Source organism: Methylobacterium sp. P1-11, from assembly GCF_008329595.1.
In the GTDB taxonomy this organism is placed as follows: Bacteria; Pseudomonadota; Alphaproteobacteria; order Rhizobiales; family Beijerinckiaceae; genus Methylobacterium.
Genome location: NZ_NPKS01000003.1, coordinates 112,175 through 167,961, shown reverse-complemented (window position 1 = coordinate 167,961; position 55,787 = coordinate 112,175). Strand labels below are relative to the sequence as shown.

52 protein-coding genes (2 of these 52 running past the window's edge) are annotated in these 55,787 nt (G+C 71.9%); 19 read left to right on the top strand and 33 right to left on the bottom strand.

The annotated features are described in order from the left end of the window. The 4 genes from CIW48_RS04835 to CIW48_RS04820 all read right to left on the bottom strand — a co-directional run. Positions 1-623 carry the 5' portion of a YidB family protein gene (locus tag CIW48_RS04835; RefSeq protein WP_149309557.1) on the bottom strand. 88 nt of this gene lie to the left of the window's left edge, so the window shows 623 of its 711 coding nt (coding positions 1-623); its start codon is at positions 621-623; its stop codon lies beyond the left edge, outside the window. Between the two features lie 75 nt (positions 624-698). Further along, entirely contained in the window at positions 699-899 is a 201-nt protein-coding gene (locus tag CIW48_RS04830; RefSeq protein WP_149309554.1) for a hypothetical protein, read from the bottom strand. Positions 900-982: 83 nt separating this feature from the next. After that, complete coding sequence (locus CIW48_RS04825; protein WP_149309552.1) at positions 983-1,252, bottom strand: hypothetical protein; 270 nt, start codon at positions 1,250-1,252, stop codon at positions 983-985. A gap of 85 nt (positions 1,253-1,337) precedes the next feature. Continuing rightward, entirely contained in the window at positions 1,338-3,395 is a 2,058-nt protein-coding gene (locus tag CIW48_RS04820) for a hypothetical protein (RefSeq protein WP_246695126.1), read from the bottom strand. 202 nt (positions 3,396-3,597) lie between these two features. Between CIW48_RS04820 and CIW48_RS04815 the strand changes: the two genes are divergently transcribed. From CIW48_RS04815 to CIW48_RS04805, 3 genes are all read left to right on the top strand, one after another. Continuing rightward, entirely contained in the window at positions 3,598-4,629 is a 1,032-nt protein-coding gene (locus CIW48_RS04815) for a hypothetical protein (RefSeq protein ID WP_149309548.1), read from the top strand. Positions 4,630-4,708: 79 nt separating this feature from the next. Then, entirely contained in the window at positions 4,709-4,957 is a 249-nt protein-coding gene (locus tag CIW48_RS04810; RefSeq protein ID WP_091775843.1) for a hypothetical protein, read from the top strand. A gap of 164 nt (positions 4,958-5,121) precedes the next feature. Further along, complete coding sequence (locus tag CIW48_RS04805) at positions 5,122-5,463, top strand: hypothetical protein (RefSeq protein ID WP_149309547.1); 342 nt, start codon at positions 5,122-5,124, stop codon at positions 5,461-5,463. Between the two features lie 29 nt (positions 5,464-5,492). Here CIW48_RS04805 and CIW48_RS04800 read toward each other — a convergent pair whose 3' ends face one another. Continuing rightward, positions 5,493-5,720 (bottom strand): hypothetical protein, encoded by a 228-nt coding sequence (locus CIW48_RS04800; RefSeq protein WP_149309545.1) that lies wholly within the window; start codon positions 5,718-5,720, stop codon positions 5,493-5,495. Between the two features lie 411 nt (positions 5,721-6,131). Here CIW48_RS04800 and CIW48_RS04795 point away from each other — a divergent pair, with 411 nt between their 5' ends. Beyond that, positions 6,132-6,383: a hypothetical protein gene (locus tag CIW48_RS04795; RefSeq protein ID WP_149309543.1), complete on the top strand. Its 252-nt coding sequence runs from the start codon at positions 6,132-6,134 to the stop codon at positions 6,381-6,383. Between the two features lie 51 nt (positions 6,384-6,434). On the opposite strand, the gene CIW48_RS04790 is transcribed toward CIW48_RS04795, so the two are convergent. The 3 genes from CIW48_RS04790 to CIW48_RS04780 all read right to left on the bottom strand — a co-directional run bounded on the left by CIW48_RS04790 (position 6,435) and on the right by CIW48_RS04780 (position 7,236). After that, on the bottom strand, positions 6,435-6,677 hold the full coding sequence (locus tag CIW48_RS04790) for a hypothetical protein (RefSeq protein ID WP_149309541.1): 243 nt from the start codon (positions 6,675-6,677) through the stop codon (positions 6,435-6,437). 81 nt (positions 6,678-6,758) lie between these two features. Further along, the gene (locus tag CIW48_RS04785; protein WP_246695124.1) at positions 6,759-6,947 is read right to left on the bottom strand and encodes a hypothetical protein; all 189 of its coding nucleotides are present in this window, start codon (positions 6,945-6,947) and stop codon (positions 6,759-6,761) included. Positions 6,948-7,047: 100 nt separating this feature from the next. Beyond that, positions 7,048-7,236 (bottom strand): hypothetical protein, encoded by a 189-nt coding sequence (locus tag CIW48_RS04780; protein ID WP_149309539.1) that lies wholly within the window; start codon positions 7,234-7,236, stop codon positions 7,048-7,050. A 117-nt stretch (positions 7,237-7,353) separates the two neighbouring features. Between CIW48_RS04780 and CIW48_RS04775 the strand changes: the two genes are divergently transcribed. After that, complete coding sequence (locus CIW48_RS04775; protein ID WP_091776528.1) at positions 7,354-7,545, top strand: hypothetical protein; 192 nt, start codon at positions 7,354-7,356, stop codon at positions 7,543-7,545. A gap of 111 nt (positions 7,546-7,656) precedes the next feature. Here the strand turns inward: CIW48_RS04775 and CIW48_RS04770 are convergent, their stop codons facing one another. The 5 genes from CIW48_RS04770 to CIW48_RS04750 form a co-directional block, all read right to left on the bottom strand. Continuing rightward, positions 7,657-7,956, bottom strand: a complete 300-nt coding sequence (locus CIW48_RS04770; RefSeq protein ID WP_149309537.1) for a PilZ domain-containing protein — start codon at positions 7,954-7,956, stop codon at positions 7,657-7,659. 240 nt (positions 7,957-8,196) lie between these two features. Beyond that, entirely contained in the window at positions 8,197-8,379 is a 183-nt protein-coding gene (locus CIW48_RS04765; protein WP_091775828.1) for a hypothetical protein, read from the bottom strand. A 262-nt stretch (positions 8,380-8,641) separates the two neighbouring features. Continuing rightward, positions 8,642-9,016 carry a hypothetical protein gene (locus CIW48_RS04760; protein WP_149309535.1) on the bottom strand — a complete coding sequence of 125 codons (375 nt, stop codon included), beginning with the start codon at positions 9,014-9,016 and terminating at the stop codon, positions 8,642-8,644. 154 nt (positions 9,017-9,170) lie between these two features. After that, positions 9,171-9,446, bottom strand: coding sequence for a hypothetical protein (locus tag CIW48_RS04755; RefSeq protein WP_091776526.1), 276 nt, complete (start codon positions 9,444-9,446; stop codon positions 9,171-9,173). A gap of 272 nt (positions 9,447-9,718) precedes the next feature. Next, positions 9,719-10,186: a MucR family transcriptional regulator gene (locus CIW48_RS04750; protein ID WP_091775823.1), complete on the bottom strand. Its 468-nt coding sequence runs from the start codon at positions 10,184-10,186 to the stop codon at positions 9,719-9,721. A 317-nt stretch (positions 10,187-10,503) separates the two neighbouring features. On the opposite strand from CIW48_RS04750, the gene CIW48_RS04745 reads away from it, so the two are divergent. The 5 genes from CIW48_RS04745 to CIW48_RS04725 all read left to right on the top strand — a co-directional run bounded on the left by CIW48_RS04745 (position 10,504) and on the right by CIW48_RS04725 (position 12,119). Beyond that, positions 10,504-10,710, top strand: coding sequence for a hypothetical protein (locus tag CIW48_RS04745; protein ID WP_091775820.1), 207 nt, complete (start codon positions 10,504-10,506; stop codon positions 10,708-10,710). A 34-nt stretch (positions 10,711-10,744) separates the two neighbouring features. After that, on the top strand, positions 10,745-10,930 hold the full coding sequence (locus tag CIW48_RS04740; protein WP_043353550.1) for a hypothetical protein: 186 nt from the start codon (positions 10,745-10,747) through the stop codon (positions 10,928-10,930). A 52-nt stretch (positions 10,931-10,982) separates the two neighbouring features. Beyond that, complete coding sequence (locus CIW48_RS04735; RefSeq protein ID WP_091775817.1) at positions 10,983-11,237, top strand: hypothetical protein; 255 nt, start codon at positions 10,983-10,985, stop codon at positions 11,235-11,237. A 140-nt stretch (positions 11,238-11,377) separates the two neighbouring features. Then, entirely contained in the window at positions 11,378-11,611 is a 234-nt protein-coding gene (locus tag CIW48_RS04730) for a hypothetical protein (protein ID WP_149309533.1), read from the top strand. A gap of 82 nt (positions 11,612-11,693) precedes the next feature. After that, positions 11,694-12,119: a hypothetical protein gene (locus CIW48_RS04725; RefSeq protein ID WP_149309530.1), complete on the top strand. Its 426-nt coding sequence runs from the start codon at positions 11,694-11,696 to the stop codon at positions 12,117-12,119. 246 nt (positions 12,120-12,365) lie between these two features. On the opposite strand, the gene CIW48_RS04720 is transcribed toward CIW48_RS04725, so the two are convergent. Next, complete coding sequence (locus CIW48_RS04720) at positions 12,366-13,400, bottom strand: sensor domain-containing diguanylate cyclase (protein WP_246695123.1); 1,035 nt, start codon at positions 13,398-13,400, stop codon at positions 12,366-12,368. Between the two features lie 422 nt (positions 13,401-13,822). Beyond that, positions 13,823-15,850: a threonine--tRNA ligase gene (gene thrS / locus CIW48_RS04715; RefSeq protein WP_149309528.1), complete on the bottom strand. Its 2,028-nt coding sequence runs from the start codon at positions 15,848-15,850 to the stop codon at positions 13,823-13,825. A 1,029-nt stretch (positions 15,851-16,879) separates the two neighbouring features. Between thrS and CIW48_RS04710 the strand changes: the two genes are divergently transcribed. After that, a complete protein-coding gene (locus tag CIW48_RS04710; protein ID WP_149309525.1) occupies positions 16,880-17,785 on the top strand; it encodes an NAD(P)-dependent oxidoreductase in 906 nt (301 codons plus the stop codon). A 46-nt stretch (positions 17,786-17,831) separates the two neighbouring features. On the opposite strand, the gene CIW48_RS04705 is transcribed toward CIW48_RS04710, so the two are convergent. The 3 genes from CIW48_RS04705 to CIW48_RS04695 form a co-directional block, all read right to left on the bottom strand. After that, positions 17,832-18,068 carry a hypothetical protein gene (locus CIW48_RS04705; protein WP_149309523.1) on the bottom strand — a complete coding sequence of 79 codons (237 nt, stop codon included), beginning with the start codon at positions 18,066-18,068 and terminating at the stop codon, positions 17,832-17,834. Positions 18,069-18,140: 72 nt separating this feature from the next. Then, the gene (locus CIW48_RS04700; RefSeq protein ID WP_149309521.1) at positions 18,141-20,063 is read right to left on the bottom strand and encodes an ABC transporter ATP-binding protein/permease; all 1,923 of its coding nucleotides are present in this window, start codon (positions 20,061-20,063) and stop codon (positions 18,141-18,143) included. 84 nt (positions 20,064-20,147) lie between these two features. Then, positions 20,148-20,348 carry a translation initiation factor IF-2 gene (locus CIW48_RS04695; RefSeq protein WP_149309519.1) on the bottom strand — a complete coding sequence of 67 codons (201 nt, stop codon included), beginning with the start codon at positions 20,346-20,348 and terminating at the stop codon, positions 20,148-20,150. A gap of 104 nt (positions 20,349-20,452) precedes the next feature. Between CIW48_RS04695 and CIW48_RS04690 the strand changes: the two genes are divergently transcribed. Then, positions 20,453-21,787 carry a PLP-dependent aminotransferase family protein gene (locus CIW48_RS04690; RefSeq protein ID WP_149309517.1) on the top strand — a complete coding sequence of 445 codons (1,335 nt, stop codon included), beginning with the start codon at positions 20,453-20,455 and terminating at the stop codon, positions 21,785-21,787. A 271-nt stretch (positions 21,788-22,058) separates the two neighbouring features. On the opposite strand, the gene CIW48_RS04685 is transcribed toward CIW48_RS04690, so the two are convergent. Beyond that, complete coding sequence (locus tag CIW48_RS04685) at positions 22,059-23,546, bottom strand: LysM peptidoglycan-binding domain-containing protein (RefSeq protein ID WP_149309720.1); 1,488 nt, start codon at positions 23,544-23,546, stop codon at positions 22,059-22,061. A gap of 227 nt (positions 23,547-23,773) precedes the next feature. Between CIW48_RS04685 and CIW48_RS04680 the strand changes: the two genes are divergently transcribed. Continuing rightward, the gene (locus CIW48_RS04680) at positions 23,774-24,370 is read left to right on the top strand and encodes a TIGR00730 family Rossman fold protein (protein WP_149309515.1); all 597 of its coding nucleotides are present in this window, start codon (positions 23,774-23,776) and stop codon (positions 24,368-24,370) included. A 72-nt stretch (positions 24,371-24,442) separates the two neighbouring features. Here CIW48_RS04680 and CIW48_RS04675 read toward each other — a convergent pair whose 3' ends face one another. Next, positions 24,443-26,104, bottom strand: coding sequence for a HAMP domain-containing methyl-accepting chemotaxis protein (locus CIW48_RS04675; protein WP_246695122.1), 1,662 nt, complete (start codon positions 26,102-26,104; stop codon positions 24,443-24,445). Between the two features lie 402 nt (positions 26,105-26,506). Between CIW48_RS04675 and CIW48_RS04670 the strand changes: the two genes are divergently transcribed. Together CIW48_RS04670 and CIW48_RS04665 are read left to right on the top strand one after the other, a co-directional pair. Beyond that, entirely contained in the window at positions 26,507-28,273 is a 1,767-nt protein-coding gene (locus CIW48_RS04670; RefSeq protein ID WP_149309513.1) for a methanol/ethanol family PQQ-dependent dehydrogenase, read from the top strand. A 409-nt stretch (positions 28,274-28,682) separates the two neighbouring features. Continuing rightward, entirely contained in the window at positions 28,683-31,898 is a 3,216-nt protein-coding gene (locus CIW48_RS04665) for an autotransporter domain-containing protein (RefSeq protein ID WP_149309511.1), read from the top strand. On the opposite strand, the gene CIW48_RS04660 is transcribed toward CIW48_RS04665, so the two are convergent. After that, positions 31,882-32,802 (bottom strand): LysR family transcriptional regulator, encoded by a 921-nt coding sequence (locus tag CIW48_RS04660; RefSeq protein ID WP_149309509.1) that lies wholly within the window; start codon positions 32,800-32,802, stop codon positions 31,882-31,884. The genes CIW48_RS04665 and CIW48_RS04660 overlap by 17 nt on opposite strands. A 92-nt stretch (positions 32,803-32,894) precedes the next feature. On the opposite strand from CIW48_RS04660, the gene CIW48_RS04655 reads away from it, so the two are divergent. Continuing rightward, positions 32,895-33,764 carry an aldo/keto reductase family oxidoreductase gene (locus CIW48_RS04655; protein ID WP_149309507.1) on the top strand — a complete coding sequence of 290 codons (870 nt, stop codon included), beginning with the start codon at positions 32,895-32,897 and terminating at the stop codon, positions 33,762-33,764. A 118-nt stretch (positions 33,765-33,882) separates the two neighbouring features. Here CIW48_RS04655 and CIW48_RS04650 read toward each other — a convergent pair whose 3' ends face one another. The 7 genes from CIW48_RS04650 to CIW48_RS04615 form a co-directional block, all read right to left on the bottom strand. After that, positions 33,883-35,112, bottom strand: coding sequence for an ABC transporter substrate-binding protein (locus tag CIW48_RS04650; protein ID WP_149309505.1), 1,230 nt, complete (start codon positions 35,110-35,112; stop codon positions 33,883-33,885). 398 nt (positions 35,113-35,510) lie between these two features. Further along, the gene (locus tag CIW48_RS04640) at positions 35,511-36,395 is read right to left on the bottom strand and encodes a 3-keto-5-aminohexanoate cleavage protein (RefSeq protein ID WP_149309501.1); all 885 of its coding nucleotides are present in this window, start codon (positions 36,393-36,395) and stop codon (positions 35,511-35,513) included. Positions 36,396-36,413: 18 nt separating this feature from the next. Continuing rightward, positions 36,414-37,172 (bottom strand): SDR family oxidoreductase, encoded by a 759-nt coding sequence (locus tag CIW48_RS04635; protein WP_149309499.1) that lies wholly within the window; start codon positions 37,170-37,172, stop codon positions 36,414-36,416. Next, positions 37,169-38,119: a 3-hydroxyacyl-CoA dehydrogenase family protein gene (locus CIW48_RS04630; RefSeq protein WP_149309497.1), complete on the bottom strand. Its 951-nt coding sequence runs from the start codon at positions 38,117-38,119 to the stop codon at positions 37,169-37,171. Before CIW48_RS04630 ends, CIW48_RS04635 begins: the two co-directional genes overlap by 4 nt. A 65-nt stretch (positions 38,120-38,184) precedes the next feature. Beyond that, entirely contained in the window at positions 38,185-39,036 is an 852-nt protein-coding gene (locus tag CIW48_RS04625) for a MoxR family ATPase (protein ID WP_149309716.1), read from the bottom strand. Between the two features lie 245 nt (positions 39,037-39,281). Further along, a complete protein-coding gene (locus CIW48_RS04620) occupies positions 39,282-39,923 on the bottom strand; it encodes a hypothetical protein (RefSeq protein WP_149309496.1) in 642 nt (213 codons plus the stop codon). Continuing rightward, positions 39,920-41,179, bottom strand: a complete 1,260-nt coding sequence (locus CIW48_RS04615) for an ATPase (protein WP_149309494.1) — start codon at positions 41,177-41,179, stop codon at positions 39,920-39,922. Before CIW48_RS04615 ends, CIW48_RS04620 begins: the two co-directional genes overlap by 4 nt. A gap of 313 nt (positions 41,180-41,492) precedes the next feature. Between CIW48_RS04615 and CIW48_RS04610 the strand changes: the two genes are divergently transcribed. Continuing rightward, on the top strand, positions 41,493-43,337 hold the full coding sequence (locus CIW48_RS04610) for a cation:proton antiporter (RefSeq protein WP_149309492.1): 1,845 nt from the start codon (positions 41,493-41,495) through the stop codon (positions 43,335-43,337). 70 nt (positions 43,338-43,407) lie between these two features. On the opposite strand, the gene CIW48_RS04605 is transcribed toward CIW48_RS04610, so the two are convergent. Continuing rightward, the gene (locus CIW48_RS04605; protein WP_149309490.1) at positions 43,408-43,815 is read right to left on the bottom strand and encodes a hypothetical protein; all 408 of its coding nucleotides are present in this window, start codon (positions 43,813-43,815) and stop codon (positions 43,408-43,410) included. 335 nt (positions 43,816-44,150) lie between these two features. Here CIW48_RS04605 and CIW48_RS04600 point away from each other — a divergent pair, with 335 nt between their 5' ends. Then, the gene (locus CIW48_RS04600; protein WP_149309488.1) at positions 44,151-45,326 is read left to right on the top strand and encodes a VWA domain-containing protein; all 1,176 of its coding nucleotides are present in this window, start codon (positions 44,151-44,153) and stop codon (positions 45,324-45,326) included. A 141-nt stretch (positions 45,327-45,467) separates the two neighbouring features. Here the strand turns inward: CIW48_RS04600 and CIW48_RS04595 are convergent, their stop codons facing one another. Together CIW48_RS04595 and CIW48_RS04590 are read right to left on the bottom strand one after the other, a co-directional pair. Further along, positions 45,468-45,788, bottom strand: coding sequence for a 2Fe-2S iron-sulfur cluster-binding protein (locus tag CIW48_RS04595; RefSeq protein WP_091777129.1), 321 nt, complete (start codon positions 45,786-45,788; stop codon positions 45,468-45,470). Positions 45,789-45,922: 134 nt separating this feature from the next. Beyond that, positions 45,923-46,243, bottom strand: coding sequence for an Hpt domain-containing protein (locus CIW48_RS04590; protein WP_149309486.1), 321 nt, complete (start codon positions 46,241-46,243; stop codon positions 45,923-45,925). Positions 46,244-46,531: 288 nt separating this feature from the next. On the opposite strand from CIW48_RS04590, the gene CIW48_RS04585 reads away from it, so the two are divergent. After that, the gene (locus CIW48_RS04585) at positions 46,532-53,926 is read left to right on the top strand and encodes a hypothetical protein (protein ID WP_149309484.1); all 7,395 of its coding nucleotides are present in this window, start codon (positions 46,532-46,534) and stop codon (positions 53,924-53,926) included. Between the two features lie 136 nt (positions 53,927-54,062). Here CIW48_RS04585 and CIW48_RS04580 read toward each other — a convergent pair whose 3' ends face one another. Then, the gene (locus CIW48_RS04580; RefSeq protein WP_149309482.1) at positions 54,063-54,503 is read right to left on the bottom strand and encodes a DUF1489 domain-containing protein; all 441 of its coding nucleotides are present in this window, start codon (positions 54,501-54,503) and stop codon (positions 54,063-54,065) included. A gap of 152 nt (positions 54,504-54,655) precedes the next feature. Continuing rightward, positions 54,656-55,787, bottom strand: partial view of a hypothetical protein gene (locus CIW48_RS04575; RefSeq protein ID WP_149309480.1) — the 3' portion only. The gene runs 83 nt beyond the window's last position; 1,132 of the gene's 1,215 nt are visible here — the last part of the coding sequence; its start codon lies off the right edge, out of view; the stop codon is at positions 54,656-54,658.

Sequence of the window (55,787 nt, the reverse complement as noted above, 5' to 3'; positions counted from 1 at the left end):
GACAGCAGCGTCTCGCGGTCCATCCCGGTCTGGCATTGAAGGGTGTCCACCGTGTCGGGGCCGAGCGCCCGGGCGAGCTGGTCCGGGGCTACCGGGCGGTTGGCGCCATGGCCGATCCAGGACTCGATCACGTCGCCGAGGCCGCCCTGGCGGAACCGGTCGACCAGCCCGTCGAGGCCGCCGAGATCGCCCTGCCCGTCGGGGCCGGCGCGGCTCGGGGCCGGGGCCTCGCCCGGGCCGTCGAGCATGTCGGACAGATCCGAGAAATCGCCCGGCGGCAGCGACCGGTCCACCGGACCGTCCGGGCCGCTGTCGCGGCGGCCGCCATACTGGTCCCAGCCGCCGATATCGCCTGTGTCGTCGGAGCGGCGTCCACCGGCATCCGCCGGATGCTGGCCGGGATCGCGTCCGTAAGGTCCGGCGCCGCCGGAGCGGTCGGCCTCTGGGCCCGGCTCACCCTGGCGCCCGCGCCCGAAAATGTCGCCGAATCCGCCGCTGGCGCCCTTGGCAAGCAGCAGCATCAGCAGCGCCTTCACCAGGGGCGACATGCCCCCGGAGCCCTGCTTCTGCCCGCCGAACACCTGACCCAGCACGCCCCCGATCGCCGATTCGAGCAGTCCCATGCGCGTCTCCCCCCAAGGTTCGGGCCTGACGAGCCCGGGCGAACAACAATCCGGCGCGGGCGCGGGTTGCCTCGCTCAGCGGCCCGGATGGGTGAGCGCGGCCTGCGTGGTGCTGGCGGCCGTGGTGGCGTCGGCGGGCTCGACCAGCGGCACCGTCGCGGCCGAGAGGATCAGTCCGGCCAGGAACAGGCCGGTGGCGGCGGCGCCGGCGCGGGGGCGCGGCAGGCGGACGGCGCGGCGTTTCGCGGGATGGGGACGTTCGACGGTCCTGGGCATCGCGGCCTCTCCGGGTTCGGGGCGGGCCCTCGGGGCCCTGTTGCCGGAGGAACGCTGTCGGGGGGCGGACCGGTTCCCGGAGCTTAGGTCCGGATGACGAGGTGGCGCCCCAGCGCCCCGAGGGCGCAGGCCCCGCAATAGACCGGCAGGATCAGGGCCGCGCCATCGAGCCACAGGCCGGCCACGCCCGGTACGAACCCGGCAATTGCCGCCGCGGCCACGAGCCCCGCGATCACGCAGAGGCCCAGCGAGGCGGCGAGCCGGGCCGGCCAGCCGACCAGCCCCCCGACCGCGAGGCCGAGCGCGGCCGCCCCGGCGAGCCCGGGCCAGAATCCGGCGAGCAGCAGCGTCACGGCCGTGCGGCCTCCCTGGGGGCGCGATGGTGGCGCGCGGATGGGCGCGGCCCGGCTTGCGGGCGCGCGGCGGAGTGGGCGTTCCTCACGGAAGCAACGCGAAGACGACGGGTCCGGCCGGCCCGTCCGGCCCGGCGCTCACCTGTTCCGGTCGGGCGCCGGCCTGGAGTAGATACTCCACCACCGCCTGGGCCCGCAGGCGCGGCAGATCGGGCGGCGGCTCGTCGGAGGTCTCGGCGGGCTTCTTCGCCGCCTTGCCGGGGGCGGCCGGCTCCTTCTTGGGCGGGTCTTTCCTGGACGGGGCCGTCTTGGGCGAGTCTGTCTTGGGCGAGTTCGCCTTGCCGGCCTCGGCCTTGCCGCGATCCTGGCCGTCTCCTTTGGCCGTCTCCTTCTCGGCCGGGGCGGGTTTCCCGGGCGTCGCGGGCTTGGCATGAGCCTCCGGCTTGGCCGCGTCTGCGACCCGGGTCGGCTCGGCGGCGGGGGCGCCCTCCCCCGCGGCCGGTCCGGCGGCCGGAGTCGCCGGCGGCTTGGTCGGATCGGCGGGGCCGGAGACCGCGATGCGCAGCGACGGGCAGGTCTTTGCCAGAGCGGCGAGCGCGTCGAGGGCCGGGTAGAAGGCGGGCGTCAGCACGGCGCCACCCGCGGGGAAGTGCAGATCCGCGCCCGCGAGAGCGGCGGCGAAGTCGGTGCGGCAGGTCGCGGAATCGCGCCGCTCCGCCGCGTCCCGGGCCGTGACGCTGGCCTGTCCGGTCCAGCCGGGGGGTAGCACCTCGGCCAGCCGGTCTGGGGTGCGGGCGGCGCCCTCCCGGTAGAGGCTCTCGCCGGTGAGCGTCAGGGCGCGGTCCGAGACCGAGACGGTCCCGTCCGCGAGGTTCGTCACCAGCGGGGCAGCGGCCGCCAGCGCGTCGCCGAGATCCGCGGGCGCGCCGTCGGCGAGGCGGGTGCGGTCGATGACCGGCTCCCGGAACAGGCGCGGGCGCAGGGCGGCGAGCACCCGCTCCCGGGTCGCGGTGTCCGGCAGGTGGCCGGTGAGGGTCACGGACTCGGCGGTCCGGCGGATCGCGACCCGGTAGGGCGAGAGCGGCCGCGCCGTGAGCGCAACCCGCCCGGCCGCCACCCCGGCGGGCCGGCCATCGCGCATCAGCGCCTCCGCGTCGGGAAGCGCCTGCCCGTCGATGGCGTCGCCGGTCACCGAGATCGCCCCGTCCACGAAGGCGACCTGGCCGGACTGGATCAGCTCGGCGAGCTTGAACGCGAAGGCGATGAGGCTCTTCGGCTCGATCGCCGGGTCGAGCCCCCGGGCGGCCAGGAGCCGGTCCTCCACGGTTCCGCCCGCGGCGGCCTCGGTGGCGGTGCGCAGGGCGGACTCGCGGTCGGCCGCCGAGGGGGCGAAGCCGTCGAGGACGATGCCCCGGGCCGATTTCTCCACGGCGAACCGGTATGCGGCCACCTTGGGCGGCAGGATCTCGATCCGCCCGATGCTGAACCCCTCCGGCGGGTCCGACAGGGCCGCCCGCAGGGCCTCGTAGGCCGGCACGTCGAGCGCCTCGCCGGACAAGCTGAGCACGGTGTCGCTGAGCGCTGCGCGCCCGCCCTTGGCGAGGCCGGAGAGCCGGGCTGCCAGGAACGCGGCTGCGCTGGCGAAATCCGGCGGCGCACCCCGGGCGGCGCGGGCGGCGTCGTCGAGGCTGGTGCCGGGATTCACCGCGCCGGTGATCCGCGCCTCCAGGGCCCGCCGGCCGATCTCCACCGGGCGGCTACCTTCCAGGGCGATCTGGTTCGTGCCCGTGCGGATCGCCGCCCACTGGAAGGGCGTCGCGGTCTCCACGATCCCGACCTCGGAGACGATGCGGCGGGGGCCCTCCAGGGCGGCGAGGCGGGACAGGATTGTGGCGCGTTCGGCGACGTCCGGCGCCTCGCCGGCCGCCACGAGGTCGCGGCCGCTGGCCGCGAGCCGGAGCCAGGGCTCGCCGGTGGCGGTGGCCGTGCCGGACACGATCGCCGCACCCTCGGCCGCGAGCCCTTCGGCGATGCGCGGGGCGGCGTAGAGGGTCGCGCTCGCCCAGATCAGCGCGAGCGCCGGCAGGCCGGCGAGCCAGCCGGCGCTGCGCAAGCCTTGGGCGAGAGTTTCGGGCAACGGCACGATCGCAGGTTTAGGCGGATCCGGCCGGGAGAGCACACCGCCTTTCCGGCAGCATGAAGGCCGGCGGCGCGCTTTCCCCATCTGTGCCGCCGCTCCGCGTCTCTGGGCCGCCGGAACCGACCGGATGGCCCTCTGTTTCCGGCAGGAAACCTTCCCGCCCCTTTTTCTGCCTCCGGGCGGCCCTTTGCCTAGGGAGCGTGCCATGCGGACCATCCTCGCTGCCGCCCTGCTGCTGCCGATCGCCGTCCCGGCCTCGGCACAGAGCCTGTCGGCCACCGCGACGGTGCCGAATTCGGCCGCGCTGGAACCGCTGACTCCTATCGCCAATCCGGGCCAGCTCAGCCTCGGTGGCGGCTCCACCACCGGGCCTTTCCCGACCGTCTCGGCGCAGACCGGCGGCCTGGTGAATGCCGGCCAGCTCAGCTTCGGCGGCGGAGGCGGCGGAGGCGCTGGCCGCATCGGGTCATCGGCCGGGGTGTCGGCCGGGACGACGCTTGGGGCCTCGACCGCCGGATCGGCCACCCCGGGCCAGCTCGGCGTCCTGGGTTCATCCGCGACCGGCGGTGCCGGTGTCACCCGTTCGACACTCGGGACTGGCGGGACGATCGGAGCCACCGGCGCACGCAGCGGCCTCGGCACGGCCGCGCGTTCGGGATCGGGCTCGACCACCGCCGGGAGCATCCAGTCGCCGACCATCGGCACGGGCGGCCTCGGGGGCGGATCGGGCCTCTCGCTCGGCCTGGGTTCCGGTGGCACGAACACCGCCGTGCCAGTGACGTTCCTGGGGGGGGCCGGCTCGGTCGCCGGCCCTGCCACGGGCCTGAGCGGTGTCGGAACCCTCGGACCCTCGCTCGCGGCGGGCTCGTCCAGCGTCGCCGGCTCAGCTGGCCTGGGGAGCGGAGTGGCCGACGCAGCCGAGATCGGAGCGTCCGGCACCGCCCTGTCTACCGACAGGCTGTTCGGCTTGTTCGGGTTCGGCACCGCCGTGAGTTCAAGCGTGGGCGGGACGATTGCGGGCACGGCCGGCGCGAGCGGGATCGGCACGGGCGGGGTCGGGATCGCGGGCAGTTCCGGGCTGCGCGCCGACGATCCGGTCCCGTCGACCCGGATTCTCCCGTCCGGCGGTGGAGCGGTCGGCGGCGCCGGAATCGGCGGCGCGGCGGCCGCGCCGGTCCGGACCGGCGACCTCTGCAGCGGGCCCTTCGCCGAAGCCTGCCTCGGCCAGGGGTTCTGAACCGCGGCCGTGTCCGGAACCGCGCCGAACCGGTGCCGTTCCTTCAGTTCCGGCACCTCGGCCGGGACAGGAGTCAGAGATGAACGTCATTCTGGGCCGCGTCTCGCTTGCGGCCGCCCTCGTTCTGGGCGTCTCGGGTGCCGCCCTGGCGCGCGATGCCGGGCCCAAGGCGCACGGTGCCAAGGGCACGACGGGCTTGCACGGGATCGGCTTCACCGAACCGAAATTCGGTTCGAGCCTGCGCACCGGCAAGGATCAGCCCTATTCGTGGCCGGTCAGCGACCGCTATCGCCCGGTCTCGCAGCCCTTCTACGGTCGGGCCTACTGAGCCGCCCGGCGCCCGCTCCACCGAATGGAGGAGTGGCGCGGCCTCGGCGCCCACGTCACAACCGCTGCCGGATCGGCTCCTCCCATCGGGACGGGCGCGGGTGCGGCAGCGTCTCAGCGGCACGGCGTTACGCGGCGTGCCGGCTTCGGAGCCAGGAGAATGTGATGCGTCCGCTGAACCGGCTCGTCGTCGCGGCCCTGGTCATCGCTCCCGTCCCAGGTCGGGCGGGCGAGTTCGCGCAGGCGCCGCCGGTGCCCGGCATGGCCCTGTCGCTGCCCGATCCCGGCATGGCCAGCGGTGCGCCCGAGCCCGCGTCGTTGCCCGCACCGGCACCTGTACCGACGACCGGTCCACCGGCTCCGGCCCGGGCTGAAGCCGTGTCGGTGCCTGGACGCCGCCTCCGGGCCCTGGGCAGCGGCTTCTCGGCGGTCGAGGGGCAGCTTCCGAACCAGCGCACCGGGTCGCGACATCAGCACGTGGTGCGCGACATCTGCATCGGCTGCTGAGCGAACGCGCGAGGCGGCTCTCGCACCGGCTATTGCAGCCCCCACGATCGGGAATTCGCCTGGATCCAGCGCGGCGAGAGGATGTCGCCGGCCTCGGTGATGATCCACGGCTGGGCTTCGCCGGATTCGATCGCCGCGATCGCGACCGCGAGGGCCTCGCGCAGCGTCGCGAAGGGCCGTCCCTCGGCGGACCGGCCGGGTGCCCTTTGGGGCCAGATGGTCAGCTCGGCCCGTTTGTCGAGATCGGCGGGCGTCATCGGAACGCTCGTGGTGCTTCGCGGGACAAGCGGTTCTACCGTGCTTGTGTGACGCGGATCTGGCGCCATGGTTTCCGATTCGCGCCATCAGGCGCGACAACTGCAACCGTCACGCTTGAGCCGCTTCCTCGTGCGGTCGGAGGGGCCGTGCGGAAATTAAATGACGTGCCCTTCAATTTTGATTTGAGACCTCGCCACCGGAAGTTTATTTCATTTGCATCGAATGCATGACGCGTTCGGTGATCGGCTGCCGTCAATGCCTGAGGATTATAGGGAGACACTGCATTACCGTGCCGTCTTGGTGATATGGTGCAATGCGATAATTGCATGTCGCAGCGCACAAATCCGTGGTCTCATGCACTGGTCGATCGCATCCCGCGATCGATCCTGCGATCGAAACGGAGACGCACCATGCGCACGATCCTCATCCTCGCGTCGGCCGCGCTCACCTCGGCCGCCTTCACCGGCCTTGCCGCTGCCGACGACCGCCTGCATCTGACGCCGCCCCTCTATCGGGATCAGGCCCGGCCGACCCAGCAGGTCCGCGTGATCCACGATCTGACCACCACGCCCCAGCCCGTCGCGGCGCCGGCAAGCGTCGGCCGGACGGTCTCGTCCCTCAGCCGCCCGATGGTTCAGGCCTCCGTCGAGGCGAGCCGCTGAGCCCGCTGCCGGAGACGGACCGCCCTAGGCAGCTCCGTCTCCGGCCATGGCTCAGACAATGTGCAACTCCTGAGCGGCCGCCGCCGGTGCCACGCCGCGCCGGATCAGCCGCTGTGTCCGCGCCTGTCGGTTAACTTTGGCGCTGAGAGCGGCCCCCGTCGTCCGGTATCCCTCGAACCACAGTTCCGCCCACGCATATTGCGCGGCCATCACGAGCAATACGGCATTCTCGGCCTGTCGCAGGCCCAGCCGCAGGCTCTCATCCGCCAAGCGGCCAACCTCTCCGTACATCATCTCCAACTCCGCATCCGAACACGACCGGCCCCGCCTCGACGGGCCGGCGGCCCTCTCACCCGAAGGTCGCTCGACGAGGGCTCAGTGCGAAGCCTCCCCGGCGGGCTGCCGTTCCGGGACCGCAATCTCCTGGGCCGAATCCCGACCTGTGTCGGAGGCGCGCCGCGCGGTCCGGATGAAGCTCCCGAAGACTTTGCGTGCCTGTTCGAGGCTGGTCTCGGCGACGTCGCGGATCTGGGTCGGGACCTCGAAGCTCGAAATCTCTGCCATGACCGGTCTCCTGTCGGCCGTCCGTTCGGCTGCGGCCGGCCCGTTTGTGCATTGCACATGCCGGCGCGTCCAGGGATCGGCCGCTCGCCGGAGCGGTCGGTCAGCTCTCGGTCCCGCGCCGAACGATCGCGTCCTCGCCGCTGCCCCTCCGTGCGAGGCCGACCTCGGGATCCTCGGTCGGGATCGCGCTGGAGACGTCCCTCTGACCGGATCCCCGCGGGGTCTGCTCCCCGCCGCGCGGATCCGCTGTCTGACCCGTCGGCGTTGCGGTCTCGCGCGCGTTGATCATGCGGCTTCTCCCTGCCTGCAGCCAACGCGACGGCGCGGGTACGGGTCCCGGCTCCACCTCACGATGACGGGAGGTGTGACGCGGCTCTATATGGGAGGCGAGAGCAGGGAGAGCGGCGTGTTCACCGTTAAGGGGATTGATCCGTCCGGGCGCGTCATGACGTTCGCATGCGGGACTGACGAGCAGGCGATGGAGAAGACCTGGGAACTGGCCCGCCGGGGCTTCCGCGAGATCACGGTCGCCGACGCGAAGGGCAAAGAGCTGTCCGCGGCCGCCTTCGAGCGCTCCCTCAACATCGATTGGGATTGACGCGCGTCGGTAAACTCGGCCCGCGATGCTGCCGCGCGCCGTATGAATCGCGGAACGCACTCGTGACGACTCTGCTGCGCCGGGCGCCGGATACGCCGCCGGACGCGGCCGTCAGATCGGCTCCAGTTCGCGCCGCAGGTTCAACCTGCCCGGTCGTACGGCTTCGGGGGCGTCGGTCGCTGCCCCGATCTCGTCGGCCTTGCGCCACATGGCCCGGCAGACGAGGATCTCGTTGCTGGCGTCGATGCTGAGAATGAAGCTGTCCGGGACGATCTCGGCGTCCGGAAGGGCAACCCGCACGCCGCCGGCGGACCGGTCGTAGACGATGCAGGGTATGCTTCGATGCTCGTCCACCGAGATGCTGCCGGTCTCGTTGATGCGCGTGCGTGGAGCGCTGCGTCGTTCGAACATCACCGCCTCGAAGACCTTTGCCCGACAGGATCCGCCATCCGGGTTCAGGCGGGGTTTGCGAAATGCGTCGAATTGTCGGGATGCCCGCGTCCCTGTGAATTCTGAGCTTTGTATGCGGGTTGCGCGCCAGGCCGCATGCCCAGCGCCTCGCCGCCCGCCGGAGGCAGCGAGGCCACGGAGACGGAGCCTGCCTCGGCCGGACCGCTTCGGAGGCGGTCGGGGCCTCGGACCGGTCGCGATCTACTCCGTGACGACTTCAACGAGGGTGGTGAGAAAGCCCAGGGCGACAGCCCCGATACCGCTCATGAACGCGACATCCCATCCGGCGAATTCCTTCGACTGAGGGGCACGCAGGAAGGCGAACAGCGTGACGGCAGCCCCGCAGACGACGAGAGCAAGGGCCAGAACAATCGATCGCGACATGGCGTTTCCTTCTTCGCCGGTCTCGCGGCCCTTCAGGGCTCTTGTAAACGAATGAGTGCGACCGGCTTGATCTGTTCAGGTTCATCCGTCGTCAAAACATGACAGACGAAGAACCCGTGAACAAGACGATAATCTGTTCTGCATCGCGGAACACGCGAGCGGATCGTCATCTTCATCTGATCTGGGCGCGGGACTCGCGGCAAGTCCGCCGGCAGGGATGCCCATGTCGAGGGGGTTATCGACCGGGCGGCCCCGAAGACGCTCAATCGACGAAGACGCGGACGCCATCCGTATTCAGGATGTCGCGCTGGTCGGCGCACCATTGCTCCGCGCCGATTGCGGCGATCTCCCCCGCGACGCGCCGACCCTCCTCGGCGATGGCGCTCTGGGCTCGTTGGTGGCCGAGGGACGCATCGAGGGCGCGGCGAACCGTGCGTGACAGGCCTTCCGAGACCGTATCGTCGATGGTGTAGAGCTTGCGGCAGTACAGGACGATGCCGGCCTGTGCGCCGACGATCCGCACGAGGCCCTCGATCGTCTCGGTGCGCTTGCTGTCTTTCGTGTCTTCAGCAGCCGAAGCTGCGTCGGGCAGGGCTGCCGTAGTCAACAGGACGGCGAGCAGCAGAGCGCGTTTCATCCGGACGCATTCCTTCGGTCCGAGGCTGAATCCGCCTCTGGAACGCCGCACCGGGCCGGCGGCGCCCGCCCATCGTGGCTGCCGTGTGGGGACAGGCCCGCGGCCACGGCTGTCAGGGTGGGCCGGTCAAATCCGGCCGGTCAATTTCGGGCAGTCACTTGCGGGCAGCCATCAAGTCATGGGTCAGGACGGTGAGCTTGCCGATCAGATTGCTGATATCGGAGCCGTTGCAGGACCATTGCGTGCCGATCGCCTCCCCGTCCGCCGAGACGGACACGACCGCCACCGAGCGCAGCCGGCCCTCGCGGGCCATCGCCAGCTGGTCCTGCAACACGGCGATGATCGACGCGGTGTCTTCATCCGCGACCGCGGGCGCGATATGCGCCGGGAACGGCACGACCGAACTCGTCATCGTCTGCTCTCGCTTCATCTCGCCGAACCCCTCGGTAACATCGATGGGTTCCGGCGTGCGCATCAGCTTTGTGCAGAGTGTGGCAGCTTGTCCGTGTCGTGCAATGTCCTGGACGTGTGTGACCGCGATGCAACGATCTCGGCGCGGTCCGGTGCCTCGGGGCCATGGGATGATCCGGCCGCACCATCGGGCCGTCGCGCTCCGTCGGCCGCTGGCCGCGCGCTACGCCAGGCTGCGCAGCCCGTCGTTACGGGGGCGCACGCATAGGGCGCCCCCGGAAACCTTCGCCCTCAGGCGGCCTTGCGGCCCTTGCGCTCACGCTCGGCCATGGCGCCGGGCTGGCCCAGACCGATCGCCTTGGCGAGGGCGGAGCGCTGCTCGGCATAGCTCGGGGCGACCATCGGATAATCGTCCGGCAGGCCGTAACGGTCGCGGTAGCTGCGCGGATCGAGGCCGTGGCTCGTCAGATGGCGCTTCAGCGTCTTGTAGGTCTTGCCGTCGATGAAGCTGACGATCCCGTCATGCCGGACCGACTTGCGGATCTGCGCCGCACTCGGCTTCTCCACATCGGCCTGCTGGGCCGCCCCGGTCTCCGCCGTCAGGCTCCCGGCGACGAGTCCGCTGATCGCCCCGTGCACCCGCGCGATCAGTGCCGGCAGCTCCGAGGCGGGCACCGGATTGTTCGATACGTAGGCGGCAACGATATCGCCGGCGAGCTCGATAAAGTTGGAGTTGGGCCCTGTGGTTTCTTCTGTCACTGTAAGATTCCTGGTGTGCCCCTCGCCTGGGATCTGCTACTTTTGAGCGCTGAATGCAAGTTACAAAAGCGTTTGCAGGAGGCATCCGGCGCATGATTGGCGTGCCCGCCGCGCGGAGCAGGCAGGTACTTCTGGCAAATTGTGACGGAGACCTTTCGTGCGCCTCCGCGGCCGGCCTATCGACTGCGGTAGAGTTTCCGCTCTGCGGAACGACCAGAAGGTGCGTCTAGCGGCTGTGAAACCCAGCGACGCCGGCGGGCGGCGCGTTCCATGTCTTCTGCGGTGACGCGGCGGCTGCGCCGTGGCATGGCGCGACCATGCTGATGCTCGCGCTTCTCATCGCCCTGCTGGCCGTCGTGGTCGCCATGTTCATCCTGCGGCGGTGGACCGGGCGCTTGGCTTCGGTCGCGACGCTGCTGGCAGGGGCGATCATGGCTCTGTGGCTGGCCGAGGTCGGGCTGCTTCCGGGAACCCAGGGCCCGCTGACGGCCTATCGCCCCCTCGTTCCCGGGCTCGATCGGTAACGGTTCGGTAAGCGTACCGGCGCGAGCATGGGGCATGCCCACGCTCTCCGCACCGCGCCTGCTCACGTTCCTGGTGTCGGCCGTGTTGATCGGCCTCGCCGTCGCCAGCCTCTACACGCGCATCCCCATGGTCGGCAAAACGGTCGTGGCGCACCGGCAGTGGTTCTTTATCGGCGCCTATGTTCTGCTCGCCCTTGGAGTGACCACCCGCAGCCTGTAGCGGAACGCGCATCGGTCCGGTCACGACCGCTGTCGGTGCCGAGGAGGCGGGAATGACCCTGAAGACCACCTATCTCGTGCAGCCGTTCGAAATGCACCGGAACCGCCTGCGCCCAGCGCGCCAGGAGCCGGCGCAGAGCGAATTCGGCGCCCTCAAGAAGGCGGAGGCGCTGGCCGCCCGCATGCCGGGTGCGGCGGCCCTCAAGGTCGTCGCCGACGACGAGACGGGTGAACTCGAGGGCGTCACGATCCTCGGTCAGTTCGGCACTGTCCCGGACGATTTCGCCGAGAGTCTCCTGGGAGGCTGAGCCGGTCCGGAACGCCTGCGGACAACCGGGCGCATGCCGGGGTGCGACACGGGCGCCGCCGGATTGCGGCTCGCAGGAAACTACGTAGAAACAACCTGGGCTGATTGTTGTCAGCACCCGCGCTCGCTGAGCCCGCATCCGTGCCCCGCTATTTCATCGACCTTCACGACGGCGCCAACTTGGTTCGCGACCGGGACGGCTTCGATCTGCCGGATCTCGCCGCGGCGCGGGCACAGGCGGTGCGCATGCTGACCCGGCTGGCGCAGGGATTGGCCGATCCGATGGAGCGGCAGGATTACGTGATCGCCGTGCGCGACGAGCAGGGCGCGGTCCGCCTGCGCCTGCGCCTCTCCTTCGATATCGAGGGCGGCTGACGGGGCTGCCGCCGCACCGGTCGGGGAAAGCGCTGCGCCCGATCGCGTTGACGGAGGGCGGCGCACAGTTCCAGGAGATCGCATGCGACGTTCAACAGGTCTGACCGGCGCCCTCGCGGCGGTGCTCGTGCTTCTCGGGGCCGCCGGGCCGGCGACGGCGCAGACCGCGCCGCCACCGCCGGCGGGTTCCGCCACGGCGACGGCGGACAATGCCGTGCTGCTGACGGTCTTCCTGCGCCACGACCAGTCCCGTCCGCTGGCGGAGCTGAACGCGCAACTCGCCAAGCAGGGCTTCTACAAGGCCTTCCCGCCGCCCGGTATCGAGGTCGTCTCCTGGAACGTCGTCATGGGAATCGGGCAGATCATCGTCCTGCGGCTGCCCGCATCCCGCCTGCGTGAGATCAACCGCGTCCTTGAGGATACGGCCTGGGGCGCGTACCGCACCGAGTTCTTCCCGACCTACGATTACAAGGCCGTGGGCCTCGGCGAGCACGAGAAGGCGCGCTGAGCGCTGCCTTGCGAGAGCCGGGCCGATGCCGGCGTTCTCAGACGAAATGCGCCGGGAGCGACAGGCCCTGGGCATACAGGGTCAGCGCGAGGGCGCCGCCCATCAGGGTGAGAGCCAGGGTAATGCGGTTGGTCCAGCTCATCGTCGATCTCCATTCGGTTCGCGACTGTCTTCGCGGTCTGGGGATGCGATAAGCTCAAGCTTTCGCCGCGGGCGTGTTCCGCGACACACCGGATCGCGGTTGCCTCAGGCCGGGGCAGCGTGGCCGGTATCCGTGGGCCCGAGAACCAGCGCCGCGTCCCACAGGCACGGATGGCCGAGCCGCTTGGCCGCGTACATCGCCGCGTCGGCCCGCTCCGCCAGGGCCTGCGCCCGCGTGGCGTGCAGGGGGGCGCAGGCCACGCCGATCGCGGCGCCGACCCGGACCGGCGATCCCGTGCCGAGATCGTAGGGCTCGGCGAGGCGCGCCTGGAGGTGCCGGGCGAAGCCGAGGGCCGATGCCGGGGTGGCGTCGCCCAGGAGGATGGTGAACTCGTCGCCCCCGAGCCGCGCGGCGACGTCCTCCGCGCCCAACCCCTCCCGGAGGCGCTCCGCCAGCTGCCGCAGGAGCGCGTCGCCCGCGGCGTGGCCGTGCCGGTCGTTGACCGGCTTGAAGCCGTCGAGGTCGATGCACAGCAGTGCGCAGGCCGCACCGTCTCGGCGCGCCAGCGCCCGGTCGAGCCGGGCCGCGAACAGGTAGCGATTCGGCAGTCCGGTCAGCGGGTCGTGATGGGCCATGTAGCGCAGGAGCGATTCCGCCCGGCGGCGCTCGGTCACGTCCTCCCACAGGGCGGTCCAGCCGCCGCCGGCCTGTGGGTGCAGCGTGATCGCGATCTGGCGCCCGTCCGGAAGCGTCTGCACCACGGCATCGGCCGTGCCCCGCACCCGGAGCCGGCAGCGCGCCGCCCAGAGCCCGCAGCGCTCCCGGTCGGCCGGAAGAGTCCCCGCGACGCTCGCCGCGCCGACCTCCCGGGTATGCATGCCGAGCCGGATCCGGTTCGCCAGCGGTCCGAACAGGCGCCGGAACCCGTCGCTCACGAACAGCAGCCGGTCGGCGGAATCGAACAGGCACAGGCCGTGCGGCAGCGAGTCCAGAGCCTGGACGAGACCGGGGCCCAGCTTCCGCCCGCGGCCGAGGCCGTCCTGGCGCCGGTCGCAGGCCGCCTGACGATGGCGCCGCGCCAGCCTCATCGCTGCCCTGCCCGCCTGCGCCGCCATGGCCAGTCCCCCGAAGCGCCCCACCGCGCAATCGTGCCACCGCCGGATCGATCCGACCCGGAAATTAGTCTCGGCTCCACATAGAATGGGATTCCTTTCGCCAACCTTGACGAAAGTAATGCACGTTGAGCGATCGAGCTGAGAGTGGCGCCATCCTGAAGTTGAGATGGTGGACCGGGTGCGCCTCAAGACTGTTCCCGACCGACGTCCGGCCTCTGTCCGCCGACTTGCTCGGGTTCCGGCTCCGCCTGGCTCCGGCATCGCGCCAGCGGAGCCGCCGTCTCGGCATCAACGCTTCACAGCCGTCGGCTCGCCCCATCGGTCCGGGGCGCCGCAGGTGAGCCCGGACACCGGAACCACCACCGGTGCGATGTCCTGGCACGTCGGCGCGTCTGGATCCCGGGCGCTGCTGTGCCGCCCCGGGATGACGGCGCCTGGATACGCCGTCAGGGCGCGTCGTGCGGGCCGTGATGGCCGTCGAGGACCGTGTCGCTGGTCGGGACCGACTCGGCCACCGCCTGGGCCCGGCGGAGGTCCGGGGCGGTCGCCTCCTCCACGAAGGCCGCCACGGCCTCGGTCAGCGGCAGCGTGCGGGTCTGCTGGCTGCCGAGCCGCCGGATCGAGACCGTCCGCTCCTCCGCCTCGCGGCGGCCGAGCGCCAGCAACACCGGCACCTTGGCCAGCGAGTGCTCGCGGACCTTGTAGTTGATCTTCTCGTTGCGCAGATCCGCCTCGACCCGCAGGCCCGCGCGCTCCAGGGTGCGGATAACGTCCCGGGCGTAAGGATCGGCCTCGCCGGTGATCGTCGCCACCACCACCTGCACGGGCGCCAGCCAGAGCGGGAAGTGCCCGGCGAAATGCTCGATCAGGATACCGGTGAAGCGCTCCATCGAGCCGCAGATCGCCCGGTGGACCATCACGGGCGGCTTCCTTGCGCCGTCGGCGTCGATGTAGAAGGCGCCGAATCGCTCGGGCAGGTTGAAGTCCACCTGCGTGGTGCCGCATTGCCAGTCGCGGCCGATCGCGTCGCGCAGCACATACTCGAATTTGGGCCCGTAGAACGCGCCCTCCCCCGGATTGATAGCGGTCCGGATCCGGCCGGCCGACTGCTCCTCGATCTGGGCCAGGACCCGGGTCATCACGTCCTCGGCGTGGTCCCAGAGGGCGTCGGAGCCGACGCGCTTCTCGGGGCGCGTCGAGAGCTTCACGACGATCTGGTCGAAGCCGAAATCCGCGTAGGTCGAGAGGATCAGGTCGTTGATCTTCAGGCACTCGTCGGCGAGCTGGTCTTCGGTGCAGAAGACGTGGGCGTCGTCCTGCGTGAAGCCGCGCACGCGCATCAGCCCGTGCATGGCGCCCGACGGCTCGTAGCGGTGGACCACGCCGAACTCGGCCATGCGCAGGGGCAGGTCGCGGTAGGATTTCAGCCCGTGCTTGAAGATCTGCACGTGGCCCGGGCAGTTCATCGGCTTGAGGGCGAACCAGCGCTTGTCCTCGGCCTCCTCGCCGGCCGATTGCGCGGCGAACATGTTCTCCCGGTACCAGCCCCAATGGCCGGAGGTCTCCCAGAGCGCCTTGTCGAGGATCTGCGGGGCGTTGACCTCGGCGTAGTCGCCGCGCAGCCGCCGGCGCATGTAGGCGATCAGCTCCTGGAAGATCGTCCAGCCCTTGGCGTGCCAGAAGACGACGCCCGGCCCCTCCTCCTGGAAGTGGAACAGGTCCATCTCGCGGCCGAGCCGGCGGTGGTCGCGGCGCTCGGCCTCCTCCAGCCGGTGCAGGTAGTCGTCGAGATCGGCCTGGTTCGCCCAGGCCGTCCCGTAGATGCGGGTCAGCATCGGGTTGTTCGAATCACCCCGCCAGTAGGCGCCCGCCACCTTCATCAGCTTGAAGGCGGTGCCGACCTTGCCGGTCGAGGTCATGTGCGGCCCGCGGCAGAGGTCGAACCACGCGCCCTGGCGGTAGATCTTCAGGTCCTCGCCCGGGGGAATCGCGTCGACCAGCTCGACCTTGAAGCCCTCGCCCTTGCCGGCGAACAGGCCGCGCACGTCCTCGCGCGTCCAGACTTCCTTCGTGAAGGGCGCGTCGCGCGCGATGATCTCGCGCATCTTCGCCTCGATCTTCGGGAAGTCCTCGGGCGTGAACGGGGTCTCGCGATGGAAGTCGTAGTAGAAGCCGTTCTCGATCACCGGGCCGATCGTGACCTGCGTCTCCGGCCAGAGCGCCTGCACGGCCTCGGCGAGCACGTGCGCGCAATCGTGGCGGATCAGCTCCAGACTGCGCGGGTCGGTGCGGTCCAGGAACTCGATTCGGGCATCGCGGTCGATCGGATCGTCGAGGTCGGCGACCGTGCCGTCGAGCGCCATGGCGACGGTGCGCTTGGCCAGCGACTTGGCGATGCCCTCGACCACGGCGCGGCCGGTCGTGCCGGCGGCGATCTCTCGGGTATTGCCGTCGGGGAAGGTGAGAATCGGCATGGTTCGAGCGTCTCCAGGCTCAGTCCTGCATACGCGGCAGGTAAGCGTCTTCGGGGGAGCGGCCGTGTAGACCGATTTTTTAGGCGAGGGAACGGCCGCGCAGCGCATCCCTGCCCCAGCCCGTCCTCAAGCTGTGCGTCATCGTCCCCGCGCGCCTTTGGCGCCGGGGGCATGGCCCGGGAGATCACGAGGGACGCGGGACGCCGCGGGAACCCTGTGTCGGCCAGTCAACGCGCGGGATCCGATCCCCGCGGCGCCCGCGGCATCGACCGGGCGTGGTCCCCGGCCGGTGCCGTCTTTCTCGTCGCGGTGTCTTTCGACGCCCCGGACCTGCGCCTGCCTGCCAAGCGGTCTCTGCGAGGCGCACGCACCTCCGGAACCCGCTATCAGCGCCGTGGCCTTCCAGCCGTCCCGCCTCGTCGTGGGCGGGTCCGCAGGTCCCTCAGGGTCGGCCCAGAAGCGGGTCGGCGCGGGGGCATTTCCGCACCCGCCGGGCAAAAGCACCGCCCGGTCTCACGCCCGCCACCGAGACACGCCCCGTACCGGTTCGCCGCCCGGGGCGATGGCGGCTGAGAGCCACCGACGCGGGCACCGCCCTAACCCACGGACCCGCCCGGTCAGCCACCGGACGGGCCCCATGACGGACGCCGCGGGATCGCTCCCGAAGTGCCGTGAGCAGGTGCGGCTAGGAAGCACAAAATAGGAACATTGTCAAGATCGGGGAGCGATGGGACGTCTCGACGCGTGAGAGCGCGGCGCGGGTCCCCTCTCCCGCACGGGAGAGGGGGTAGGGCGCGGATGTCCTGACCGGAGGCGCCTGCCTTTCACACCGTTGCAGCACGATCGGGAGCGGCCCAGAGCCGCCTCCGGATCCGGATCCCGGATCCCGCTGCGCGGCCCCGGGATGACCTGCCTCCCACGAATGGCAGGGGCCGGGACTGGAAGACGGCCCCGTCCGGCGACATGCTGGCGCGGCGCCTCCCCCACATGGACGGGCGGGCGCCCGGCACTCGGAACAGGGACAACCGCATGGCTGCGCGCCTCGCCCTCCTCGGCCTCGGCGCGATGGGGCATCCCATCGCCCGCAACCTCGCGGCCAAGCGGGACTCCGACGGCGAGACGCTCGTCGCGATCGATTCCGATCCGGTTCGCCTCGCCGGCCTCGACGCGCCGGGCCTCGTCGCCACGACCGATCCCGGTCGGGCCGCCGGCGCCGACGTGCTGTTCCTGTGCCTGCCGAACGGCGACGCGGTGGAGGCGGCCCTCCTCGGGACCGGAGCCCTGGCGGAGCGCCTCGCCCCGGGGGCGGTCGTGGTGGATCTCAGCACCATCGCGCACGCCAAGGCGCTGGCGATCGGCCGCGCCGTGGCGGCGACGGGGCGGTCCTTCGTCGACGCGCCCGTCTCCGGGGCGCCGGCCGGCGCCGAGGCCGGAACGCTCACCGTGATGTGCGGCGGCGAGGCCGGGGCGGTCGCGCGGGTGCGCCCGCTCCTGGAACGGATCGGCACGACCCTCCTCCACATGGGCCCGGCCGGGTCCGGCCAGCTCACCAAGACGATCAACAACGTGCTCTACGACATCAACATCGCGGCGCTGGCCGAGGTGCTGCCGATGGCCGTCGCCATGGGTCTCGACCCGGATCAGGTCGCCCAGGTGGTCACCACGGGTACGAGCCGGAGCTACGCGGCGCAGTACTTCGTGCCGCGCATCCTCCAGGGTCGCTTCGACGAGGGCTACCCGATGGGGGCGGCCTACAAGGACCTCGTCGCCGCCGCGGCGATCGCGGCGGAGAACGGCTTCCCGATGCCGGTCACCGCGGCCGCCACCGCCACCTACCAGACCGCCCTGCGCCAGGGTCACGGCGACCGGGACAAGGGTGCCATGGTGCTGCCGTTCGAGGACCTGCTCGGGATCCGGGTGCGGTCGCGGCGTTAGGGGCATCGGGCGGTCGATCCCGACCGTCCCACCCGCGCCCTGGAGCTTACGGCAGCTCGAGCACGTCCTTCAGCGGCACCACCGCCAGGACCTGACCCGACGCGTCGGCGATCTCGAACGACTGCCCGGCCAGCACCGCGCCGTCGACCCGCTGGATCTCCAAGAGCGACCGGGCGGAGCGCTCGGCCTCGCTGCGGGCGGCGTCGAGGCCGGGCAGGTCGGAGCCGTCGAGATCCTCGACCCGCCACTGACCGTGCCGGATGTGCAGGTAGAAGAGCGGCATAACCGGAAAACCGCGCTTACCGCCTCGGGTTGCGTTCCGCCTGGACTGCGCTCTACACGTGTGGCCTCCCGGTCACTCCGCGGCCTCGGTCTCCGGCACGGCGGCGTGGCCCGACCGGGGCGGGAGCACCGGCGCGTCGGCGCGCTGGAGCACCTCCAGGGCGGCGTCGGCCTCCCGCTGGCGATCCCACAGCGCCGCGTAGACGCCCCCGGCCTCCAGCAATTCGGCGTGGGTGCCGCGCTCGACGATTCGGCCGTGATCGAGGACCAGGATCGCGTCGGCATTGACCACCGTGGACAGGCGGTGGGCGATGACCAGGGTGGTGCGGCCGCGGCTGACCCGGTCCAGAGCCGACTGGATCTCGGCCTCCGTGAAGGAATCGAGCGCCGAGGTCGCCTCGTCGAGCACCAGGATCGGCGGCGCCTTCAGGATGGTCCGGGCAATCGCGACCCGCTGCTTCTCGCCGCCCGAGAGCTTCAGGCCGCGCTCGCCCACCGGCGTGTCGTAGCCCTCCGGCAGGCTCGACACGAAGCGGTCGATCTGGGCGAGCCGGGCCGCCTCGCGCAGCTCCGCGTCGGTGGCGTCGGCGCGGCCGTAGCGGATGTTGTAGCCGATCGTGTCGTTGAACAGCACCGTGTCCTGCGGGACCATGCCGATCGCCGCCCGCAGGCTCGCCTGCGTCACTGCGGCGATGTCCTGCCCGTCGATGCTGATCCGGCCGGCCGACGGCTCGTAGAACCGGAACAGCAGGCGCGAGAGCGTCGACTTGCCGGCGCCCGAGGGCCCCACCACCGCCACCGTCTGGCCCGCCGGGATCTCGAAGGAGACGCCGCGCAGGATCGGCCGCTCGGGATTGTAGGCGAAGCGGACATCCGCGAACCGCACCGTTCCGCCCGCCACGGCGAGCGGAGCGGCGCCCGGTCGGTCGGCGATCTCGGGGTTCTGCCCGAGGATGCGGAACATGTCGTCGATGTCGATCAGCGCCTGTTTGATCTCGCGGTAGATCATGCCCATGAAGTTGAGGGGCATCGCGAGCTGCACCAGCATGGTGTTGGCGAGCACGAAGCCGCCGATGGTGGTGCGCCCGGCCAGGATGTCGCGCGCCGCGAGCCACATCACCACGGTCATGCCGAGCGTGAAGATCACCGCCTGGCCGGCATTGAGCACCGCCAGCGACACGTAGGTCTGCGTCGAGGCCTTTTCGTACTTGGCCATCGACTCGTCGTAGCGGGCGGCCTCGCGGGCTTCCGCGCCGAAATACTTGACCGTCTCGTAGTTGAGCAGCGAGTCGACCGCCTTGGTGTTGGCGTCCGTATCCGACGCGTTCATCCGGCGGCGGATGGCGATCCGCCACTCGGTCGCCTTGTAGGTGAAGGCCAGGTAGGCCGCGACTGTCAGGAAGGCGGTCGCCGCGTAGGTCCAGCTGAACTCGTAGGCCAGCACGCCGAGCACCAGCACGAACTCGACGATGGTCGGGACCAGGGTCAGCACCATCAGGCGCGACAATTCCTCGATGCCGGCGCGGCCGCGCTCCAGCACCCGGGTCAGGCCGCCGGTCTTGCGCTCCAGGTGGAAGCGCAGCGACAGGCGGTGCATGTGCTCGAAGGTCTGGAGCGCCAGCCGCCGCACCGCGTGCATCGCGACCTTGGCGAACAGCCCGTCGCGCACCTGGGTCAGCGCCGACATGGCGATCCGTGAGACGCCGTAGAGGGCGATCAGCAGCATCGGCGCGGCGAGCAGGCCGGTGGGCACCGGCGCGTCCTTGCCGCCGACGGCCGCGACCAGGGCGTCGGTGATCCACTTGAAGGTGAACGGCGTCACCATGGTCACGAGCTTGGCGGCGAGCAGCAGCCCGAAGGCCAGGAAGACCCGGCGCTGCAGATCGGGCCGCCCGTGGGGCCAGAGATGCGGCCAGAGCCGCCGGTAGGTGGCGATCAGGCCGGGGCGCTCGGCCGGGATCTTCGGCCCGGCCGCGGGCGCGGTGTCGTCGGTCATGGGGGTTCTGAGAAGCGTGTCGCGAGACCCGCATATAGGCCGGTGATCGCGCCGGATCACCCGCGCTGCGTGCAGGGCACCGTCTCACGCCCGCCAGAACGGCTTCCCGATCTCGGCGCGCAGGTCCCACGGTTCGAGGCCGGCGTCCCGGGCCTGGTCGGGGTGGAGCGCCGCCAGGGCGCGGCGCGTGCGGATCCGCTGCAGCCACGTGCGGAGCAGGGACGGGCGCGGGGTCGGGCGCGGGCGAACGAGGGCGGGTGACGAAGACAGCGTAACGGCAGGCATCGCAGACGATCCGGTGGCGGGAATGCAGTCCGGCCGGGATTGCTGGCGCAGCATTGATCCGATACAAAACTCGGATCAATCGAAACATTGACCTCGGAGCAATTATGCGAGCTGCGGATTACCGCTCCGTCGCCGACGCGATCGCGGCCGACATCGCGGCGGGCCGGATGCGCCCCGGCACGCGGCTGCCGCCGCAGCGCGACTTCGCCTATGCCCGCGGCATCGCGGTCTCGACGGCGAGCCGCGTCTACGCGGAGCTGGCCCGCCGGGGGCTCGTGACTGGCGAGGTCGGGCGCGGCACCTATGTCCGCAGCGATCCGGGGCGTGCCGGCCTCCTCCGGCCGGAGCCGCCCCCGGCGGCCCTCGACCTGCAGCGGACCCATTCGCGCCTGCCCGAGCAGGAGGCCGTCCTGGCCGAGACCCTGGCGGCGCTCGCCCGCGACGACGGCCAGATCGGCTTCAGCCAGTACGGGCCCGCGGGCACGCCGTCGGCGCAGGCGATCGCCGCCAAGTTCCTGGCCCGGGAGGGCTACGCCCCCGATCCCGCCGACATCCTGTTCACCGGCAACGGCCGGCAGGCACTCGCCGCCGCCCTGGCGGCCCTGGCGGCGCCCGGCGAGCGGATCGGCTGCGAGCCCCTGACCTATCCGGGGGTGAAGGGCATCGCGGCGCGGCTCGGGATCGCGCTGATCCCGCTCACCATGGATGCGGAGGGCGTCTGCCCCGAGGCGCTGCTCCAGGCCCACCGGACCACCCCGCTGAGCGGCGTCTATCTCCAGCCGACCCTGCACAATCCCCTCGGCGCCACGATGGGCCCGGCGCGCCGGGCCGCCCTGGCGGAGGTGCTGGAACGGACCGGGCTCACCGCCGTCGAGGACGCGGTCTACAGCTTCCTCGCCGAGGCGCCGCCGCTCGCCGGCCTCGCGCCGGACCGGGTGATCTTCGTGGACAGCCTGTCGAAGCGGGTGATGCCGGCGCTGACAGTCGGCCTGATCGCCGCGCCGCCTTCCCTCACCGACCGGCTCGCCGCCTCCGTCCGCCAGGGCGCCTGGACGGTGCTGGGCCTGTCGCTGGCGGCCGGCATGCATTGGATGGCGGGGGGCTCGGCCGCGGCGCTGGCTGAGGCCAAGCGTCGGGACGCGACGGCCCGGCAGGCCCTCGCCCGGGCGGCTCTGGCCGACCTGCGGGTGGTGGGCGATCCGCAAGCCTACCACCTCTGGCTGGAACTCCCCGAGACCTGGCGGGCCGAGGCCTACGCGGCCGCGGCCCTGCGCCAGGGCATCGCCCTCCTTCCGGCCTCGGCCTTCGCGGTCCATCCCGGTCACGCGCCGAACGCCGTGCGCCTCGCCCTGGCCTCGCCGTCCCGGGAGGAGCTCGACCGGGCACTGCGCAGCCTGCGCCGCCTGGCCTTCGCGGGCGACGATCAGGTGGTGGAGTAGGCGGGGCCCTCGACGGATCTCGCGCTCGATCCTTCAGGTGCCCCCGACCGGCCCGTCCACAGGGTGTCGTCCAACCCGGGACCTCATCCTGAGGTGCGGCGAACCCGCCTCGAAGGAGGCTGCCAGGGATCGCGCGCCGTCCGGAACTCTCCTTAGCCCTCCTTGGAGGGCCGCTCGCGCGGGCACCTCAGGATGAGGGCGCGGCTCCGGGATCCGCCGTGTCGGGCACCCGTGGCAGGCCTCGCGGTGGCCCGGCGGTGGCCCAAGCCGCTCAACCGCGCTTGTCGGTGGGCAGCACGAAGATCTGGCCCGGATAGATCAGGTCCGGATCACGAATCTGGTTCTGGTTGGCGTCGTAGATCACCGTGTAGCGCTCGCCGCGGCCGTAGGTGCGCTGGCTGATCCGCCAGAGATTGTCGCCGCGGGTGATCCGGGCGGTGCTGATCTCCGGCACGAACACCGCGCCGACCTGGTTCGGCCCCGCCATGTCGGCCACCTGGGCGTTCGAGGCGGCGGCCGGGGGCGATGCCGCGGCCGGCCGGTCCCGATCGGCACCCTCCCGCGTGCCCTGATCGCGCACCCCGCTTTGGGCGGGCGACGGTGCGGGCTCGGCGGTCTCCCGGGCGGCAACCTGCGTCGGCTCCGGCACCGACAGGGGAACCGCCGCGCGGCTGGCGACCTTGCCGGTGGCCGGATCGACCTGGTCGATCCGCACCTGATACTGGCCAGGCTTGAGCCCGCGCCCGATCGTGAAACTCGCCCGTCCGTCCGGCCCGATGCTGCCCGGGGCGACCAGCGTGTCGTTGAGGTAGAGCCGGATCCGCGCTCCCGGTGTGCCGGTGGCCGTCACGAACAGGCGGCCGTTCCCCTGCACGTCCACGCTGACGATCCGGGTCGTCGCCGACCCGGACGCCGCGGCCTCGCGGTTCTCTCCCGTCCCGGCCGGCCGCGGCGTCGGCGCGCCACCGGTATTCCTGCCGCCGGGTTCGGCGCCGGGCTTGGGACCAGTCTTGGGACCAGGCTTGGGGCCAGGCTCGGGGCCGACCTTCGAGCCGACCTTGGCGTCGGCCGTCGCGCCAGGCTGCGACAGCACGACGGTCGCGGCGTCCGGGGCGGTCAGGGCCACGAGGGGCTGGCGGTCCCGTCCAGGGGCGACGTCCACCGCGACGCTCTGCTGCGACTCGGTCGCGCGTCCGTCCACGCCGGTCATGCGCAGGCGCAGGGTGCTGGCGCCCGCCGGCAGGGCCGGCGGCACGATCGCGAACTGGCCGTTGGCGTCGGCCTTGGCCCGGGCCACGGGCTTGCCGTCGACCAGCATCTCGATCGCGGCGTCCGGTGCGCCGCGGCCGGCGACCACGGCATCGCCGTTCGGCTCGATGCGGACGATGTCGAAGCGCGGCGCCTCGGCCGCGTCCGGCAGGCGCGAATCCGCGCCCGGGCCGGGCCCGGCCTGCGATGCGCCGGGCGCGGCGATGCGGGGATCCGGCGGGAGCGCGGCCATGGTGCCCGGCGCCGGGCTCGCCCGGCCCGGCTTGTCGTCGCGGAAATCGATCGCCGGATCGGGGCGGCCGGCCTGGGCGCCCGGATCGGCGAGGCTGCGCAGGCTGCCGCTCGGCACCGACGGTGCGGACGTCGCCGGGCCGGAGCGGCCGGTGAGGCGCCGCAGGGAGTCGCCGCCGAACAGCGCCAGCACGAGTCCGAGTCCGCCGAGGAGACCGGCGAGCGCCAGGGCGAGACTGCGCCGCACCTGTCTCGACATCGCCACGAAGGCCTCCCCTGATCCTGCCGCCGCCCGTCGGGCGGGCCCTGCGCCCGCGCGAAAACCGTCGACGGCGCCGCCCATAATACCGTACATGGTCCCGACACCAAGCCGTCCCGCCGCCCAGGCGGGTGAATCCCCCGCGAATTCAGCAGTTTGGCACGTGGAGTGCCGGTTGCGGGGCTCGTTCTGGACGGCTCGCAACGGACGCGCGAGGAGGGCGCCGGATGGCCCCGGTGAGGACAGTCTGTGTCTATTGCGGCTCCGGCTTCGGTCGCGACCCGGCCTTCCGCGCGGCGGCCGAGACCCTCGGCACCGCGGTCGCGCAGGCCGGGATGGGCCTCGTCTATGGCGGCGGCGATGTTGGGCTGATGGGCACGGTGGCGCGTGCGGCGCTCGCCGCCGGCGGCCACGTCACCGGCATCATCCCGGATTTCCTCCAGGCGCGCGAGCACATGCTGGCGGACATCCAGGAGACCGTGGTGGTGTCCGACATGCACACCCGCAAGCGCCTGATGTTCGAGCGCTCGGACGCCTTCGTGACCCTGCCGGGCGGCATCGGCACCCTGGAGGAACTCGTCGAGCAGCTGACCTGGGCGCAGCTCGGGCGGCACCGCAAGCCCGTGGTGCTGGTCTCGGTCGCCGAGTTCTGGTCGCCGCTGCTCGCCCTGTTCGAGCACATGCGCGGCCACGGCTTCATCCGCGAGGGGCTCGATCTCAGCTACCTCGTCGCCCGCGAGGCGGCCGAAGTGGTGCCAATGCTCCGCCAGGCCGGCCACGAGCCGGATCCCCAGGCCGAGACCATCGTCCAGCAGCGGATGTAGCCGCGGATTTGAGAGGCGGAAGGGGGCGGCGTGCGCGGCGCGGGCCGCCCCGAACCCCCGATGCCGGCGCGATCAGGCTGCGCGCACGTCGGCGATGAAGCGCTGGACCTCGGCGCCGAGCCGCTCGGCGTGGCCGGACAGGGCCGAGGCCGAGGCGAGGACCTGCGTGGCCGCCGCCCCGGTCCCCTCGGCGGCATCGGCCACGCCCGTGATGGTGGCGGTGACCGCCCCGGTCCCGGCCGCCGCCTCCGCGACGTTGCGGACGATCTCCTGCGTCGCCGCCGATTGCTCCTCGACCGCCGTGGCGATGCTGGTGGCGACGCTGTTGATCTCGCGGATCCGTCCGGTGATCGAACCGATTGCCGCCACCGCCTCGGTGGTCGCCCCCTGGATCTGCCCGATCTGCGCGGCGATCTCGTCTGTGGCCTTGGCCGTCTGGTTCGCCAGTTCCTTGACCTCGGTGGCGACCACCGCGAAGCCACGCCCGGCCTCGCCGGCCCGCGCCGCCTCGATGGTGGCGTTGAGCGCCAGCAGGTTGGTCTGCCCGGCGATGTTCGAGATCAGCCCGACCACGTCGCCGATCCGGGTCGCCGCGGCGCTCAGCGCCTGCACGGATTGGGCGGTCCGGTCGGCCTCGCTCACGGCACCCTGTGCCAGGTCCGCCGAGCCGGTCACCTGCCGGCCGATCTCGGAGACCGACGAGCCGAGCTGCTCGGCCGCGGAAGCCACCGTCTGGACGTTGGTCGATGCGGCCGCCGCCGCCGAGGCGACGGTGGCCGATTTCATCGCCGTCTCGTTGGCCGTGCCGGTCATGCTCTCGGCGGTGGCCTGCAATTCGGTGGCGGCGTCCGAGACCACCCGGATGATCCCGCCGACCGTGCGCTCGAACCCGTCGGCGATCGCCTGCATCGCGGATTTGCGCCGCGCCTCGGCCTCGGTGCGGGCCTCGGCGGCCTCCGCCCCGAGGGTGCGGCTGCGGATCAGGTTGTCCCGGAACACCCGGGCGGACCGCGCCGTCTCGCCGATCTCGTCGAAGCGCTCGGTGTAGGGAATCGCGACGTCGCTCCGGCCGTCGGCGATGCCGAGCAGCACCTCGCCGATCCGGCGGATCGGGCGGGAGACGCCGAAGATCATCAGCAGCGCCGACGCCAGCACGACGGCGAGGCCGACCAGCCCGATGATCAGGCCGCGCCAGCTCGCCGCATCGGCCTGGGCCAGGGCGGCCTCGGTCGCGCCCGCCGTGAAGGACTGCGCGTTCCTGATCGATTCGCCGATGACCCCGTCGGCCGCGGCCTCGATCTCGCCGAGCGCCCTGCGCGCCTTTGCCCGGGCCTCCGGCTGCCTCTCCGTCAGGTAGGACCGGGCGTCGCCGGCGTAACGCAGCAGCCCCTCCTGGGTCCGCCTGAGCACGTCGGGCTTGAGCGCGATGGCGATCGGGCGATCGAGGCCTTCGGCGGCCGGACGGGCGATCTGGTCGAGTTCCCTCGTGGCCGCTTCGTCGAGCCTGTCCGCGGGCCGGGCTTCGAGGCTGTGCAGGGCGTCGCGCATCCGGGCCATCGCGAGCTGCGCACCCACGATCCCGTTCAGGATCGTCTGCTCGCGGCTGATCGCCGCGATGTTGCCGACCATGGGCTGTGCGCTGAACCATTGGTTGGCGATCATGCCGAGGACCAGAAGGCAGGCCGTCACCGCGGCGATGGTGACCTTCGTGCCGATCTTGAACTTGAGTGTCACCGTTCATCCCCCGTCGCGGACAGGGAACATCGCCGATCGCGCAGCGCAAGTCATCGTCTTTTTGAGAAAATTCAAGGAATGCCGATCACGTTTTGCTTCATGACCTTGGATAAAAAGTTATATTTTCGGCATAATATGCGAATAATGGCGCAAAACATAGCGGATGAGCTGTAATTATTCCAGACAATATTGTCCGACAAGAAATATTTAACCCTTCTTGCGAATGCGCGCTGCCTCCGAGCACCGACATGGAGGGCGCGGCGTCGCCCGCGCTGCCGGAAAGGCTCGGCGGGCGACGCGGCGGTGCGTCGGCGATGTCGGCCGGGTCCGACGTGCGGGCGGATGCCCGGCATCCGGTGTAAGAGGCCGCCGGCTCCCGCCTCGGACGAGGAATGGTTCAGGATGCGCGCTTCCCTCCTCGCGGCCCTGCCGCTCGCCTGCCTCGCCGGCGGGGCATCGGCCGACCCGGGGCCGGTCCTCCAGACCCTGGACTACGCCAACACCCGCTATTCCGATCTCGACCGGATCAATGCCGGCAATGTCGGCCGCCTCAAGGTCGCCTGGACCTTCTCCACCGGCGTGCTGCGCGGCCATGAGGGCGCGCCGATCGTGGTCGGACACGTGATGGTTGTGCACACGCCGTTCCCCAACGTGGTCTACGCCCTCGACCTCGACCAGGGCGGGAAGATCCTGTGGCGCTACGCGCCGCGGCAGGACGCCGGCGTGATCGCGGTGATGTGCTGCGACACGGTCTCGCGCGGGCTGGCCTACGCGGACGGACGGCTGTTCCTGCAGCAGGCCGACACCACCGTGGTGGCGCTCGATCCGGAGACCGGCCGGGTGCTGTGGTCGGTGAAGAACGGCGATCCGAACCGGGGCGAGACCAACACCGCCACGGTCCTGCCGGTGCACGGCAAGCTCATCGTCGGGCTGGCGGGGGGCGAGTACGGGGCGCGCTGCCACGTCACCGCCTACGATCAGGCGACGGGCAAGCGGCTCTGGCGCGCCTACGCCACCGGGCCGGATGCCGACATGCTGGTCGATCCGGAGACGACAACCGAGCTGGGGCGCCCGATCGGCAAGGATTCCTCCCTGAAGAGCTGGGCGGGCGACCAGTGGCGGACCGGCGGCGCCTGCAGCTGGGGCTGGTTCTCCTACGACCCGGATTTGAACCTCGTCTATTACGGCACCGGCAATCCCTCGACCTGGAACCCGGCCCAGCGCCCGGGCGACAACCGCTGGTCCATGGCGATCATCGCCCGCGACGCCGACACCGGAATGGCCCGCTGGGTCTACCAGATGACCCCCCACGACCAGTGGGACTATGACGGCGTCAACGAGATGATCCTCACCGAGCAGGTGATCGGTGACCGGCCCCGCAAGGTGCTGACCCATTTCGACCGGAACGGCTTCGGCTACACGCTGGACCGCGCCACGGGCGAATTGCTGGTGGCGGAGAAGTTCGACCCCACGGTCAACTGGGCCAGCCGGGTCGAGATGGATCCGGCCGCGCCGGGCTACGGCCGCCCTCTGGTCGACAAAAGCTATGCGCCGGGCGAGGCCGACGAGGACGAGACCACCAAGAACATCTGCCCCGGCGCGCTCGGCGCCAAGAACCAGCAGCCCGCCGCCTACTCGCCCAAGACGCGCCTGTTCTACGTGCCGACCAACCACATGTGCATGGATTACGAGGCGTTCCGCGTCACCTACACGCCCGGCCAGCCCTATGTCGGCGCGACCCTGACCCTGCACCCGCCCGAGGCTTCGGGCCGGACCGGGGCGTTCATCGCCTGGGACGGCGCCCGGGGCCGGATCGCCTGGACGATCCCGGAACCCTTCTCGGTCTGGTCCGGGGCGCTCGCCACCGCGGGCAACGTGGTCTTCTACGGCACCCTCGAAGGCTACCTGAAGGCGGTCGATGCCCGGGACGGGCACGAACTCTACCGGTTCAAGACGCCGTCCGGCATCGTCGGCAACGTCACCACCTACCTGCACGACGGAAAGCAATACGTGGCGGTGCTCTCGGGCGTCGGCGGCTGGGCCGGGATCGGGCTGGCGGCCGGGCTCACCGATCCCGCCGACGGCTCGGGGGCGGTCGGCGGCTACGCGGCCCTGTCGCAATACACGGCGCCGGGCGGCCAGCTCACGGTGTTCGGGCTGCCGGAGTGAGCCGGGGCACGGGCCCTCGTGCCGTCTGCGCGATCGGCCGAGCGATTCGCGTCCGCGGGGACATGGCGGCTCGCGCCACGCCTCTCGGCTCGCGCCACCCCTCGGTTCAGCGCAGATGCTGGCGCTCGACCGTCGGCCCCGTGCAGCCCCCCGGCAGCGGCTCTTCGCGCGCGGTCAGGCCGCGATGTGCAGCCACGGTGCGCGATCACGTTTGCTGATGTAGAATATCATCGGCAATAACGGCAGCGATGTTGAAGTCAAATCGGCACAAATAAGCCGGCTCATAGAGTGTTGCCCCGAAGTTACGGAGCGGAAGTACGTCGTGTTGTGACTGAACTATGACGGATCGTCACCCGTGATCTCGGATACGTCGCGCCCGGCCGGGTCGAGCGGCGTTCGGGAGCGCATCATGAAACTGGGACACGGGGTCTCCATCGCCGCTTTGACGGTCGCGATGCTCGGTTCGGGAGCACAGGCGCAGACATCCGGCACCGGCAACGGCGTCGACATCCTGTCGGGCTTCGGCCGGATCTGGATTCCCGGGCGGACCTACGACACCGGGTCGCCCACGGCCCTTGGGGGGCCCCTCCTGCTGCGCAACATCCAGATCGTCGCCGAACGGGCACGGGAGCGGACCCTCGCGCAGGAGATCGCCGCCTATTACGACGACCGCCGCAACCAGAGCTACAGCGTCATCGACGGCCTCGGCCCGCTGACCCAGGCCTATCTGGTGGGATCGGGCGCGACCACCACGATCCCCGCCTTCGACGCGACCACGGCGCGCGTGCAGTATGTCGACCAGGGCACGGGAGCCGGCGTGACGACCTCGCCCCTCGGGAAGGTCGTGCAGCTGGTCAACACGTTCCGGACCAACGCCTCCACCACCGCGGCCAAGGACGCCTACAGCTATCTGCGCCCCTGGCGGCAGAGCCTGAACGGCCAGAGCCTCGGCTTCGTCGTGCCACCCTCCCTGGTGCCGGAGAAGAGCCCGAATCCGGCCTCGGATGGCGGCTTCCCGAGCGGCCACACCAACGCCGCCTACCTCTCGGCCCTCGCCCTGGCCTACGCCGTGCCGCAGCGGTTCCAGGAACTGCTCACCCGCGCGAGCGAGCTCGGCGACGACCGGATCGAGGCGGGCATGCATTCGCCAACCGACGTGATCGGCGGCCGCGTGCTGGCGACCTACTTCGCCATCCGGGCGCTCAACGATCCCGCGAACGCGGCCCTGCTGGGCGAGGCCTTCGCGCAGGCGCAGAGCTACCTGAGCCAGGCCTGCGGCGGCCCGCTGGAGCGGTGCGCCCACGCGCCCGTGGATCCCGCCACCGACCGCTTCTCCGATTACGCGCGCAACAAGGCCGCGTACACGGCGCGCCTGACCTACGGCCTGCCGCCGGTCGGGCCCACGGACCAGGCGCCGGTGGTCCCGGCCGGCGCGGAGGCGCTGCTCGCCACCCGCTTCCCCTATCTCACGGCGGCGCAGCGTCGCGACGTGATCGCGACCACCGAATTGCCGTCCGGCGGCTTCCTCGACAACGGCATGGGCTACGACCGCATCAACCTGTTCGCCGCCGCCGACGGCTACGGCGCCTTCAACGGAACGGTCACCGTCACCCTGGACGCCGCCAAGGGCGGGTTCTCGGCCTACGACGTCTGGCGGAACGACATCGGCGGCGCGGGCAGCCTCGTGAAGCTCGGCAGCGGAGCGCTGGTGCTGACCGGCGCCAACACCTACGCGGGCGGCACCACGATCGGTGGCGGGACGCTGGTCGGCCACGCCGGCGCCTTCGGCACAGGCGCGATCCTCGACAACGCGGCGCTCGTGGTGGACCAATCCGTCGACGGGACGATGGCCAACGCCATCGCGGGCTCCGGGACCCTGGCCAAGACCAATTCGGGCGCCCTCACCCTCACGGGCATCAGCACGCTGACCGGTGCCACCGCGGTCGAGGCGGGGCAGCTCGTCGTGAACGGCTCCCTCGCCAACTCGCTCGTGACGGTGCGACAGGGGGCGGGACTGGGCGGCTCGGGCACTGTGGGCGGGATCCGCGTGCTCGCGGGCGGCACCGTGGCGCCGGGCAATTCCATCGGCACGCTCACCGTCGCCGGCAATGTCGCCTTCGCGGCCGGCTCCACCTACGGGGTCGAGGCCAACGCCGCCGGCCAGGCCGACAAGATCGCCGCCACCGGTACCGCCACCCTGTCGGGCGGCACCGTCGACGTGCGCGCCGCCTCCGGCGCCTACAACCCGCGCACCACCTACACGATCCTGTCGGCCGCCGGCGGCGTCTCGGGCCAGTTCGCCGGCGTGACGGCCAACCTCGCCTTCCTCAGCCCGGGCCTGCGCTACCGGACCGACGCGGTCGACCTGACGCTGACCCGCAACGACGTGCCCTTCGCGGCCAGCGCCACCTCCCGCAACGGCGCGGCCGCCGCCAATGCGGTCCAGGCCGCCGGCCCGAGTCGGCTCACCGACGCGGCGGTCGCCTTCACCACGAGCGAGGCCGGCAGCGCCTTCCGCGCCCTCTCCGGCGACATCCACGCCGGCACCGTGTCCACCGCCTACGAGACCGCCTTCTTCGTGCGCGAGGCGGTGCTCGACCGCCTGCGCTGGGGCAGCGCCGGCACCGGCCTCGACTACGGCACCCTGCCGGCCGCCGACACGGCCGACCTGCCCGGCCGGCCGCCGCTGGTGGCGAACGTGCCGGTGCAGGTTCTCGACCCACAGGTCTTCGGGCTCTGGGGCCAGGGCTTCGGGTCCTTCGGCACGGCCGATGGCGGCGGCAACGCCTTCGACCTCGACCGGCAGATCGCGGGCTTCGCCGCGGGCTCGGATCTGCGGCTGGGCCGCGGGCTGCGCGTCGGCGTGGTCGGCGGCTACACCGAAGCCTATCTCGACAGCGCCGGCCGGGTAGGCGGCACGAGCCGCGCGGAGAGCGCGACGCTGAAGAGCGGCTTCGGCGGCGTCTACGGCGGCTACGAACTCGGCCCGCTGTCGCTGCGGCTGGGCGCGGTCTACGCCGATACCGACACGCGCACCCGGCGGGCGGTGCTGTACGGGCTGTCCGACACGCTGAGCGGGCACGGCGGCGGCTACACGGTGCAGGGTTTCGGAGAGATCGGCTGGGCGATCGCGCTGGGCACGCCGGCGGTCGCGGCACCGCTGTCGAAAGACGGGGGCGCGGTGGCGGTGCAGCCGGCGGCGAGCTTTGTCGAGCCGTTCGTGGGCGGGGCGTATGTGGGCATCCGGCGCGGCGCCTTCGCGGAGACCGGGGGCGCTGCGGCGCTGGCGAGCCTCGCCCGGGACTACGATCTCGGCGCGGCGACGGTGGGGGTTCGGGCGCAGACGAGCCTGGATCTGGGCTTGAGCCTGCCGGTGACGCTGCGGGGTCTTGTGGGCTACCGGCGGGCGTTCGGCGACGTGGTGCCGACGGCCTTGCTGCACTTCGGCACGGGCCCGGCCTTCCTGAGCGCGGGCGTGCCGATCGACCGGGACGCGCTGGTGGCGCAGGTCGGGCTGGATCTGGCGGTGGCGCCGAACGCGAGCCTGGGCGTGGCCTACACGGGCCAGACCGGCAGCAGAGCCCAGGACCAGGCCGTGAAGGGCAACTTCACCCTCCGGTTCTAGCACGCGACGCCTGCGCGCCGACGAAATCCACGAAGGCGCGCAGCGGCGCCGGCAGGTGCCGCCGGCCCGGATAGTAGAGGAACGGCCCGGAAAATTCCTGCCACCAGGGTTCCAGCACCGGCTCCAGGGCGCCGCTCTTGAGATGCGGGCGCAGCCAATCCTCGAACAGGTGGACGATCCCCGAGCCGGCGACCGCCGCCGCCACCGCGAGGTCGCTGGCGCCGACGCGCACGATCAGCGGCCCGGACGGGTCCACCCGGATGATCGCGCCGGCCCGTTCGAACTCCCAGGGCGCCGTCAGGGCGCCGCTGGGGAACCGGCCGAGCAGGCAGGCATGGTCGAGGAGGTCCCGCGGATGGCCCGGCCGGCCGCGCCGGTCGAGATAGGCGGGCGACGCCGCGGTGGCGAAGCGCTGCCGCCGCGGGCCGATCGGCACGGCGATCATGTCCTGCTCCAGCCGCTCGTCGTAGCGGATGCCGGCGTCGCAGCCCGCCGCCAGCACGTCCACGAACCCGTCCTCGACGACCACCTCCAGGCGGATCTCCGGGTAGGCCGCCAGGAAGGGCGGCACGAGGGCCGGCAGCACCAGCCGGGCGGCGCTGAGCGGCACGTTGAGCCGGAGCGTACCCGCCGGGCGGTCGCGGAACCCGTTCACCACGTCGAGGGCGGATTCCACCTCGGCGAGCGCCGGGCCGAGCCGCTCCAGCAGGCGGGCGCCGGCCTCGGTCGGCGCGACGCTGCGGGTGGTGCGGTTCAGGAGGCGCACGCCGAGCCCCGCCTCCAGCCGGCGCACCGCCTCGCTGAGGCTCGACGCGCTCCCGCCGCTCGCCCGGGCGCCGTCGCGGAAGCCGCCGGCCCGCGCCACGGTCACGAAGGCGGCGAGGTCCGTGAGATCCTGGGGCATCGTTCGAGAATCCGCACAGGCCGTGCCGATTGTCACGGCTTATCGGCGCAAAAACGGGCGTCTACATCCGGGGCACCAACAGGAGATTTGCCATGACCGATCTCGCGCAGGCCGGGACCTTCCAGCTCGGCGACCGCACCGTGAAGCGCCTGGGCTACGGGGCCATGCAGCTCGCCGGGCCGGGCGTGTTCGGGCCGCCCAAGGACCGCGCCGCCGCGGTCGCGGTGCTCCGGGACGCCGTGGCCGCGGGCGTCGACCACATCGACACCAGCGACTTCTACGGGCCGCACGTCACCAACCAGATCATCCGCGAGGCGCTGCACCCCTACCCGGACGATCTCGTGATCGTCACCAAGGTCGGCGCCAGGCGCGGGGTCGACGCCTCGTGGAACCCGGCGTTCTCGGCCGAGGAACTGACCCAGGCGGTCCACGACAACCTGCGCAATCTCGGCGTCGACGCCCTCGACGTGGTCAACCTGCGCCTGATGTTCGACGTCCACGGCCCCGCGGAGGGCTCGATCGAGGCGCCGCTTACGGTTTTGGCGGAGCTGCAGCGGAAGGGGCTGATCCGCCGGATCGGCCTGAGCAACGCCACGCCGCGCCAGGTCGCGGACGGGCGCCGGATCACCGACATCGTCTGCGTGCAGAACCAGTACAACCTCGCCCATCGAGGCGACGACGCGTTCATCGATGATCTGGCAGCGGCCGGTATCGCCTACGTGCCGTTCTTCCCGCTGGGTGGGTTCAGCCCGCTGCAGTCGGATACCCTGTCGGAGGTGGCGGCCGGGCTCGGGGCGACGCCGATGCAGGTGGCGCTCGCGTGGCTGCTGCGCCGGTCGCCCAACATCCTGCTGATCCCGGGGACGTCCTCGCTCGGCCACCTGCGCGAGAACCTCGCGGCGGCGGAGCTCGCGCTCCCGGACGCCGCCATGGCGGCGCTGGATCGGATCGGGGCGGCGTGAGGGACGAAGGTCCAAACCGCGCCCTCATCCTGAGGTGCGAGCGCAGCGGAGGCCTCCTTCGAGGCCTCCGCTGCGCTCCGGCGCCTCAGGATGAGGTGACCGGGTGTGATGGGGGTGTCTACTTCGCCGTCATGCCGGCCACCATCGGGCAGCCGCCCTCGCTCATCGGGCGGAACGCCTGCTCGGCAGGGATCGTCTCCAGCACCTTGTAGAGGTCCCACTCGCCCTTCGACTCGGAGGGCGCCTTGGCCTCGAACAGGTACATCGGGTGGATCTTGCGCCCGTCCGGACGGATCGTGCCCTTGCCGAACAGCGGGTCGTCGGTGGGCATCTCCTTCATCTTGGCGACCACGGCGGCGCCGTCCTTGGCCGAGTGCAGGGCCGCCACCGCCTTCAGGTAGTGCAGCGTGCTGGCGTAGACGCCCGCCTGGTACGAGGTCGGCTTCTTGCCGGGCATCCGCTTCTCGAAGCGCTCCGCGAAGGCCCGGGTGCCGTCGTTGAGGTCCCAGTAGAACGAGGCGGTGAAGTCGAGCCCCTGCGCCACCTCCAGCCCCAGCGAGTGGATGTCGGTGATGGCGATCAGCAGGGCCGCGAGGGACTGGCCGCCCTGGCGGACACCGAACTCGTGCGCCTGCTTGATGGCGTTGGCGGCGTCGAGGCCGGCATCGGCGAGGCCGATCACCTGGGCGCCGGAGGCCTGGGCCTGGAGGAGGAACGACGAGAAGTCCGGGTTCGGGAAGGGCGTGCGCACGCCGCCGACGACCGTGCCGCCGTTCTTCTCCACAACCGCCTTGGTGTCGCGCTCCAGGGCGAGGCCGAAGGCGTAGTCGGCGGTGATGAAGTACCAGGTCTTGCCGCCGCGCTTGAGCATCGCCTTGCCGGTGCCGTTGGCCAGCGCCGCGGTGTCGTAGGTCCAGTGCACGGTGTTGGGCGTGCAGGCCGGGCCGGTCAGGTCGGCGGTGCCGCCGCCCGAGTTGATGAAGGCCTTGTTCTTCTCCTTGGTGATCTGCGCGATGGCCAGCGCCACCGAGGAGGTCGGCACGTCGAATACCGCGTCGACGGCGTCGCGGTCGTACCATTGCCGGGTGATCGAGGCACCGACATCGGGCTTGTTCTGGTGGTCGGCGGAGACGACCTCGACCTTCAGCCCATGGTCCTCCGGCTTGAAGTCCTCGACCGCCATGCGGGCGGCGACCACCGAGCCCTCGCCGGTGGAGTCGAAGTAGACGCCGGAGCGGTCGTTCAGCACGCCGATCTTCACCGGCGCGAGGTCGGCCGCGAGCACCGCGCCGGCACCCAGCGCGCACAAGCTCCCGAGCAGCGCCGCGGCGCGGTGGCGGAGCGTCATGTCTCTCTCCCTGTTTCTTCGGAACGCGGCGGCGTTGATCGCCGCTCGCGGTCTTTTCGGAGGGCAGCGTACCTGTGGGGGAGCGCGGCCGGAACGGTCACGGGTGAGGATGCGGGCAATCCGTTAGGGTGCGCGGTCCTCCCTCCCCCGCAGAGCTAGCGGATTCACACTTCTCCGTCGAACGCCAAGGGTTTGAGAAACAAACGCGTTTCCCCTCCCCCTTGTGGGGAGGGGCCAGGGGTGGGGGTGGTGCAGGATCGAGCGTAGAGGTGCCTTCTGCGCCACCCCCACCTCCAACTCCTCCCCACAAGGGGGAGGAGAGCGCGTCGCGGCTCGCGTTGTGTGAATATCTTAGCCCGCAGTGAGGGAAGGGAGATCCGCGGCAGATGCGCGGGTCATCACCCAAGCGGCGCGAGCCCGAAGATCGCCCGCGCCTGATCGGGCGTGGCCGGCTCCCGGTCGAGATGGGCCAGCAGGCTGACGGCCTTCTCCACCAGCGCGGCGTTGCTCGGCGCGAGCCGGCCCCGGGACAGGTACAGGTTGTCCTCCAGGCCGACGCGGACGTTGCCGCCCATGCCGGCGGCGACCGCGAGGATCGGGAACTCCTCGCGGCCGATGCCGAAGGCGGACCAGATCGCGTCCTCCGGCAGCCGCGCCCGCATCGCCACTAAAGCCTCCGGCGTCGCCGGGGCGCCCCAGGGGACGCCGAGGCAGATCTGGAACAGGGGCGGGCGCGCCAGATGCCCCTCGGCGATCAGGTGCCGGGCCAGCTCGATCTGGCCGAGATCGAACACCTCGATCTCCGGCTTCGCCCCGGCCGCCCGGATCTGCGCCGCCATGGCGCGCAGGTGGCCGGGGGTGTTCAGGAACAGGTGCTCGCCGAAATTCATCGTGGCGATGTCGAGGGTGCAGATCTCGGGCCGCAGCGCGCCGACATGCCGGGTGCGGGCCTCCGGGGCCATGAAGGTGGTGCCCGGGCCGGCCACAGCCGGGTCGGGGTCGCCCGGCACGAACCGGCCCCCCGCTCCCGTGGTCAGGTTGAGGATCACGGCGTCGTTCTTCTCGCGGATCCGCTCCACCACCTCGCGATAGTGGGCGAGGTCCATGCTGGGCGCGGCGGTATCGGGGTCGCGGACGTGGATGTGGACCACCGCGGCCCCGGCGGCGGCGGCTTCGAGGGCCGATCGGGCGATGGCCTGCGGACTCACCGGCACGGCCGGGTTCTTTCTCGGCGTGTCGAAGGAGCCCGTGAGGGCGCAGGTGATGACGGTGGTGCTCGACATGTGTGTGCTCCCCAAGCGTCAGATCGCGCCGCCGTCGACCGTAATCGTCTCGCCGGTGATGTAGGCCGCGCCCGCGCTGAGGAAGAAGATGGTCTCGGCGATGTCCTCCGGGCGGGCCATGCGGCCGAGCATGGTGCGCCCCACGGTCGCGGCCTTGCGCTCCTCCGACCAGGGCTCGGTCCAGGGCGTGGCGACGAGGCCCGGCGCCACCGCGTTGACGCGCACGTCCGGCGCCAGCGCCCGGGCGAGGCTGCGGGTCAGGTTGATCAGCCCGGCCTTGCTGGCCGCGTAGGCGACCGAGGAGCCGCGCCGCCCGAGCCCGGCCACGGAGGCGGTGTTGACGATGGCGCCGCAGCTCGCCTTGAGGGTCGCGGCCGCGGCCCGGGCGCAGCGGAACGGCCCGAGTAGGTTGGTCCCCAGGATGGTGGCCCAGAACTCCTCGGTCATCGCGTCGAGGTCCTCGAACGCGATGGGCGTGGTCGTGCCCGACGTCCCGGCATTGTTGACGAGCACGTCGAGGCCGCCGAGCCGGTCGATGCCGGCCGCTACCATCGCCTCGGCCTCGCCCGCCCGCGACACGTCGCCGGGCAGCGCGATCACCGAGAGGCCCTCCCCGGCGAGCCGGGCGGCCTCGGCCGGGCCGCGGGCATCGTCGGGCAGGTGGTTCAGCGCCACCGTCGCGCCGTTGCGGGCGAAGATCGCGACGGTCGCGAGTCCGATGCCCGAGGAGGCCCCGGTGACGAGGACGCGCCGTCCGGACAGGTCCGCTCCGATCATGATCCCTCCATCCGGCCGATCCCGGCCATCGCCGCCTTGAGCGCCAGGAGCTTGCGGTCGCGCTCGCGGAACAGCTCCTCGGGCGCGCGCCCGCCCCAGTCGAAGTAGCCGCGCCCCGCCATCACCCCGGTCCGGCCCTCGGCGCAGAGGGCATCGAGGGTCTCGGAGCGGGTGCGCGGCGGTGGCGGCGCGTAGCTGCCGTTGGACAGCGCCCGCTGCGTCAGCTCGAGGCCGGTGAAATCAGCCTTGGCGAGGTGGCCGAGGATCGGGATGCGCAGCGAGAGGCCGTGGATGATCGCGTCGTCGATGTCCCGCGGCGCGGCGACGTCCGCGTCGAGGAGTCGGAACACCTCGGCGCTGATCGCCTGCTGGATGCGGTTGGCGATGTAGCCCGGGATGAAGCGCTTCAGCACGATCGGGACCTGCCCGAGGCCGCGCACGAGGTCGGCCATCGCGGCGACGACCGCCGGGTCCGTGCCGGCCCCCGGGACCACGTCGACGAGGTCGACGATGTAGGGCGGCGTGTACCAGTGGAGGATCAGCGCCCGAGCCTGCCGGCGTTCCGGGATCAGCGGGAAGACGTCGAGGTAGCTGGTGTTGCTGGCGAGGATCGCGTCGGCCGGGCAGAGCCGGTCGAGCTCCGCGAAGAGCGCGCCCTTGGCCTCCGGGTTCTCGGTGATCGCCTCGATGACGAGACCGGCGCCCGTCACCGCCGCGCCGAGCTCCGCCTCGACCCGGACGGCCCGCGCCAGCCGCGCGGCATCCCAGCCCTCCGGTGCGGCGCCCGCCTCCCGCAGGGTCGCGAGGGCCGAGTCCATGAGGGCGGGGATCCGCGCGCGGGTCTCGGGCCGCGTGTCAGTGATCCGCACGCCGTGGCCCGCGAGCGCCAGCACCAGGGCGATGCCGTGCCCCATCACGCCGCCGCCGACGATCGCGATCTCGCCCATGCCGCACGCTCCTGTCCCTGTCCCGGGCTCCTCTCTCGGGAGTCCTCGGGTCTTCCGTCCGGCCCTCAGCCGCCGCGCTGGTCCCGGCGCATCATGAAGGCCAGCTTCTCGAACAGGCTGACATCCTGCTCGTTCTTCAGGAGCGCCCCGTGCAGCGGCGGGATCAGCTTGCGGCCGTCCTGCTCGCGCAGGGTCTCGGGGGCGATGTCCTCGGAGACGAGGAGCTTCAGCCAGTCGAGCAGCTCCGAGGTCGAGGGCTTCTTCTTGAGGCCCGGGACCTCGCGCATCGCCAGGAAGGTCCGCAGGGCCTCCTCGACGAGGCGGTGCTTGATGCCGGGATAGTGGACGTCGACGATGCGCTGCAGCGTCTCGGCGTCGGGGAACTTGATGTAGTGGAAGAAGCAGCGGCGCAGGAACGCGTCCGGCAGCTCCTTCTCGTTGTTCGACGTGATGATCACGATCGGCCGGCGCACGGCCTTCACGGTCTCGCTGGTCTCGTAGACGTGGAACTCCATCCGGTCGAGTTCGGTGAGGAGGTCGTTGGGGAACTCGATATCGGCCTTGTCGATCTCGTCGATGAGCAGGACCGGGCGCTCGGGCGCGGTGAACGCCTCCCAGAGCTTGCCGCGCCGGATGTAGTTGCCGATCTCCGAGACCCGCGGGTCGCCGAGCTGGGAGTCGCGCAGGCGCGAGACCGCGTCGTACTCGTAAAGGCCCTGCTGCGCCTTGGTGGTCGACTTGATGTTCCAGACGATCAGCGGCGCGTTCAGCCCCTTGGCGATCTCCTCGGCCAGCACGGTCTTGCCGGTGCCGGGCTCACCCTTCACGAGGAGCGGCCGTTCCAGCACCACGGCGGCGTTGACCGCCGCGGTGAGGTCGGGGGTCGCGACGTAGGTCTCGGTTCCGGAAAAGCGCATCGCGGTCTCGGAGAGGTGGGCTCGGGCCCAGGGGTAACGCGCCGTGCCGCCGGGCCGCAAGCGCCGTACCTGTCCGGGCATCCCGTACGGTCCCGGCCGATGCGCGCGCTGAATGGCCCACTCCGTCATCACGAGCGGAGCCAAGTGACCCAGGGCGGCGGGACGTCGAGGGGCGTGGCACCGCTCTGGATTGCGTCGCGCCGCTCGCAAGGACGGGACGGCGAAGCCTGCAGCGGGGTGCCCGGTCAGCCCTTCTCGTGCCAGACGCAGTTCCGGGCCAGGATCTCCAGGTTGACGTCCGACTTCTGCGGCTGCGGCAGGGTCTTGCCGTCCATGGCGAGGTCGATCTTGATCTCGACCTGACCCTTCGCCTCGGCCGTGCGGCGGGAGAAGTAGCAGTATTGCTGGTAGGGCTGGTCGGCGCTGTCCTTGAAGTTCCAGCCGGTCACGATCTGCCCGTCGAGATAGGGGACCTGCTTGAACACCGTGAAGGTGGTGTTCACCGTCGCCTTCGAGGCCGGGGCCGCGTCGCTGCCGAGCTGCGCCCGGGTGGGCGTCGGCGAGGCGGCGACCTTGGGCAGGCCCTCGAGCTTGAGCGTGTTGTCGGTCAGCGTGACCTCGCCCTTGGTCTTCAGGGTCACGTCCGAGAGCGCGGCCTGCATGGCGGCCGCGATCTTCTCGGCGGCGGTGTCGAACTGGTTCAACGTCGCCCAGCCATAGGCCGCCGCCCCGACGCCGATCCCGGCGAGGCAAGCGAAGGCGCCGAAGCCCAGGGCCCGGAACAGGAAGGCCCGGGCCGCGACGTAGCTCGAATCCGCCCGCAGGCGGGAATTCACCTGCTGGGCGAGGGCGATGTTCTCAGGGGTCCCGCTCGCGACGTAGTTCATGCGCCGGCTCCAGCGGCAGGGAGGGTCGGGCCCGGATGGGTCTGGTTGGGCAGCGCCTGCTGACCCTGGGCCGGGCGGTTCATCGGGATCACCGCGCCCGACGCGTTGGCGGCCCGCGGCAGGATCGGCTCAGGATGCGAGCGCAGGGCGTCGGCGATCGCGTCCAGCATGTAGGGGGCGGCCTCCGGGTTCACGGCGGCGCCGAGATCGTCCTCGTCCATGAAGGTCCGGCGGGTCGAGACCGCGCAGAGCGCCAGAATGGTCGACGCGAAGGCGGCGCAAACCGCGGGGAGGAACACGAAGATCCGCAGGAAGGCGTGGACCTGGCTCTCGGTCACGTCGATCGGGTCGACGCCGTAGACCATGGCGGTGAAGGAGTGGAGCTGCGAGCGGTTGACCGCGTTGCGGTAGCCCTGCTCGGCATCGGCCACGCGGCGGTCGGCGGCGCCCGGATCGAGGGCGGCGCGCGCCTTGCGGGCCTCCTCCAGGTCCTTGATCATCCCGGCGCGGTCGGCGGACGCCTTGGCGACGCCCTGGGACAGGGCGGCGACGCGGGGATCGGCCACGCATTTCAGGTTCTGGTACTTCCGGCCCTTGCTGTTGGTGCCGAAGACCCGCTCGCAGCGCTGGGCCGGCAGGCCGGCGAGCTGCTGGGCGTTGTCGGCGGAGCGCTTCTCGATCTGGTCGAGCTCGGCCGTGTACTGGGCCACGCGCTCGTCCGCCGCCTTGATCCGGTCGCCGATCGTGGCGCGGTCGGCCTGGGCGTCCTTCAGGGCGGTCTTGGTCCGGGCCGCCTCCATCAGGCGGGGGTGGAACATCATCTCGCCGAGCTGCGACACCGACTTGGTGGTCACGCCCGCCGCGAAGATGATGCCGAGCACCGCCAGGGCGCGCACGAAGTACGAGCGCTGGGTGCGGGCCAGGATGCCCAGCGGCACCCGGCACAGCTCCACCGCCGCGTAGACCAGCGGCGCCAGCAGCATGAAGTAGAAGGCGTGCCAGTCGCCGTCGCTGTAGACGCCGGCGAACAGCCACGCGCCCCAGAGCGAGGCACCGATCACCATGAACTCGACGAGGTACGCGATCCCCACGTAGCCCCACTTGATGCGGTAGCCCTTCTCGACATGGCGCTGGTGACGCCAGCGATCCGTCTCGAGCTTCCACTCGCGCTTCTCGCGCTCGAGATCGCGGCTGGGAGGCGCTGTCGGACCGGAAAATATCGATTTGATGGAGATCATCGGCCTCGTCGCATCCATCCGGTCCAGTTCCGGGCTGGGCCCGGCCGAGCTTAACCCCCGGTTAACTCAGGCGTGTATGCGCCCATTGTGCCGATTTTGAGCCGCGTTGCACGCCTTCACCGCACGCATCCTCTGGATGGCCGGCTCCATCCCGCGTGCCGGTGACCGAAATGTCTCACCCCGGGCCTGTATCCGGCTTGTGTCAGATCGCACATGTGCGGGACCGGTCGGCGGCCGAATCCGGTTGCTCGAAGGGCGGGCCCAACCCATGATCGCGCAGCCGTGATCGGCATCCCCCTGCCCCCGAGAGACGAGGTTCGATCCGCCGCCGATGCCAGAGGTCCACGCCGGCTCCTACAAGGAAGCGATCCTGTTTCTCGTCACAGCGGGCATCGTGGTGCCGCTGTTCCACCGCCTCCGGATCTCGCCGGTGCTCGGCTTCATCGGCGCCGGCGCCCTGCTGGGACCCTTCGGCCTCGGTCGCCTGGCCGATGCTCATCCCTACGTGCACCTGTTCACCATCGGCAATCGTGCGGAGATCGCGCATCTCGCCGAGTTCGGCGTGATCTTTCTGATGTTCATGATCGGGATCGAGCTGTCCTGGGAGCGCCTGCGGGTCCTGCGCCGGCTGGTCTTCGGCCTCGGCTCCCTGCAGGTGGGCTGCTCCGCGCTGATCCTCGGGGCGATCCTCTACGGGCTCAACGTGCCGCTCGCCGGCGCGGTGATCGTCGGCATCGGCCTCGCCCTGTCGTCGACCGCCGTGGTGCTGCCGGTTCTGGCCGAGCAGAAGCGGCTGAACGCGCCCACCGGCCGCACCAGCTTCGCGGTCCTGCTGTTCCAGGATCTGGCGGTGGCGCCGGCCCTGTTCGCGATCGCGGTGCTCGGCCGCGACGATGGCGGCGACAAGGGCTGGGCGCTCGCCATGGCGCTGGGCCAGGCTGCCGTCGCGCTGGTGCTGATCGTGGTGGCCGGCCGCCTCGCTCTGCGCCCGCTGTTCCAGCTCGTGGCGCGCACGCGCTCCACCGAGCTGTTCATGGCGGCCTGCCTGCTGGTCATCGTCGGCACGGCGCTGACCGCGGCGGCGAGCGGCCTGTCGATGACGCTCGGCGCCTTCGTGGCCGGCCTGCTTCTGGCCGAGACCGAGTACCGCCGGGCGATCGAGGCGACGATCGACCCGTTCAAGGGCCTGCTGCTCGGCGTGTTCTTCGTCTCGGTGGGCATGAACCTCGACCCGGCCCAGCTCATGGCGACGCCGGGAGCGATCCTCGGCCTGTCGCTGGCGCTGGTCCTGATCAAGGCCGCCGTGGTGATGATGGCGGCCCCGGTCCTGAAGATCCCCCGGCCGGTGGCCCTGGAGACGGCGCTCCTGCTCGGCCCGAGCGGCGAGTTCGCGTACGTGCTGATCGGCGGAGCCATGGCCACGGGGCTCGTGCCCGAGGATGTCGGCGCGGCGGCCCTCGTGGTGACCACCGTCACGATGATCATGATCCCGGCTCTGGCGGCGATCGGCCGGCGGCTCAAGATGCGGGCGACGGCCAGCGCCCAGGCCGCCGTCAAGACGGAGCCGTGGCCGGAGCGGGTGGAGAACCGGGTGATCGTGGCGGGCTTCGGCCGCGTCGGCCGGCAGGTCGGCGAGATGCTGGAGCGGCACAAGATCCCGTATCTCGCCCTCGATTCCGACGCCGCCCGGGTCGCCGAGCAGCGCCGCGCCGGGGCGCCGGTCTATTTCGGCGACAGCGGCAACACCGAGATGCTGCGGCGCTGCGACATCGCCACGGCCCGGGCGCTGGTCGTCACCCTCGACAATCCCCGCGCCGTCGAGGCGGCGGTGGTGGCGGCCCGCGCCGAGCGGCCGGACCTGACCATCGTGGCCCGGGCCCGCGACGCCCGCCACGCCTCCGCGCTCTACGAACTCGGCGTCGACGACGCGGTGCCGGAGACGATCGAGGCGTCCCTGCAGCTGTCCGAGGCCGTGCTGGTCGATGTCGGCGTGCCGATGGGGCTGGTGATCGCGTCGATCCACGAGCGGCGGGATGAGTATCGCACCCTGCTGAAGAAGCGCGAGAGCGAGGCGAAGCCGATCTTCCGGGCCCGACGGACCGTGGGCAAGGCCCTGGGCAAGGCGCCGGTCAAGCGGGAGCCCGAACGCCAGGAGACTGCCGGCCAGGAGGCCTGAGGGCGGCCTCCGCGGTCGCCGCCGGAGCGACGCGCGCGGCCGGTCGGCAGGCCCCGATGCGTCCTCCGCCTCAGATCAGGCCGGGATGCGCGTCGTCGTGTTTGGGCCGCCGCACCACGCGGCTGCGCGTCGCCGGCTCGAACCCGTCGGCGAAGCTGCACCGGTAGACCAGCTCGTCCGCCGGGCCGAGTCCGGTGACGAGGGGCACCGTCACGGTGTCTCCGGAGAAGCGCCAGCCGCGGGCGCCTTTGTCCCAGTAGAGCCAGACCGTTCCGGGATAGCCCCGCAGGGTGAAGACCGCGGCCTTGCGCGACAGGGCCTGCACCGCCCGTGGGGCGTACATGCCCTTGTCGCTATAGGCCCCCCGGGTCGCCTCCGGCTGACGGTCCATGAAGGTGTTGCGCACCAGCTGAATCGTCGCCCCCGGCTTCCCGAGAAACCGCTTGAATTCCGTCAGATTCCGCAGGATGACCGCCATCGCAGGTCTCCTCGCTTGCCCGGTGCGGACCGCGTTGCCGCCTCCGCACACACTCGATGCCCCGAGTTGAGCGATTCCCGTGACCGATTGAGTGACTGGACGAGGCTTGTTCGGGTACATATCAACAGATTCGGTGACTTATACCCAGGTTATGAGTCCCATCGGTCCGGAGAGACTCATTCCAGCCCGGGAATCAGCCGCGTCGGCGGGGCTGAATCTTGTCGACCATCGCCGAAGACTCGGGCGACATCCGGGAAAGTCCTGCCCCGCCCGGCGCGGCTCCGTCCGATTCGCACGGACTTGACCCGGGCGCCCGGCTGGCGCGTTCTCCCGGGATGCTGCTGCAGTTCTTCACGGCCCTCCGGGACGCCAAGGTTCCCGTCTCCCTGAAGGAGTACCTGACGCTGCTCGGCGCCCTCGATCGGGGCCTCGCGGAGCACGATGTCGAGGCGTTCTACTTCCTGTCGCGCACGGCGCTCGTGAAGGACGAGGCGCATCTCGACCGGTTCGACCGGGTGTTCGGCACGGTGTTCAAGGGGCTGGAGACCCTCGGCGAGGCGGTGGAGCCGAGCCCCATCCCCGAGGAATGGCTGAGGAAGCTCGCCGAGAAGTACCTGACCGAGGCCGAGAAGGCGGAACTCAAGGCGCTCGGCTGGGACAAGCTGTTCGAGACCCTGAAGCAGCGGCTCGCCGAGCAGAAGGGGCGCCACCAGGGCGGCTCGAAATGGATCGGCACCGGCGGCACCTCGCCCTTCGGCGCCTACGGCTACAATCCCGAGGGGATCCGCATCGGCCAGGACGGGAACCGCAACTTCCGGGCGGTGAAGGTCTGGGACAGGCGCGAGTTCAAGGATCTCGACGACGACCGGGAGATCGGCGCGCGCAACATGCGCCTCGCGCTGCGGCGCCTGCGCCGCTTCGCCCGGACGGGCGCGGCCGAGGAGCTCGACCTCGACGGCACGATCCGCGAAAGCGCCCGCCAGGGCTACATCGACGTGAAGCTGCGGCCGGAGCGGCGCAATGCCGTGAAGGTCCTGCTGTTCCTGGATGTCGGCGGCTCGATGGACTGGCACATCGCGCAGGCGGAGGCGCTGTTCTCGGCGGCGCGCTCGGAGTTCAAGCACCTCGCGCACTATTACTTCCACAACTGCCCCTACGAGGCGGTCTGGTCCGAGAACCGGCGGCGCAACGAGACGAAGACGCCGCTCCTCGACGTGATCCGCACCTACGGGAGCGACTACCGGCTCGTCTTCGTCGGCGACGCCTCGATGAGCCCCTACGAGATCGCCACCCCCGGCGGCTCCGTGGAGCACTGGAATGAGGAGGCCGGCGCCGTCTGGATGCAGCGGCTCCTCGACCACTTCCCCAAGGTGGCGTGGCTGAACCCGGTGCCCGAGGCGCACTGGGGCTACACGCAGTCGATCGGCATGATGCAGCGGCTGGTCGCCGGCCGGATGTTCCCCCTCACGCTGGAGGGGCTCGACGCCGCGGCGCGGGCGCTGGTGCGGTAAAGCTCAACCTTCTCAGGCTTCGGGCGCGCCGGTCCGACCCGCGTCCTCATCCTGCGAGGTCTCCGCTCCGGCACCTCAGGATGAGGGGGATGCGTTGGACGGCCGATCCGGCGCCCGGCCGCTCCGCCAGCGGAGGGCCTGTCAGCCCTGCTGGGACGGCGTCGTCACCACGAGACCATCGAGTGCCGGCGTGATCTTGATCTGGCAGGAGAGGCGGGAATTTTCGCGGACGTCGCTGGCGAAATCCAGCATGTCCTGCTCCATGTCCTGCGCCTTGCCGACCGTGTCGATCCAAGCGTCGGCCACGTAGACGTGGCAGGTGGCGCAGGCGCAGGCGCCGCCGCATTCCGCGTCGATGCCCGGGACGTTATTACGCAGAGCCGTCTCCATCACGGTCGCGCCGACGCTGCCTTCGACGGTGCGCTCCGTCCCGGCGTGGTCGACGTAGGTGATCTTGGGCATGCTGGGGGCTCCGGGCTCGCGTCGAGCGCAACCTGTCCGACGGGCGGCGTGCCTGCTTGGCGGCTGGAAACGCGGAATGCAAGCGCGGCTTTAGACACCGCTCCCGGATCCATCGCCGCATTGCAGCGATGCCGTCACGCCCGCGCCTCCGCGATCTCCGCGAGCGCCTGCGCGACCGCGGCCGCGAGGGCGTCGACCGGCACGGAACCGTTGCTCTCGCGCAGATGCGCCTCGAGAGCATCCGCCAGGGCCCGCACGTGGACGGCCCCGACCCCGGCGGCCGAGCCCTTCAGGGTATGGGCGAGGTCGGCGCGCTGGTCCCGCGGCAGGGCCGGGTCGGCGAGGCGCGGCAGGATCGACCGGCACTGGCCGGCGAACAGCTCCAGGACCTCACGGGCGAGATCGGCGTCGCCGCCGGTCTGGGCCTCGAGTTCCGCGGGGTCGATGGCCTGCATGCTCGGGCTCCCGGCATCCGGATTCGTCGGGGATTGCGGATCTGATCCACACAATTCACCCCCTGATTCGCCGGGTGGGGATCGCGCCGGACCCCTCCTGTGCGGCAGGATGGTAGAGGCGGTGAGCGACGGGCCCGGTAACCATTCGGTTAACGTTTTCTGGGGCCGGTCGAGGGCTCGGGTATCGGCAGTCGCTGCCCGAGTTTAGTCTTGTAATGGTAAACGGGGCGTTGCGTCTCCGGTTCAAGCCTCTCCAGGCGCCGGTGAACCCGTGTAACGAGGCGTTGAATGGCGATCGAGAAGAAGCTGAAGGACCCGGCCGAGGCCGCGCTCTCTGCGATCGAGCAGGCGCTGAACCTCGACGCCCTGACGCCGAACGGCACCGATGGCCGCGCCGAGCCGCGCCTGCCCGATGTCGGTGACGCCGATCCCCTGCGCGACGGCGGCCTTGAGGCCGCCGGGCGGACCATGCCGCCGCGCCTGGACCTCGACCCGCCGCTCGCCTCCGACCTGCCGCCGCCGGGGCTGGACCGCCCGCGCCGCGAGGGCGGGCTCCTGCCTCCCGACCGCTCGCTCGTGGCCAACGACGACCGGCGCAACATCGGCATCCTGCAGCAGACCCTGCGGGTGCGCTCTTCGCCCAAGCCCTACCTGTTCGCGCTGGCCGCCGGCGCCGTCTGGATCGGCGCCCTCGTGCTGATCGCCTGGGCCAAGTCCGAGGGTGACCTGCGCGCCGTTGTCTCGGGGCTCACCGCCCTGCAGGCGAGCGTCGGTGCCGCGGCCCTGTTCGCCCCGGTGGTGCTGTTCGTGATCGCCGCGATGCTGGCGGTGCGCGCCCAGGAGATGCGCCTCGTCGCCCGCGCGGTCGGCGAGGTCGCGGTGCGTCTGGCCGAGCCTGAGAGCTTCTCCACCGACGCGGTCCTGACCATGTCGCAGACCGTGCGCCGCGAGGTGGCGGCAGTGGGCGACGGCGTCGAGCGGGCGCTCGCCCGGGCCGGCGAGCTGGAGACGCTGGTCCGCGGCGAGATCGCCACGCTGGAGCGCGCCTATTCCGACAACGAGATCCGCATCCGCTCCCTCGTCGACGAGCTGGTGGCCCAGCGCGAGGCGATCGTCACCAATGCCGACCGGGTGCGCAACGCCATCACCGGCTCGCACCAGAGCCTGAGCCAGGAACTGGAGGGCGCCTCCGACCGGATCGTCTCCGCGGTGACAGGCGCGGGCGAGCGCGTGACCGGCGCCCTGGAGACCCGCGGCGCCGCGATCACCGCCTCCTTGGGCGAGGCCGGCGACCGGGTGGTCAACCTGATGACCGCCCGGGGCAGCGACCTCGTCGACACGCTTGCGGCCACCAGCCAGGAGGTGCGCGGGAGCTTCCAGGAGGTCGGCGAGACCCTGACCCGCGCCTTCGAGAGCCGCGCCGGCGCGGCGACCGGCGCCTTCCAGGTCGCCGGCGCTGCCCTGGCCGAGCGCCTGTCCGAGAATGCCGGCGCCCTGACCCGGACCCTGGAGGAGACCGGCAGCCGCGTGGGCGACGCGCTGGAGCGTCAGGCCGGCACGGTGCGCGAGAGCTTCGAACGGTCGGTCACGGGGCTGGAATCCGTCTTCCTGGCGCGGGGCTCGGAGCTGACCGAGCGCTTCGGCGCGATGGGCGCCGAGATCACCGCCCGCTTCGCCGATACCGGCTCGGCCCTGACCCAGGATATTGCCGGCCGCGGTCTCGCCCTGCGCGCCGAGATCGAGAGCGTGGGCCTGTCGGTCGCCGAGACGATCGAGGGCCGCGGGCGCGACGCCCAGGCCGCCCTGGTGCTGGCCGCCAGCGGCGCCGGCGAGACCCTGACCGCCCGTGCCGGCGCCGTGCGCGACGAGCTTGCCGGCACCGCCGAGCGGATGGCCGAGGCGCTGGCGGAGCGCGGGGGCGCCCTCGCCGAGCGGATGGACGGCATCGCGGCGCGCCTCGACGAGACTGTGACGGTCCGGGCCGCGGATCTGGAGCATCGGGTCGCGGCGGCGGCCGAGCAGGCCGGCGGCAGCATAGCGCACCGGACCGAGACGGTCGCGGCGAGCCTGGAAGCCGCCTTCGCGGCCCTGGGCCAGGGCTTCGAGGCGGGCGCCTCCTCCGCGGTCCAGTCCCTGCGCGGCACCGTCGAGGGCCTGTCGGGCGAGATCGACGGCCGCATCGCCGAGGCGGTCGCGGCGCTCCAGCGTGGCGCCGAGGCGGCCACCAATGCCCTGCGCGGCACCGCCGAGGACGCCACCGGCGCGGTCGAGGCCCGGACCCTCGAGGCCGTTCGGGTGTTCGAGCGCCGGGTCGCAGATTCCGCCGCCGCCCTGTCGGCGCGCACCGAGGAAGCGGCCGCCGCCCTGCGGAATGCCGCCGATCAGGCGAGCCAGGCCGCCGAGACGCAGACGCGGGATGCCGCCGCCCGGCTCACCGAGGCCCTGGAGACCCTGCGCAACGCTTCCGGCGAGGTCACCGGCGCCGTCGAGGCCGAGACCGCGATCCTCACAGCCCGGTTCCGCGACGCCGCCGACCGCGCCGGCACCGAACTCGGCGCCCGCGGCACCGCCGCCGTCGCGGCGGTCCGCGCGGCCCTCGACGATCTCAACCGCGAACTCGCCGCCCGGACCGGCGACGCCACCGGCAGCCTCGCCGAGGCCGCCCGCGCGATCTCGGCTGACCTCGCGGCCCGGATCGGCGAGATGGAAGCCGCCTTCGGCGCGCATGGCCGCGGCGTGGCCGAGCTGCTCGCCAGCCATGCCGACGAGACCCAGGCCCGGATCAGCGGCACCGGCCGCGACATCGTGCTCGCCGTGGCGAGCCAGGGCGCCCGCATCGCCGACACCCTCAGCCAGACCGGCGCGAGCTTCGCCGAGACCGCCGACGGCCGAGTCCGGGCGATCGACGAGACGCTGGGCAACCGCCTCGCCGCCCTGCAGGAGACCATCGCCCGCGGCGACATCCTGGCCGACCGGATCGGCCGCGACACCGCCGCGCTGGGCGAGACCGTCGGGGCCCGTCTGGAGGAGATGGACCGGCTCCTCACCGGCAAGGGTCAGGACGTCGCCGAGACGATCGCCACCCGGGCCCGCGAGGCGGGCAGCCTGATCGAGACCCATCTCGGCGGCCTGGAGACCCGCTCCGCGGAGCGCGCCGCCGAGATCGCCGCCGCCGTGGCGGCGCTCGTCGGTCAGATCGACGACCATCTCGGCAGCCGCGCCAACGCCGTGGACGCGGCCCTGCGCGCCCGGACCGACGACATGGCCCGGATCATGGCCGAGGGCCATCGCGGCCTGATCGAGATGCTGGAGGGCCGCACATCCGGGCTCGGCCAGGACATCGCCCGGCACACGGGCGAGATCGCGCGCCGGATCGAGGAGAGCGCCGGCCATTTCGACACCGGCGTCATCGGTCGCCTGCAGGCGATCGCCGAGACCCTGGACGAGCGCGCCCGCCTCGTGGACGAGAGCTTCGGCGTGCAGGCCTTCGAGGCAATCCGCCTGATCGAGGCGCGCACCCGCGCGGTGGACGAGGAACTGGCCGGCCGGACCCGCGACCTCGTGGCGATGATCGCCGACCGGACCGGCGGCCTCGACGGCGCCATGGCCGAGCGGGTCCGCGCCCTCACGGGCACCATCGAGGAGGCCACGCGCGGCCTGGAGGCCGCGCTGGCGAACCGCGCGGATTCGATGATCCGGCTGGTGGACGAGCGCACCGAGAATGCCGACGCGGCGCTGGCTGCCCGCACCGAGGCCGTGCACGCGGCCTTCGCGGAGCGCGCCGACCTCCTCGGCCGCCTGATCGACGCGCGCATCGCCGCCATGTCGGGCGAACTCGACGAGAAGGGCCGCGCCGTGTTCGGGGCGATCGGCGGACGGATCACCGAACTGGCGCGCCTGTTCGACCGCGGCGGCACCTCACTGGCCGAGCTGATCGACCAGCGCGGCGAGAGCGTGCTCGCCAAGCTCCAGCAGACCATCGCGGATGCCGAGCGGATGCTGGACGCCGGCGAGGGCCGCCTGGGCCACACCCTGTCGAGCCGCACCGCCGACATCAGCGGCCTGCTCGACGAGGGCGTGCGCTCGGTCCACACCCTGCTGGACGACCGGACCAACCAGATCCGCGTGATGCTGGACGACCACGCCGGCACCCTGGCCGCGACCCTCGACGGCCGCATGGGCCCGATCCACGAGGCTCTGGACGGCCGCGGGCAGGCGCTGGTCGCCGCCCTGGAGGGCGCGTTCGGCTCCGCCACCGGCGCCCTGGACGACCGCACCCGCCAACTCGGCAGCCTGTTCGACGAGCGGCTGGGGCATCTCGAGAGCTTGGTCGACGGCCGCGGCAACCGCCTCGCCGATACGCTCACCGCCCGCGCCCAGGCCCTGCGCACCCTGTTCGAGGAGGCCCAGGCGGCCCTCGATGGCGTGGTCGAGGGCGGCGGCGGCCGCTTCGCCGCCACGGTCGATGCCCGCATCCAGTCCCTGCGCGCGGTGCTGGAGGAGGCGCCCGCCGCCGTCTCGGCCCTGGTGGAGACCCGCGAGCGCCAGCTCGCCGCCACCCTCGACGCCCGCACGCAGCGCCTGCAGACCCTGTTCGAAGAGGCCCAGGCCGGCCTGCGCGACCTCGTGGACGGGCGCGGCCAGGAAGTCGCCGACGCCATCGCGGCCCGGACCGAGGGCCTGCGCACGACCCTCGACGCGGCGCCCGCCCAGATGGCGGACCTGCTCGACAATCGTCTCGCAGACCTCCAGGGCCTGTTCGAGCGGGCGCAGGGCGAGATCGACCGCCTCGTGGACAATCGCGGCCGCCAGATCGCCGGGACGATCGAGCACCGCACCCAGGCGCTCCAGGCGACCATCGAGGGGGTGAACCCGGCCATTGCCGGGCTGCTCGAGGAGCGCGAGAACCGCCTCGCCGAGACCCTCAAGGAGCGGACGGGCGAGCTGCAGACCCTGTTCGATCGGGTGCAGAACCGCCTCGGCGCCCTGGTCGAGGGCACCGGCCGCGACATGTCCGAGCGGGTCGACGCGCGCATCGAGACCCTGCGGGCGACCTTCGAGCAGGCGCGCGCGTCGATCGAAGGGCTTCTGGAGGAGCGCAGCCAGGCCCTGGTGGCGGCGGCCGAGGGCCGCACTGGCGCCCTGGTCGAGGTCTTCGATACCCGCCTTCGCGATCTCGACGGTGCCGTCGAGGGCCGCACCGGTGCGCTGGTCGAGACCTTCGACGCCCGCCTGCGCGCCCTCGACGGCGTCGTCGCGGGCCGCACCGGTACGCTGGTTGAGACCTTCGACACCCGTCTGCGGGAGCTGGACGGCGTGGTCGAAGGCCGCACCGCGGCCCTGGCGCAGGCCGTGGAGGCGCAGAGCGAGGCCCTGGCCCGCGGCGTCGACGCCCGCGCCGATGCCTTCACCCAGCGCATCGACAGCCGCATGCGGCTGTTCGCGACCCTGGTGGCGCAGCGCGCCGACACCCTGGCCACCGCCTTCGACGATCGCCACGACGCCTTCGCGGGCCTCATGGACGAGCGCACGGCGTCCCTGGTCGCCGCCCTCGACGAGCGGGCGCGGGCCCATGCCGAGCAGGTCGAGGCCCACAACGCGGCTTTGGCCGAGACGCTCAGCCGCCGCGAGGAAGCGCTCGCCGGCCTGATCGACGCCCGCACCGAGGCCCTCGGGGCCGGGTTCGAGCGGCGTGCCACGGCGCTCGGCGCCCTGGTGGATGCCCGCGGCGAGGCCCTGTCCCGCCGCCTCGCCGAGAGCGCCGAGACTCTGGTGCGCGCCATCGAGGAGCGCGGCGGCGCGCTGCTCGCCAGCGTCGAGGGCAGCGGCCGCGCCGTCGGCGACAGCCTGGAGGGCCATGTCGAGCGCCTGCGCGGCGCCATCGACGGGCCGATGATGGACCTGTCCCGAGCCCTGGCGGACCGGGCCGAGGCGATCGAGCGGGCGCTTTCCGAGACCGGTGTGCCCCTGGCCGAGAGCCTGCGGGAGCGGACCGAGGAACTGGCCGTGCAGTCGCGGGCCTCGGCCGAGTTGCTGCGCGCCGCCGTCGAGGACGGCGCGGGCCGCACCCTGTCGGAGCTGTTCGAAACCAACGATCGCATGGGTCGGGAACTCGGCAGCCTGCTCCAGCGGATCGAGGCCGCCAACACGGCGCTGACCGACCTCGTGGCCGGCGCCGACACCAATCTCGGCGCGATCGAGCAGGGACTCGCGGGCCGGATCGAGCAGGTCCAGACGGCACTGGAGCGCATCGCCGCCGAGACCGGCCGGGCGAGCGCGGGCGTCTCGGCCCAGGTCGAGGCCCTGCGTGGCGCCGCCGACGGGGCGCTCAGCGAGGCCTCGCGCCTCGCCGAGACCCTCGACGGGCGCGGCCGCTCGCTCGGGGAGCAGACCGCCGCGCATGTGGCGGCCCTCGACCGGGCCGCGGCCTCCCTCGCGGCCATCGAGGAGCGCATCGGTTCGGCGCTGTCGGGCCGGGAGACGAAGCTCACCGAGGCGCTCGCCGCCTTCGAGGCCCGGGCCGCCGCCCTGGAGCAGAACGGCAATGTCCTGGCCGAGACCATCGAGCAGACCCTGCGCGCCGCCGAGGAGCGTGCCCGCACCGTCGGCGAGTCCCTGGCCCAGTCGGCCCAGGGTGCCGGTGCCTCGGTGACGAGCGCCTTCGCCGACCTGAAGGACAGCGCCAGCGCCGAGAGCGAGAAGACGGCCCAGGGTGTCCGGCAGGTCATCGAGGAGGCGGCCCGCGAGATGCGCAGCGGCTTCCAGGAGGCCCAGGCCAGCTTCGGCGACTCCTTCTCGGCGCTGCGCGAGATGGCGGGCTCGATCCGCGGCGAACTCGACGCGACCCGCGCCGAACTCGCCAAGGGCGTCCTCGAACTGCCGCGCGAGACGCAGGATGCCACCGGCGAGATGCGCCGGGTGGTGGCGGACCAGATCAAGGCGCTCAACGAACTGTCGTCCCTGGTCGCGCGCTCCGGCCGCTCGGTCGACGTCGCCCAGCCGCAGGCGCAGACCCAGCGCCGGGTCGCGGAGGGTGGCGGCCGCGCCGTCGCGGCGGCGCCTGCCGCCACGGCACCCGCGGCCGCGCCGGCCGCACCCGCGGCTCCGGCACTGCCGGCCCCCGCGGCGACGCCGCGGACAGCCACCGCCAGGATCGAGGCGCCGCGCCCCTCCGCGACCGCCCGCCCGGCGCAGGCCGGCGACAAGCGCGGCTGGCTGTCCGACCTGCTGACCCGCGCCTCGCTGGATGACGACGAGGAACCGGCGGCAGAGGCTTCGACCGCCGCGCCCGCCCCCGCGCCGGCCCGCCGGCCCGCGGTGGCCGCCGCCGAGACCGGACGGATCGCCCTCGACACGATCTCGACCGACATCGCCAAGATGATCGAGCATCGGACCGCGGTCGACCTGTGGGAGCGGTACCGCCGCGGCGAGCCGAACCTGTTCGACCCGCGGATCTACACGCCGCAGGGCCGGGCGACCTTCGCGGAGATCCAGCGTCGGTACCGGTCGGATGCGGAGTTCCGCCGCAGCGTCGACCGCTACGTCAGCGAGTTCGAGCGCCTGCTCGGCGACGTCGTCAAGAACGACAGCGACGCCAAGCGCACCGACGCCTACCTGACCTCGGAGACCGGCAAGGTCTACACGATGCTGGCCCATGCCAGCGGGCGCTTCGACGGGGCGTAGGACGACGTATCCCGCCGGGGCCGGGCGGCCCCGGCGGGGCACACGGAGGGGGACGGGGGAGGCTCATGCCATCCTCGCCTCATCCTGCGCTGCGCTCCAGCACCTCGGGATGAGGGCGCGCACCGGAGGATCCTGGTCAGAGCAGGCCGAGGCCGACCAACTCGCGCCGCAGAGCCTCGGGCATGGCGGCGAGGTCCCCGGAGGCCTCGGCCCCGAGATCGGCCGGCGCGTCGCGCGCCGTGAGGTAGCGCCACCCCTGGAAGGGACGGTAGGGCCGGGGCGCCACCGGGACGAGGCGCGGATCGAAGACCAGCCGGCAGCGCGGGATGCCGTCCGCGCCGGTCAGCGGCTCGATCGCGGTGATCGCCTGCCGGCAGGACAGCGTCCCGCGGATCACCCAGTAGATCGAGCCATGTCCGGTGATCTCGTGATGGCGCTTGGGCAGGGTGCGGGTGACGTGGAAGGGGGAAGCGGGCCGTCCCTCCCGGAGCGCCTCCTCCCGGAACCGGGTCTGCCGGGCCTCGAGGTCGGCGATGGTGGCGGGGCCGACGCAAAGCTTGATCAGGTGCAGGGCCACGGAGGTTTATGCTCGGGATTGCCGGGGGCGCCCCTGATAGCAGGGTCCGCGCCGGGGCGCGCCTGCCGAACCGTCCGGGCGAGAGGCGTCGGCGCCGCCGGTCTTGCATGCGCGACGTCGGCCGGAGCCGGGTCGGCCCCGCGCGGACCTCCTCAGGCGAACAGGGCGAGCCGCTGCTCCGGCGTCAGCGCCTCGATCTCGGCGAAGCTCGGGGCCGGCTCCTCCGGCGGCATGGCCGGCTCGGGGGCCGCCGCGACGTCCTCCTCCCAGGCGAGGTCCGCCGTGTCCTCTCCGATCGCGGTGTCGGGCTCCGCCGCGGCCGCGGCGAACGGCCCGGTGACAGGAGGGGAGACAGCCTCCGGGGCCGACTCGAAGGCCGTCTTAGGGACAAGGTCCGGGATCGCCGCCGAGACGGTCTCGATATCGGCCTGCAGGTCTGTCTGCAGGTCTGTCTGCAGGTCGGTCAGCAAGTCTGCCTGCAGATCGCCCTCTTCGACCGGCGCGAGGACGGTGTCCGGCTCAAGATCCGCGATCAGGTCCGGCGCGGCGATGTTCGCCTCGGCCGGCGCTTCGGCCTCCGGCTTGGCCGCGGCCCACTCGGCCTCCGCCGAGACCGGCAGGAACACCAGATCCTCGTGGAGCGCCGGGCTGCCGGGGCGGGCCACGAGGGCCGCCACCGTGACGGCCGGCACGTCCATGGCGATGTAGCGGTCGATGTCGCTCTGGTTCAGATCGGCCGGCTCGCCGGCCGGCCGCGCGGCCCGGTGGGGCGGCACCCGCACCGCGTCCTCGCCCCAGATGGCGATCATCGCGGAGACCCGGTCTTCCAGGTAGCGCAGGGTGTAGACGATCCGGGCGGTGCGCTGCGCGGTCAGGTCCTGGAAGGAGCAGGCCGTGTAGATCGCGGTGGCGTGGCGGTCGAGGTCGTCGCAGGCCTGCGCGTCGGCGCCACGCTCGCGCAGGGTCCAGGCCGCCTCCTGGATCGCCTCGGCGGCGCCCAGGATGTCGGAGGTCGCCTGTTCGGTCTCGCGCACGATGGCGTCGAGGGCGAGCGAGGCCTGCGTCAAGCGGGTCTCGTCGCTGTTCGGGGCGTTGAGCGCCGCGATCTCGCCCTTGGTTCGGCTGATCGCATCGGCCATGTCGAGGAGGTTGCCGCGCAGGTGGCCGAACGCCTCCTGGCCGCGGTCGGCGGTGACGCTCCGCTCCAGCCGCGCGATCGCCCCGAGCAGCACCTCGGTCTCGGCGCCCCGGTTGCGGCGCGCATATTCGGCGAGGAACCAGCGT

Excerpts from the sequence above, each read along its gene's own strand:
- thrS (WP_149309528.1), bottom strand. The coding sequence starts at position 15,850 with ATGCCGATTCTCACCTTCCCCGACGGCAATACCCGAGAGATCGCCGCC.
- CIW48_RS04770 (WP_149309537.1), bottom strand. The coding sequence starts at position 7,956 with ATGTTCGAACGACGCAGCGCTCCACGCACGCGCATCAACGAGACCGGC.
- CIW48_RS04740 (WP_043353550.1), top strand. The coding sequence starts at position 10,745 with ATGCCCACGCTCTCCGCACCGCGCCTGCTCACGTTCCTGGTGTCGGCC.
- CIW48_RS04700 (WP_149309521.1), bottom strand. The coding sequence starts at position 20,063 with ATGACCGACGACACCGCGCCCGCGGCCGGGCCGAAGATCCCGGCCGAG.
- CIW48_RS04590 (WP_149309486.1), bottom strand. The coding sequence starts at position 46,243 with ATGCAGGCCATCGACCCCGCGGAACTCGAGGCCCAGACCGGCGGCGAC.
- CIW48_RS04755 (WP_091776526.1), bottom strand. The coding sequence starts at position 9,446 with ATGAAGCGAGAGCAGACGATGACGAGTTCGGTCGTGCCGTTCCCGGCG.
- CIW48_RS04605 (WP_149309490.1), bottom strand. The coding sequence starts at position 43,815 with ATGGCGGTCATCCTGCGGAATCTGACGGAATTCAAGCGGTTTCTCGGG.
- CIW48_RS04620 (WP_149309496.1), bottom strand. The coding sequence starts at position 39,923 with ATGAACTACGTCGCGAGCGGGACCCCTGAGAACATCGCCCTCGCCCAG.
- CIW48_RS04695 (WP_149309519.1), bottom strand. The coding sequence starts at position 20,348 with ATGCCTGCCGTTACGCTGTCTTCGTCACCCGCCCTCGTTCGCCCGCGC.
- CIW48_RS04765 (WP_091775828.1), bottom strand. The coding sequence starts at position 8,379 with ATGTCGCGATCGATTGTTCTGGCCCTTGCTCTCGTCGTCTGCGGGGCT.
- CIW48_RS04670 (WP_149309513.1), top strand. The coding sequence starts at position 26,507 with ATGCGCGCTTCCCTCCTCGCGGCCCTGCCGCTCGCCTGCCTCGCCGGC.
- CIW48_RS04690 (WP_149309517.1), top strand. The coding sequence starts at position 20,453 with ATGCGAGCTGCGGATTACCGCTCCGTCGCCGACGCGATCGCGGCCGAC.
- CIW48_RS04785 (WP_246695124.1), bottom strand. The coding sequence starts at position 6,947 with ATGGCAGAGATTTCGAGCTTCGAGGTCCCGACCCAGATCCGCGACGTC.
- CIW48_RS04600 (WP_149309488.1), top strand. The coding sequence starts at position 44,151 with ATGCTGCTGCAGTTCTTCACGGCCCTCCGGGACGCCAAGGTTCCCGTC.
- CIW48_RS04760 (WP_149309535.1), bottom strand. The coding sequence starts at position 9,016 with ATGAAACGCGCTCTGCTGCTCGCCGTCCTGTTGACTACGGCAGCCCTG.
- CIW48_RS04725 (WP_149309530.1), top strand. The coding sequence starts at position 11,694 with ATGCGACGTTCAACAGGTCTGACCGGCGCCCTCGCGGCGGTGCTCGTG.
- CIW48_RS04805 (WP_149309547.1), top strand. The coding sequence starts at position 5,122 with ATGCGTCCGCTGAACCGGCTCGTCGTCGCGGCCCTGGTCATCGCTCCC.
- CIW48_RS04630 (WP_149309497.1), bottom strand. The coding sequence starts at position 38,119 with ATGGGCGAGATCGCGATCGTCGGCGGCGGCGTGATGGGGCACGGCATC.
- CIW48_RS04615 (WP_149309494.1), bottom strand. The coding sequence starts at position 41,179 with ATGGATGCGACGAGGCCGATGATCTCCATCAAATCGATATTTTCCGGT.
- CIW48_RS04680 (WP_149309515.1), top strand. The coding sequence starts at position 23,774 with ATGGCCCCGGTGAGGACAGTCTGTGTCTATTGCGGCTCCGGCTTCGGT.
- CIW48_RS04610 (WP_149309492.1), top strand. The coding sequence starts at position 41,493 with ATGCCAGAGGTCCACGCCGGCTCCTACAAGGAAGCGATCCTGTTTCTC.
- CIW48_RS04625 (WP_149309716.1), bottom strand. The coding sequence starts at position 39,036 with ATGCGCTTTTCCGGAACCGAGACCTACGTCGCGACCCCCGACCTCACC.
- CIW48_RS04790 (WP_149309541.1), bottom strand. The coding sequence starts at position 6,677 with ATGATGTACGGAGAGGTTGGCCGCTTGGCGGATGAGAGCCTGCGGCTG.
- CIW48_RS04585 (WP_149309484.1), top strand. The coding sequence starts at position 46,532 with ATGGCGATCGAGAAGAAGCTGAAGGACCCGGCCGAGGCCGCGCTCTCT.
- CIW48_RS04660 (WP_149309509.1), bottom strand. The coding sequence starts at position 32,802 with ATGCCCCAGGATCTCACGGACCTCGCCGCCTTCGTGACCGTGGCGCGG.
- CIW48_RS04795 (WP_149309543.1), top strand. The coding sequence starts at position 6,132 with ATGCGCACGATCCTCATCCTCGCGTCGGCCGCGCTCACCTCGGCCGCC.
- CIW48_RS04810 (WP_091775843.1), top strand. The coding sequence starts at position 4,709 with ATGAACGTCATTCTGGGCCGCGTCTCGCTTGCGGCCGCCCTCGTTCTG.
- CIW48_RS04780 (WP_149309539.1), bottom strand. The coding sequence starts at position 7,236 with ATGATCAACGCGCGCGAGACCGCAACGCCGACGGGTCAGACAGCGGAT.
- CIW48_RS04815 (WP_149309548.1), top strand. The coding sequence starts at position 3,598 with ATGCGGACCATCCTCGCTGCCGCCCTGCTGCTGCCGATCGCCGTCCCG.
- CIW48_RS04655 (WP_149309507.1), top strand. The coding sequence starts at position 32,895 with ATGACCGATCTCGCGCAGGCCGGGACCTTCCAGCTCGGCGACCGCACC.
- CIW48_RS04830 (WP_149309554.1), bottom strand. The coding sequence starts at position 899 with ATGCCCAGGACCGTCGAACGTCCCCATCCCGCGAAACGCCGCGCCGTC.
- CIW48_RS04685 (WP_149309720.1), bottom strand. The coding sequence starts at position 23,546 with ATGTCGAGACAGGTGCGGCGCAGTCTCGCCCTGGCGCTCGCCGGTCTC.
- CIW48_RS04745 (WP_091775820.1), top strand. The coding sequence starts at position 10,504 with ATGCTGATGCTCGCGCTTCTCATCGCCCTGCTGGCCGTCGTGGTCGCC.
- CIW48_RS04640 (WP_149309501.1), bottom strand. The coding sequence starts at position 36,395 with ATGTCGAGCACCACCGTCATCACCTGCGCCCTCACGGGCTCCTTCGAC.
- CIW48_RS04800 (WP_149309545.1), bottom strand. The coding sequence starts at position 5,720 with ATGACGCCCGCCGATCTCGACAAACGGGCCGAGCTGACCATCTGGCCC.
- CIW48_RS04650 (WP_149309505.1), bottom strand. The coding sequence starts at position 35,112 with ATGACGCTCCGCCACCGCGCCGCGGCGCTGCTCGGGAGCTTGTGCGCG.
- CIW48_RS04710 (WP_149309525.1), top strand. The coding sequence starts at position 16,880 with ATGGCTGCGCGCCTCGCCCTCCTCGGCCTCGGCGCGATGGGGCATCCC.
- CIW48_RS04595 (WP_091777129.1), bottom strand. The coding sequence starts at position 45,788 with ATGCCCAAGATCACCTACGTCGACCACGCCGGGACGGAGCGCACCGTC.
- CIW48_RS04665 (WP_149309511.1), top strand. The coding sequence starts at position 28,683 with ATGAAACTGGGACACGGGGTCTCCATCGCCGCTTTGACGGTCGCGATG.
- CIW48_RS04635 (WP_149309499.1), bottom strand. The coding sequence starts at position 37,172 with ATGATCGGAGCGGACCTGTCCGGACGGCGCGTCCTCGTCACCGGGGCC.
- CIW48_RS04735 (WP_091775817.1), top strand. The coding sequence starts at position 10,983 with ATGACCCTGAAGACCACCTATCTCGTGCAGCCGTTCGAAATGCACCGG.
- CIW48_RS04705 (WP_149309523.1), bottom strand. The coding sequence starts at position 18,068 with ATGCCGCTCTTCTACCTGCACATCCGGCACGGTCAGTGGCGGGTCGAG.